60 protein-coding genes (2 of these 60 running past the window's edge) are annotated in these 55,719 nt (G+C 58.3%); 27 read left to right on the forward strand and 33 right to left on the reverse strand.

All coding sequences use genetic code 11. The features are described 5' to 3' along the window. Positions 1 to 290, forward strand: partial view of an NADP-dependent isocitrate dehydrogenase gene (gene icd, locus AC1D2P_RS00240; protein WP_017339594.1) — the 3' portion only. The gene continues 967 nt to the left of window position 1, outside the view; the window shows 290 of its 1,257 coding nt (coding positions 968-1,257); its start codon lies beyond the left edge, outside the window; it ends in the stop codon at positions 288 to 290. 80 nt (positions 291 to 370) lie between these two features. Here icd and cspD read toward each other — a convergent pair whose 3' ends face one another. Further along, a complete protein-coding gene (gene cspD / locus AC1D2P_RS00245) occupies positions 371 to 661 on the reverse strand; it encodes a cold shock domain-containing protein CspD (RefSeq protein ID WP_046032618.1) in 291 nt (96 codons plus the stop codon). 267 nt (positions 662 to 928) lie between these two features. On the opposite strand from cspD, the gene clpS reads away from it, so the two are divergent. Both clpS and clpA read left to right on the forward strand, forming a co-directional pair. Beyond that, a complete protein-coding gene (gene clpS / locus AC1D2P_RS00250) occupies positions 929 to 1,291 on the forward strand; it encodes an ATP-dependent Clp protease adapter ClpS (RefSeq protein ID WP_046032480.1) in 363 nt (120 codons plus the stop codon). 30 nt (positions 1,292 to 1,321) lie between these two features. Beyond that, positions 1,322 to 3,592, forward strand: coding sequence for an ATP-dependent Clp protease ATP-binding subunit ClpA (gene clpA, locus AC1D2P_RS00255; RefSeq protein WP_046032479.1), 2,271 nt, complete (start codon positions 1,322 to 1,324; stop codon positions 3,590 to 3,592). Between the two features lie 831 nt (positions 3,593 to 4,423). Here the strand turns inward: clpA and infA are convergent. From infA to trxB, 4 genes are all read right to left on the reverse strand, one after another. After that, entirely contained in the window at positions 4,424 to 4,642 is a 219-nt protein-coding gene (infA, locus tag AC1D2P_RS00260) for a translation initiation factor IF-1 (RefSeq protein ID WP_002553999.1), read from the reverse strand. 100 nt (positions 4,643 to 4,742) lie between these two features. Continuing rightward, the gene (locus AC1D2P_RS00265) at positions 4,743 to 5,450 is read right to left on the reverse strand and encodes an arginyltransferase (RefSeq protein ID WP_046032478.1); all 708 of its coding nucleotides are present in this window, start codon (positions 5,448 to 5,450) and stop codon (positions 4,743 to 4,745) included. A gap of 57 nt (positions 5,451 to 5,507) precedes the next feature. Then, a complete protein-coding gene (gene aat / locus AC1D2P_RS00270; protein ID WP_223524416.1) occupies positions 5,508 to 6,188 on the reverse strand; it encodes a leucyl/phenylalanyl-tRNA--protein transferase in 681 nt (226 codons plus the stop codon). 64 nt (positions 6,189 to 6,252) lie between these two features. Continuing rightward, positions 6,253 to 7,212, reverse strand: a complete 960-nt coding sequence (gene trxB / locus AC1D2P_RS00275; protein ID WP_477758194.1) for a thioredoxin-disulfide reductase — start codon at positions 7,210 to 7,212, stop codon at positions 6,253 to 6,255. A 307-nt stretch (positions 7,213 to 7,519) separates the two neighbouring features. Between trxB and AC1D2P_RS00280 the strand changes: the two genes are divergently transcribed. The 6 genes from AC1D2P_RS00280 to cysG all read left to right on the forward strand — a co-directional run bounded on the left by AC1D2P_RS00280 (position 7,520) and on the right by cysG (position 15,158). After that, positions 7,520 to 9,928, forward strand: coding sequence for a DNA translocase FtsK (locus tag AC1D2P_RS00280; RefSeq protein WP_046032475.1), 2,409 nt, complete (start codon positions 7,520 to 7,522; stop codon positions 9,926 to 9,928). A gap of 79 nt (positions 9,929 to 10,007) precedes the next feature. After that, entirely contained in the window at positions 10,008 to 10,631 is a 624-nt protein-coding gene (lolA, locus tag AC1D2P_RS00285) for an outer membrane lipoprotein periplasmic chaperone LolA (protein ID WP_477758196.1), read from the forward strand. A gap of 138 nt (positions 10,632 to 10,769) precedes the next feature. Continuing rightward, positions 10,770 to 12,092, forward strand: coding sequence for a replication-associated recombination protein A (locus tag AC1D2P_RS00290; RefSeq protein ID WP_477758197.1), 1,323 nt, complete (start codon positions 10,770 to 10,772; stop codon positions 12,090 to 12,092). Further along, entirely contained in the window at positions 12,092 to 12,466 is a 375-nt protein-coding gene (crcB, locus tag AC1D2P_RS00295; RefSeq protein ID WP_046032473.1) for a fluoride efflux transporter CrcB, read from the forward strand. Before AC1D2P_RS00290 ends, crcB begins: the two co-directional genes overlap by 1 nt. 16 nt (positions 12,467 to 12,482) lie before the next feature. Continuing rightward, entirely contained in the window at positions 12,483 to 13,763 is a 1,281-nt protein-coding gene (gene serS / locus AC1D2P_RS00300) for a serine--tRNA ligase (RefSeq protein WP_477758198.1), read from the forward strand. Then, positions 13,764 to 15,158 (forward strand): siroheme synthase CysG, encoded by a 1,395-nt coding sequence (gene cysG / locus AC1D2P_RS00305; RefSeq protein WP_109786594.1) that lies wholly within the window; start codon positions 13,764 to 13,766, stop codon positions 15,156 to 15,158. A gap of 135 nt (positions 15,159 to 15,293) precedes the next feature. Here the strand turns inward: cysG and AC1D2P_RS00310 are convergent, their stop codons facing one another. The 9 genes from AC1D2P_RS00310 to AC1D2P_RS00350 all read right to left on the reverse strand — a co-directional run bounded on the left by AC1D2P_RS00310 (position 15,294) and on the right by AC1D2P_RS00350 (position 20,306). After that, positions 15,294 to 16,295, reverse strand: coding sequence for a glutathione S-transferase family protein (locus AC1D2P_RS00310; RefSeq protein WP_477758199.1), 1,002 nt, complete (start codon positions 16,293 to 16,295; stop codon positions 15,294 to 15,296). Positions 16,296 to 16,385: 90 nt separating this feature from the next. Next, positions 16,386 to 17,387, reverse strand: a complete 1,002-nt coding sequence (locus AC1D2P_RS00315; protein WP_223524429.1) for a glycosyl transferase family protein — start codon at positions 17,385 to 17,387, stop codon at positions 16,386 to 16,388. Then, positions 17,384 to 17,719 carry a TusE/DsrC/DsvC family sulfur relay protein gene (locus tag AC1D2P_RS00320; RefSeq protein ID WP_046032468.1) on the reverse strand — a complete coding sequence of 112 codons (336 nt, stop codon included), beginning with the start codon at positions 17,717 to 17,719 and terminating at the stop codon, positions 17,384 to 17,386. The genes AC1D2P_RS00315 and AC1D2P_RS00320 overlap by 4 nt, the downstream gene beginning before the upstream one ends. Then, positions 17,716 to 18,009: a sulfurtransferase complex subunit TusB gene (gene tusB / locus AC1D2P_RS00325; protein ID WP_109786591.1), complete on the reverse strand. Its 294-nt coding sequence runs from the start codon at positions 18,007 to 18,009 to the stop codon at positions 17,716 to 17,718. The genes AC1D2P_RS00320 and tusB overlap by 4 nt, the downstream gene beginning before the upstream one ends. Next, complete coding sequence (tusC, locus tag AC1D2P_RS00330; protein WP_477758200.1) at positions 18,009 to 18,371, reverse strand: sulfurtransferase complex subunit TusC; 363 nt, start codon at positions 18,369 to 18,371, stop codon at positions 18,009 to 18,011. Before tusC ends, tusB begins: the two co-directional genes overlap by 1 nt. Before the next feature lies 1 nt (position 18,372). After that, the gene (gene tusD, locus AC1D2P_RS00335; protein WP_223524436.1) at positions 18,373 to 18,765 is read right to left on the reverse strand and encodes a sulfurtransferase complex subunit TusD; all 393 of its coding nucleotides are present in this window, start codon (positions 18,763 to 18,765) and stop codon (positions 18,373 to 18,375) included. 212 nt (positions 18,766 to 18,977) lie between these two features. Continuing rightward, positions 18,978 to 19,682 carry a YoaK family protein gene (locus tag AC1D2P_RS00340; RefSeq protein ID WP_109786588.1) on the reverse strand — a complete coding sequence of 235 codons (705 nt, stop codon included), beginning with the start codon at positions 19,680 to 19,682 and terminating at the stop codon, positions 18,978 to 18,980. Positions 19,683 to 19,707: 25 nt separating this feature from the next. Continuing rightward, positions 19,708 to 20,037: a DUF6388 family protein gene (locus AC1D2P_RS00345; protein WP_109786666.1), complete on the reverse strand. Its 330-nt coding sequence runs from the start codon at positions 20,035 to 20,037 to the stop codon at positions 19,708 to 19,710. A gap of 20 nt (positions 20,038 to 20,057) precedes the next feature. After that, entirely contained in the window at positions 20,058 to 20,306 is a 249-nt protein-coding gene (locus AC1D2P_RS00350; protein ID WP_034146936.1) for a hypothetical protein, read from the reverse strand. 149 nt (positions 20,307 to 20,455) lie between these two features. Here AC1D2P_RS00350 and AC1D2P_RS00355 point away from each other — a divergent pair, with 149 nt between their 5' ends. Then, positions 20,456 to 20,806, forward strand: coding sequence for a hypothetical protein (locus tag AC1D2P_RS00355; RefSeq protein WP_046032462.1), 351 nt, complete (start codon positions 20,456 to 20,458; stop codon positions 20,804 to 20,806). A 5-nt stretch (positions 20,807 to 20,811) separates the two neighbouring features. On the opposite strand, the gene AC1D2P_RS00360 is transcribed toward AC1D2P_RS00355, so the two are convergent. Continuing rightward, positions 20,812 to 21,240: a GNAT family N-acetyltransferase gene (locus AC1D2P_RS00360; RefSeq protein WP_046032461.1), complete on the reverse strand. Its 429-nt coding sequence runs from the start codon at positions 21,238 to 21,240 to the stop codon at positions 20,812 to 20,814. Between the two features lie 146 nt (positions 21,241 to 21,386). On the opposite strand from AC1D2P_RS00360, the gene AC1D2P_RS00365 reads away from it, so the two are divergent. Further along, positions 21,387 to 21,824 (forward strand): hemerythrin domain-containing protein, encoded by a 438-nt coding sequence (locus tag AC1D2P_RS00365; RefSeq protein ID WP_477758201.1) that lies wholly within the window; start codon positions 21,387 to 21,389, stop codon positions 21,822 to 21,824. Between the two features lie 148 nt (positions 21,825 to 21,972). Then, complete coding sequence (locus AC1D2P_RS00370) at positions 21,973 to 22,566, forward strand: NUDIX domain-containing protein (RefSeq protein ID WP_477758202.1); 594 nt, start codon at positions 21,973 to 21,975, stop codon at positions 22,564 to 22,566. Between the two features lie 6 nt (positions 22,567 to 22,572). On the opposite strand, the gene AC1D2P_RS00375 is transcribed toward AC1D2P_RS00370, so the two are convergent. Then, on the reverse strand, positions 22,573 to 23,088 hold the full coding sequence (locus AC1D2P_RS00375) for a methylated-DNA--[protein]-cysteine S-methyltransferase (protein ID WP_223524449.1): 516 nt from the start codon (positions 23,086 to 23,088) through the stop codon (positions 22,573 to 22,575). 150 nt (positions 23,089 to 23,238) lie between these two features. On the opposite strand from AC1D2P_RS00375, the gene ggt reads away from it, so the two are divergent. Both ggt and AC1D2P_RS00385 read left to right on the forward strand, forming a co-directional pair. Further along, complete coding sequence (ggt, locus tag AC1D2P_RS00380) at positions 23,239 to 24,966, forward strand: gamma-glutamyltransferase (protein ID WP_477758203.1); 1,728 nt, start codon at positions 23,239 to 23,241, stop codon at positions 24,964 to 24,966. A gap of 70 nt (positions 24,967 to 25,036) precedes the next feature. Beyond that, positions 25,037 to 25,570 (forward strand): cysteine hydrolase family protein, encoded by a 534-nt coding sequence (locus tag AC1D2P_RS00385; RefSeq protein ID WP_223524455.1) that lies wholly within the window; start codon positions 25,037 to 25,039, stop codon positions 25,568 to 25,570. Positions 25,571 to 25,619: 49 nt separating this feature from the next. On the opposite strand, the gene AC1D2P_RS00390 is transcribed toward AC1D2P_RS00385, so the two are convergent. After that, on the reverse strand, positions 25,620 to 26,522 hold the full coding sequence (locus tag AC1D2P_RS00390) for a LysR family transcriptional regulator (RefSeq protein WP_046032454.1): 903 nt from the start codon (positions 26,520 to 26,522) through the stop codon (positions 25,620 to 25,622). A gap of 145 nt (positions 26,523 to 26,667) precedes the next feature. Between AC1D2P_RS00390 and AC1D2P_RS00395 the strand changes: the two genes are divergently transcribed. The 8 genes from AC1D2P_RS00395 to AC1D2P_RS00430 all read left to right on the forward strand — a co-directional run bounded on the left by AC1D2P_RS00395 (position 26,668) and on the right by AC1D2P_RS00430 (position 35,442). Beyond that, positions 26,668 to 28,167, forward strand: coding sequence for a purine-cytosine permease family protein (locus AC1D2P_RS00395; protein WP_477758204.1), 1,500 nt, complete (start codon positions 26,668 to 26,670; stop codon positions 28,165 to 28,167). Beyond that, positions 28,164 to 29,003 (forward strand): nitrilase family protein, encoded by an 840-nt coding sequence (locus AC1D2P_RS00400; protein ID WP_477758205.1) that lies wholly within the window; start codon positions 28,164 to 28,166, stop codon positions 29,001 to 29,003. Before AC1D2P_RS00395 ends, AC1D2P_RS00400 begins: the two co-directional genes overlap by 4 nt. Before the next feature lie 448 nt (positions 29,004 to 29,451). Further along, positions 29,452 to 30,018 carry a hypothetical protein gene (locus tag AC1D2P_RS00405; RefSeq protein ID WP_477758206.1) on the forward strand — a complete coding sequence of 189 codons (567 nt, stop codon included), beginning with the start codon at positions 29,452 to 29,454 and terminating at the stop codon, positions 30,016 to 30,018. A gap of 645 nt (positions 30,019 to 30,663) precedes the next feature. Further along, on the forward strand, positions 30,664 to 31,257 hold the full coding sequence (locus AC1D2P_RS00410) for a hypothetical protein (protein ID WP_477758207.1): 594 nt from the start codon (positions 30,664 to 30,666) through the stop codon (positions 31,255 to 31,257). A gap of 132 nt (positions 31,258 to 31,389) precedes the next feature. Next, complete coding sequence (locus AC1D2P_RS00415) at positions 31,390 to 32,232, forward strand: DUF6502 family protein (RefSeq protein WP_046032449.1); 843 nt, start codon at positions 31,390 to 31,392, stop codon at positions 32,230 to 32,232. Further along, positions 32,229 to 33,824 (forward strand): DUF5666 domain-containing protein, encoded by a 1,596-nt coding sequence (locus AC1D2P_RS00420; RefSeq protein WP_477758208.1) that lies wholly within the window; start codon positions 32,229 to 32,231, stop codon positions 33,822 to 33,824. Before AC1D2P_RS00415 ends, AC1D2P_RS00420 begins: the two co-directional genes overlap by 4 nt. A 102-nt stretch (positions 33,825 to 33,926) precedes the next feature. After that, complete coding sequence (locus AC1D2P_RS00425) at positions 33,927 to 34,676, forward strand: transporter family protein (protein ID WP_477758209.1); 750 nt, start codon at positions 33,927 to 33,929, stop codon at positions 34,674 to 34,676. Between the two features lie 205 nt (positions 34,677 to 34,881). Next, positions 34,882 to 35,442, forward strand: a complete 561-nt coding sequence (locus AC1D2P_RS00430) for a hypothetical protein (RefSeq protein ID WP_046032446.1) — start codon at positions 34,882 to 34,884, stop codon at positions 35,440 to 35,442. A 45-nt stretch (positions 35,443 to 35,487) separates the two neighbouring features. On the opposite strand, the gene AC1D2P_RS00435 is transcribed toward AC1D2P_RS00430, so the two are convergent. Genes AC1D2P_RS00435 through AC1D2P_RS00455 form a run of 5 tightly spaced genes read right to left on the reverse strand, consistent with a single transcriptional unit; the run spans position 35,488 to position 40,524 of the window. Then, on the reverse strand, positions 35,488 to 35,805 hold the full coding sequence (locus AC1D2P_RS00435) for a cytochrome C oxidase subunit IV family protein (RefSeq protein ID WP_046032445.1): 318 nt from the start codon (positions 35,803 to 35,805) through the stop codon (positions 35,488 to 35,490). Between the two features lie 13 nt (positions 35,806 to 35,818). After that, positions 35,819 to 36,532, reverse strand: coding sequence for a heme-copper oxidase subunit III family protein (locus AC1D2P_RS00440; RefSeq protein WP_046032444.1), 714 nt, complete (start codon positions 36,530 to 36,532; stop codon positions 35,819 to 35,821). Between the two features lie 6 nt (positions 36,533 to 36,538). Next, on the reverse strand, positions 36,539 to 37,231 hold the full coding sequence (locus AC1D2P_RS00445) for a cytochrome c oxidase subunit 3 (protein ID WP_477758210.1): 693 nt from the start codon (positions 37,229 to 37,231) through the stop codon (positions 36,539 to 36,541). Beyond that, a complete protein-coding gene (gene ctaD, locus AC1D2P_RS00450) occupies positions 37,228 to 39,003 on the reverse strand; it encodes a cytochrome c oxidase subunit I (protein WP_109788118.1) in 1,776 nt (591 codons plus the stop codon). Before ctaD ends, AC1D2P_RS00445 begins: the two co-directional genes overlap by 4 nt. A gap of 42 nt (positions 39,004 to 39,045) precedes the next feature. After that, positions 39,046 to 40,524, reverse strand: a complete 1,479-nt coding sequence (locus AC1D2P_RS00455; RefSeq protein ID WP_477758211.1) for a c-type cytochrome — start codon at positions 40,522 to 40,524, stop codon at positions 39,046 to 39,048. Positions 40,525 to 40,841: 317 nt separating this feature from the next. Between AC1D2P_RS00455 and AC1D2P_RS00460 the strand changes: the two genes are divergently transcribed. Both AC1D2P_RS00460 and AC1D2P_RS00465 read left to right on the forward strand, forming a co-directional pair. Then, complete coding sequence (locus AC1D2P_RS00460) at positions 40,842 to 41,180, forward strand: hypothetical protein (RefSeq protein ID WP_223524308.1); 339 nt, start codon at positions 40,842 to 40,844, stop codon at positions 41,178 to 41,180. 333 nt (positions 41,181 to 41,513) lie between these two features. After that, positions 41,514 to 41,945, forward strand: coding sequence for a glycine zipper domain-containing protein (locus tag AC1D2P_RS00465; protein ID WP_223524305.1), 432 nt, complete (start codon positions 41,514 to 41,516; stop codon positions 41,943 to 41,945). Between the two features lie 496 nt (positions 41,946 to 42,441). On the opposite strand, the gene AC1D2P_RS00470 is transcribed toward AC1D2P_RS00465, so the two are convergent. Beyond that, the gene (locus AC1D2P_RS00470; protein ID WP_258666442.1) at positions 42,442 to 42,603 is read right to left on the reverse strand and encodes a hypothetical protein; all 162 of its coding nucleotides are present in this window, start codon (positions 42,601 to 42,603) and stop codon (positions 42,442 to 42,444) included. 79 nt (positions 42,604 to 42,682) lie between these two features. Here AC1D2P_RS00470 and AC1D2P_RS00475 point away from each other — a divergent pair, with 79 nt between their 5' ends. Continuing rightward, entirely contained in the window at positions 42,683 to 44,068 is a 1,386-nt protein-coding gene (locus AC1D2P_RS00475) for a multiheme c-type cytochrome (protein WP_477811285.1), read from the forward strand. 117 nt (positions 44,069 to 44,185) lie between these two features. On the opposite strand, the gene AC1D2P_RS00480 is transcribed toward AC1D2P_RS00475, so the two are convergent. Together AC1D2P_RS00480 and AC1D2P_RS00485 are read right to left on the reverse strand one after the other, a co-directional pair. Then, the gene (locus AC1D2P_RS00480) at positions 44,186 to 45,007 is read right to left on the reverse strand and encodes a DUF1254 domain-containing protein (protein ID WP_223524302.1); all 822 of its coding nucleotides are present in this window, start codon (positions 45,005 to 45,007) and stop codon (positions 44,186 to 44,188) included. 159 nt (positions 45,008 to 45,166) lie between these two features. Beyond that, positions 45,167 to 45,592 carry a hypothetical protein gene (locus tag AC1D2P_RS00485; protein ID WP_223524299.1) on the reverse strand — a complete coding sequence of 142 codons (426 nt, stop codon included), beginning with the start codon at positions 45,590 to 45,592 and terminating at the stop codon, positions 45,167 to 45,169. 168 nt (positions 45,593 to 45,760) lie between these two features. On the opposite strand from AC1D2P_RS00485, the gene AC1D2P_RS00490 reads away from it, so the two are divergent. Further along, on the forward strand, positions 45,761 to 46,435 hold the full coding sequence (locus tag AC1D2P_RS00490; protein ID WP_223524296.1) for a TetR/AcrR family transcriptional regulator: 675 nt from the start codon (positions 45,761 to 45,763) through the stop codon (positions 46,433 to 46,435). Between the two features lie 362 nt (positions 46,436 to 46,797). Further along, positions 46,798 to 47,496 carry a response regulator gene (locus tag AC1D2P_RS00495; protein WP_223524293.1) on the forward strand — a complete coding sequence of 233 codons (699 nt, stop codon included), beginning with the start codon at positions 46,798 to 46,800 and terminating at the stop codon, positions 47,494 to 47,496. Here AC1D2P_RS00495 and AC1D2P_RS00500 read toward each other — a convergent pair whose 3' ends face one another. The 8 genes from AC1D2P_RS00500 to AC1D2P_RS00535 all read right to left on the reverse strand — a co-directional run. Beyond that, positions 47,497 to 48,960, reverse strand: coding sequence for a sensor histidine kinase (locus tag AC1D2P_RS00500; RefSeq protein WP_223524324.1), 1,464 nt, complete (start codon positions 48,958 to 48,960; stop codon positions 47,497 to 47,499). A gap of 50 nt (positions 48,961 to 49,010) precedes the next feature. Next, on the reverse strand, positions 49,011 to 49,496 hold the full coding sequence (locus tag AC1D2P_RS00505; RefSeq protein ID WP_046032433.1) for an adenosine-specific kinase: 486 nt from the start codon (positions 49,494 to 49,496) through the stop codon (positions 49,011 to 49,013). A gap of 178 nt (positions 49,497 to 49,674) precedes the next feature. After that, complete coding sequence (locus tag AC1D2P_RS00510) at positions 49,675 to 50,922, reverse strand: MFS transporter (protein ID WP_046032617.1); 1,248 nt, start codon at positions 50,920 to 50,922, stop codon at positions 49,675 to 49,677. Positions 50,923 to 50,999: 77 nt separating this feature from the next. Further along, a complete protein-coding gene (locus AC1D2P_RS00515; protein WP_223524289.1) occupies positions 51,000 to 51,677 on the reverse strand; it encodes a DUF3313 domain-containing protein in 678 nt (225 codons plus the stop codon). Positions 51,678 to 51,703: 26 nt separating this feature from the next. After that, positions 51,704 to 52,147: a hypothetical protein gene (locus AC1D2P_RS00520; RefSeq protein ID WP_175648994.1), complete on the reverse strand. Its 444-nt coding sequence runs from the start codon at positions 52,145 to 52,147 to the stop codon at positions 51,704 to 51,706. A gap of 322 nt (positions 52,148 to 52,469) precedes the next feature. Continuing rightward, positions 52,470 to 53,480: a YeiH family protein gene (locus AC1D2P_RS00525; protein ID WP_223524286.1), complete on the reverse strand. Its 1,011-nt coding sequence runs from the start codon at positions 53,478 to 53,480 to the stop codon at positions 52,470 to 52,472. Between the two features lie 58 nt (positions 53,481 to 53,538). After that, a complete protein-coding gene (locus AC1D2P_RS00530; protein WP_223524282.1) occupies positions 53,539 to 54,855 on the reverse strand; it encodes an MFS transporter in 1,317 nt (438 codons plus the stop codon). 141 nt (positions 54,856 to 54,996) lie between these two features. Then, positions 54,997 to 55,719: the 3' portion of a 3-(methylthio)propionyl-CoA ligase gene (locus AC1D2P_RS00535; RefSeq protein ID WP_309475391.1), read on the reverse strand. It continues 933 nt past the right edge of the window; 723 of the gene's 1,656 nt are visible here — the last part of the coding sequence; its start codon lies off the right edge, out of view; the stop codon is at positions 54,997 to 54,999.

The raw sequence follows: 55,719 nt of genomic DNA on the forward strand, positions 1-55,719 counted from the left end.
GTATCGCACCGGGTGCCAACCTGTCCGACACCATTGCCATGTTCGAAGCGACCCACGGTACTGCGCCGAAGTACGCTGGCAAGGACCAGGTCAACCCGGGTTCGCTGATCCTGTCGGCTGAAATGATGCTGCGTCACATGGGCTGGACCGAAGCGGCTGATCTGATCATCAAGGGCACCAACGGCGCGATTTCCGCCAAGACCGTGACCTATGACTTCGAACGTCTGATGGAAGGCGCGAAGCTGGTTTCGTCTTCCGGGTTTGGCGATGCGCTGATCTCGCATATGTAAGAAAACGCAGGCACACAAAAACCGCCTGATTCAAGTGATTGAGTCGGGCGGTTTTTTTATGACTGGATGACGCTGCGGTCTTAGGCTGTCACGGTCTGTTGCACTGCAGGCGCGTCGGTATTCAAGACATCCACGGGGTTGCCGATGTTGATCGCGTGCAGGCCTTTGGGGCCCTGGATGATATCGAATACGACAGCTTGCCCGGCTTTCAGGGTTTTATATCCGTCCATCTTGATGGCTGAATAATGGGCGAAGAGGTCTTCGCTATCACCATCCTTATTGATGAAGCCATAACCCTTGGCATTGTTGAACCATTTGACCTTGCCTTTTACAGTGCCTTTGGCTGCTGGCTTGTCACCCTTGTTTTCTATAGTGCCTTTAGCAACCGGCTCATGACCCTTGACACCTGACATACCCAACTCCCTCTGCAACAGACTCCATCACTGGAGTATCATCCAGTACATCCGCAGTCTAATCTTGGAATTAAGATTGACTCCGCGGACCTTTTTTACCCACTGTGGGCTCTATTGGTTGTAACACCGTTTTCCCGATAGTCAAGGTGACCGGGCGGTCGGTGTTGAAATCGTCCATAGCCGCCCCCACCACTGTATTCGCACAACTGACGAACCTTTCTTTCCATGCATGCAATCAGCCAGATTCGACTAACATTCAATCAGGATCGCCCTGATTCACACGACGACGATTCAGCGGGTATTGCTGTTCAGGAGGCAAAGCCTGCGTTACAGGCGCCGCCGATGTACAAGGTGGTTTTGTTCAACGATGACTACACGCCGATGGATTTCGTCGTCGAAGTGCTCGAGGTGTTTTTTAACCTGAATCGCGAGCTGGCGACCAAGGTCATGCTGGCCGTCCATACAGAAGGACGGGCAGTATGTGGAGTGTTTACCCGCGACATCGCCGAGACAAAGGCCATGCAGGTCAACCAGTACGCCAGGGAAAGCCAGCATCCGCTACTCTGTGAAATCGAGAAGGACGGTTAATCGCCGACCACTTGGGTATGAGGTGAAGCTATGTTAAACCGCGAGCTCGAAGTCACCCTCAATCTTGCCTTCAAGGAGGCTCGTTCGAAGCGTCATGAGTTCATGACCGTCGAACATCTCCTGCTGGCCCTATTGGACAATGAGGCTGCCGCCACCGTTTTGCGTGCCTGCGGCGCAAACCTCGACAAACTCAAGCATGACCTGCAGGAGTTCATTGACTCCACCACGCCTTTGATCCCCGTGCATGACGAGGATCGTGAAACCCAGCCAACCCTGGGCTTCCAGCGTGTACTGCAGCGTGCTGTGTTCCACGTACAGAGCTCGGGCAAGCGTGAAGTGACTGGCGCCAACGTGCTGGTCGCGATCTTCAGTGAGCAAGAGAGTCAGGCGGTGTTTCTGCTGAAACAGCAGAGCGTAGCGCGCATTGATGTCGTCAACTACATCGCTCATGGCATTTCCAAAGTGCCGGGGCATGGCGATCACTCTGAAGGTGAGCAAGATATGCAGGACGACGAGGGCGGTGAGTCTTCTTCTTCAGGCAATCCGCTGGATGCTTATGCCAGCAATCTCAATGAACTTGCGCGCCAGGGTCGAATTGATCCATTGGTAGGTCGTGAGCTGGAAGTCGAGCGCGTTGCTCAGATTCTGGCGCGTCGTCGCAAAAACAATCCGCTGTTGGTGGGCGAGGCGGGCGTGGGTAAAACCGCGATTGCCGAAGGCCTGGCCAAGCGCATTGTCGACAACCAGGTGCCGGACCTTCTGGCCAACAGCGTGGTGTATTCCCTCGACTTGGGCGCCTTGCTGGCCGGGACTAAATACCGTGGCGATTTCGAGAAGCGCTTCAAGGCGCTGCTCAATGAACTGAAAAAACGTCCGCAGGCGATCCTGTTCATCGACGAAATCCACACCATCATCGGTGCAGGTGCCGCGTCCGGTGGCGTCATGGATGCCTCGAACCTGCTCAAGCCGCTGCTGTCCTCGGGTGATATCCGTTGCATCGGTTCGACTACGTTCCAGGAATTTCGCGGGATTTTCGAGAAGGACCGTGCCTTGGCCCGGCGCTTCCAGAAAGTCGATGTGTCGGAGCCTTCGGTGGAAGACACCATTGGCATCCTGCGCGGCCTGAAAGGCCGTTTCGAGGCACACCACAACATCGAATACAGTGATGAAGCGCTGCGTGCGGCGGCTGAACTGGCTTCGCGCTATATCAATGACCGTCACATGCCGGACAAGGCCATTGACGTGATCGACGAGGCGGGCGCCTATCAGCGTCTGCAACCGATCGAGAAACGTGTGAAGCGCATCGAGGTGCCTCAGGTCGAGGACATCGTTGCGAAAATCGCGCGGATTCCGCCTAAGCACGTCACCAGCTCCGACAAAGAGCTGCTGCGTAACCTTGAGCGTGACCTGAAGCTGACCGTATTTGGCCAGGATGCCGCCATCGATTCGTTGTCGACGGCGATCAAACTGTCCCGTGCCGGCCTCAAGTCGCCTGACAAGCCTGTCGGTTCGTTCCTGTTCGCAGGGCCGACCGGTGTCGGTAAAACCGAAGCGGCGCGTCAGTTGGCCAAGGCGTTGGGCATCGAGCTGGTTCGTTTCGACATGTCCGAGTACATGGAGCGCCACACCGTATCGCGTCTGATCGGTGCACCTCCGGGTTATGTCGGGTTCGATCAGGGCGGCCTGCTGACCGAAGCCATCACCAAGCAGCCTCACTGCGTGCTGTTGCTCGATGAAATCGAGAAGGCGCACCCGGAAGTCTTCAACCTGCTGCTGCAGGTCATGGACCACGGTACGCTGACCGATAACAACGGGCGCAAGGCGGATTTCCGTAACGTGATCGTCATCATGACGACCAACGCCGGTGCCGAAACAGCTGCGCGTGCTTCGATTGGTTTCACGCACCAGGACCACTCGTCCGATGCGATGGAAGTGATCAAGAAAAGCTTCACGCCGGAGTTCCGCAACCGTCTGGACACCATTATCCAGTTTGGTCGCCTCAGTCACGAGGTCATCAAGAGCGTGGTGGACAAGTTCCTTACCGAGCTTCAGGCGCAGCTGGAAGACAAGCGCGTGCAGCTGGAAGTAACGGACGCCGCGCGCAGTTGGCTGGCAGCAGGTGGTTACGACACGGCAATGGGCGCTCGACCAATGGCGCGTTTGATCCAGGACAAGATCAAGCGTCCGCTGGCCGAAGAGATCCTCTTTGGCGAACTGGCCGACCATGGTGGCGTGGTGCACATCGACCTGAAGGACGGCGAGCTGACCTTCGAGTTCGAGACCACGGCTGAAATGGCCTGACGGCTGTAAAGCGAAAAGGCGCCTTCGGGCGCCTTTTTGTTGTCTATTAGATTTGGTGTATATCCGTTGCTGCGGTAACGGCTGCTTAGGGTTTCGCCCTTACGGCGACTCACTTTTTTTACAAGCGCCTAAAAAAAGTAAGCAAAAAAACGCTCGCCCCGAGCGTCCGGCCCCTCGCTTGGGCTCGGCGTTCCTTCGCTCCGGTATCCATCTTGGGGCATTGCCCTCCGGTCTGCTTCGCTACGACCTACATGCAATGTGTTCGACTGCGTCGAACGGCGCTGCGCGCCAATCCCCAGATGAATACCTCCACTCAGCCTCCCGAAGGGGCGGGCAGATCAAAATCAGCCGAGGCGGCCTGATAGCCGGCCTCTTGCGGGTGTGCGTGAACTCCATGTAGGAGCTGACGAAGGTTGCGATCTTTGATCTTGCTTTGACTTTGGTTTTTGACGTTGATCTTGATTTTGATCTTTTGCCCCTTCGGCAGGCCGAGCGTAGGTGTTCATCAGGGGATTAGGCGCGTAGCGCCGTGCGGCGAAGCCGCACACATCGAGAGGAGGTCGTAGCGAAGCAGACCGTAGGCGATGTCCCCTGATGGATACCGTAGCGAGGGAACACTGAGCTTTAGCGAAGTGCCGTACGCCGGGGCAAAGCCTTTTGGTTCCTTTTTGGCGTTTGAAAAAGGGACTCGCTGTAAGAGCGAAACCATAATCAGCCATCACCGCAGCAACGGATATACACCCAAAACCCAAAACCCAAAACCCAAAACCCCACCAAATCGCAGGCAAACAAAAACGCCCGGCAGAAACCGGGCGTTTTGTATTGACTTGATTAGCGAGCGCGGTAAGTGATGCGCCCTTTGCTCAAGTCATAGGGCGTCAGCTCGACGCGCACTTTGTCGCCGGTAAGAATACGAATGTAGTTCTTGCGCATCTTGCCGGAGATATGCGCGGTTACGACGTGCCCATTTTCCAACTCCACACGAAACATGGTGTTGGGCAGGGTGTCGACGACAGTGCCTTCCATTTCGAAGCTGTCTTCTTTCGACATGCAGTAAAGCCCTCGGTGTCCAATGAATGGCCCGGTGCAACTGCGCCAGGCAAAAGCGGCGTGCATTGTGCCCGAAAAATGGGGTTTAAGCCAAGGGGTTCTAGTTCAGGATGACCCAGCGTTGATTAATCAGCAGCTCGATTGGGCGATATTGTGTCTTGTAGCTCATTTTTTTGCAGTTTTTGATCCAGTAGCCGAGGTAGACGGCTTCCAGTCCGAGGCGTCGGGTCTCGGCAATCTGCCAGAGGATCGCGTATCGCCCCAGGCTACGGCGTTCTGCATCGGGTTCGTAAAAGGTATAAACCGCCGACAGACCGTTGGGCAGTAAATCGGTGACGGCTACCGCGAGCAGTCGGCCTTCAAGGCGAAACTCATAGAAGCGCGAGAACGGCAGGTCGCGAACCAGGAAGGTCGAAAACTGATCGCGACTCGGCGGGTACATATCGCCGTCGGCGTGACGCTGTTCGATGTAGCGCTGATAGAGGTCGAAATACTCTTCGCTGAACTGTGCCCTGGCGGGGCGGACCTGCAGGTCGGCGTTGCGTTTGAAGATACGTTTCTGTTGGCGGTTGGGGGTGAATTGCGCCACGGGGATGCGCGCCGGCACGCACGCATTGCAGTTTTGGCAATGAGGCCGGTAGAGATGATCGCCGCTGCGCCGAAAACCCATTTCAGACAAATCTGCGTAGACATGCACGTCCATGGGCTGGCTAGGGTCGAGAAACAGGGTCGTGGCCTGTTCATCTGGCAGATAGCTGCAAGAGTGGGGCTGAGTGGCATAAAACTTCAAACGCGCCAACTCGGTCATGATCAACCCTCGGAATAAGCTTGTGAATTAAGTGTAAGCCACACGCGCAAAAGCCGCTCAGGAAACCCATGTGGCGCGGTTGGGTTGATCCAGGTGTTGCGCCAGATAGCCGGCAAATTCACGGCGAGGAATCGCCCGGGCGCCAAGGCTGTGCAGATGGTCGGTCGGCATCTGGCAGTCGATCAGCACAAACCCCGAGTCTTTCAGGTGCCGTACGAGCGTCGCAAAACCAAATTTCGAGGCGTTATCGGCTCGGCTGAACATGGACTCGCCGAAGAACAGCTGTCCCATCGCCAGGCCGTAGAGTCCGCCGACCAGCTCGTCCTGATCCCAGACTTCCACCGAATGGGCATGGCCACGCCTGTGCAGTTCAGTGTAAGCGTCTTGCATGGCCTGGGTGATCCAGGTGCCGTCGGCGTAATCACGCGGTGCGGCGCACGCGCGGATGACGGCGGTGAAATCCTGATCGAAGGTCACGGTATAGCGCTGTTGACGCAGAAATTTGGCCAGGCTGCGGGAAACATGCAGTTCGTCGGGAAACAGCACGGTGCGTGGATCTGGCGACCACCAGAGAATGGGCTGGCCCTCGGAAAACCACGGAAAACAACCGTGGCGATAGGCTTGAATCAGACGATCGGCAGACAGATCGCCACCCGCCGCCAGCAGCCCGTTGGGGTCGCGCATGGCTTTTTCCAGTGGGGGGAAGGTCAGGGTATTGCGTTGTAACCAAGTCAGCATGGCATCCGGGCTTGCAGAAGGGGAGGGCGGTGGCGGGCTGCTAGGCCCGCCTTAAAGTGTGCCGTTAAACGGCGGGAATGTCGTCGAGGTATTTCTCGGCATCCAGCGCGGCCATGCAGCCAGCCCCGGCCGACGTGACGGCTTGGCGGTAAACGTGATCGGCGACATCGCCGGCGGCAAACACGCCGGGGATTTCGGTGGCGGTGGCGTCGCCGTCGTTGCCGCTCCTGACCCGCAGATAACCGTCGCGCATGGGCAACTGATCGATAAACAGATCGGTATTGGGTTTGTGGCCGATGGCAATGAATACGCCGGCCAGCGCCAATTCACGGGTTTCGCCAGTGAGGCTGTCGCGCAGTCGGGCGCCAGTCACTCCGCTGGCGTCACCCAACACTTCATCCAGATGCTGGTTCCAATGCAGGCGAATGTTGCCGTTGGCGGCTTTTTCGAACAGTTTGTCCTGCAGGATCTTTTCCGAGCGCAACTTATCGCGACGGTGAATCAAATGGACTTCCTTGGCGATGTTCGACAGATACAAGGCTTCCTCGACAGCGGTATTGCCGCCGCCGACCACTGCGACCACCTGATTGCGATAGAAGAAACCGTCGCACGTGGCGCAGGCTGAAACCCCTTTGCCGGCAAATGTCTCTTCCGAGGGCAGTCCCAGGTATTGCGCCGAAGCGCCAGTGGCGATTATCAGTGCGTCGCAGGTGTAGGTGCCGCCGTCGCCGATCAGTTCGAAGGGGCGTTGTTGCAACTTGGCGGTATGGATGTGGTCGTAAACGATCTCTGTGTCAAAGCGTTCGGCGTGGCGTTGCATGCGCTCCATCAATACCGGGCCGGTGAGTCCTTCGGCATCGCCGGGCCAGTTGTCGACTTCGACGGTGGTGGTGAGCTGGCCACCGGCCTGTATGCCGGTAATGACAACGGGTTTGAGGTTGGCGCGGGCGGCATAAACGGCTGCGCTGTAACCGGCAGGGCCGGAACCCAGAATGATCAGGCGTGAATGCTTCGCTTTGCTCATAAAAACACCTCATAAGCCTTTGTCACAAAAGAGAATGCATGCTCAAATTGAACGCATATCATGGTGCTTTTGACTATGCTACACCTAGCGCCACAAGCATGGCATCGAACGAACAAACCCGTACAATGCCTGCCTGTATAGAGGGTTGTAACAAAATAAGCAGTGCGCGCCGTGTTTATAAAAGACGGGGTGCAGTGTTAAAAGTAGTCCCAGTTGCGCCTGTTAACTTTTTTACCTGCCTGGATTGGGCAGTTTTTTATAGTCTTTCAACAGATGGACGCGCCCCAGGCGCAGGAAAAGTAGCGTTTTGAAGAAATCCACCGCAGCACCCAAAACAGTCGTTCCACTCTGGCGCCAGCATTTGCACTACCGGCTCAAGGAAGGTGCATTGATCGCCATCGGTGCCTTGTGCCTGTTCCTGATGATGGCCTTGCTGACCTACGGCAAGGACGATCCGGGCTGGAGCCATAACAGCAAGATTGATGACGTGCAGAACTTCGGGGGGCCGGCTGGTTCCTACAGCGCCGACATCCTGTTCATGGTGCTGGGTTACTTCGCCTACATTTTCCCGTTGCTGCTGGCGGTCAAGGTGTATCAGATCTTCCGTCAGCGTCACGAGCCGTGGCAATGGAGTGGCTGGCTGTTCTCCTGGCGCCTGATCGGCCTGGTGTTCCTGGTGCTGTCCGGCGCGGCGTTGGCGCACATCCATTTTCACGCTGCCACCGGTCTGCCGGCGGGCGCTGGCGGTGCTTTGGGCGAAAGCCTCGGCGATCTGGCCAGGAATGCGCTGAATATCCAGGGCAGCACACTGCTGTTCATCGCGCTGTTCCTGTTCGGCCTGACGGTGTTCACCGACCTGTCGTGGTTCAAGGTGATGGACGTCACCGGCAAGATTACCCTCGACCTGTTCGAGCTGTTCCAGGGCGCGGCCAATCGCTGGTGGGCGGCTCGTACCGAGCGCAAGCAACTGGTTGCGCAGCTGCGTGAAGTTGATGATCGCGTCCATGACGTGGTCGCGCCGACCGTCACCGACAAGCGCGAGCAGGCCAAGGTCAAGGAGCGCCTGATCGAACGTGAGCAGGCCCTGAGCAAGCACATGTCGGAACGCGAAAAGCAGGTACCACCCGTCATCGCGCCAGCCCCGCCGAAGCCGGTGGCACCGAGCAAGCGTGTGGAAAAAGAGAAACAGGCCCCATTGTTCGTCGACAGTGCGGTGGAAGGCACCTTGCCGCCGATCTCGATTCTCGACCCCGCAGAAAAAAAACAACTCAATTACTCGCCCGAATCCCTGGCCGCGGTTGGCCATTTGCTGGAAATCAAGCTCAAGGAGTTCGGCGTCGAAGTCACGGTGGATTCGATTCACCCGGGCCCGGTGATTACCCGTTACGAAATTCAACCGGCCGCCGGTGTGAAAGTCAGCCGCATTTCCAACCTGGCGAAAGACCTGGCGCGTTCCCTGGCCGTGACCAGCGTGCGTGTGGTTGAGGTGATTCCCGGCAAGACCACCGTCGGTATCGAGATTCCCAATGAAGACCGCCAGATCGTGCGCTTTTCCGAAGTACTGTCGACGCCCGAGTACGACAACTTCAAATCGCCGGTTACCCTGGCCCTGGGTCATGACATCGGTGGCAAGCCGGTCATCACTGACCTGGCAAAAATGCCTCACCTGCTGGTGGCGGGTACCACCGGTTCCGGTAAGTCGGTGGGTGTGAACGCCATGATCCTGTCGATCCTGTTCAAGTCTGGCCCGGAAGACGCCAAGCTGATCATGATTGACCCGAAAATGCTTGAACTGTCGATCTACGAAGGCATTCCGCATTTGCTGTGCCCCGTCGTGACCGACATGAAGGACGCGGCCAACGCCCTGCGCTGGAGCGTGGCGGAGATGGAGCGTCGCTACAAACTGATGGCGAAGATGGGCGTGCGTAACCTGTCCGGCTTCAACGCCAAGGTCAAGGAAGCCCAGGACGCCGGCACGCCGCTGACCGATCCGTTGTACAAGCGCGAAAGCATTCACGACGAAGCCCCGCTGCTGACCAAGCTGCCGACCATCGTCGTGGTCGTCGACGAATTTGCCGACATGATGATGATCGTCGGCAAGAAGGTGGAAGAGCTGATCGCCCGTATCGCCCAGAAGGCTCGTGCCGCCGGTATCCACTTGATCCTCGCGACCCAGCGTCCGTCGGTTGACGTGATCACCGGCCTGATCAAGGCCAACATCCCCACGCGCATGGCGTTCCAGGTGTCGAGCAAGATCGACTCCCGGACCATCATCGACCAGGGTGGCGCCGAGCAACTGCTGGGTCATGGTGACATGTTGTATATGCCGCCTGGCACCAGCCTGCCGATTCGTGTTCACGGCGCATTCGTGTCCGATGATGAAGTTCACCGCGTCGTGGAAGCCTGGAAGCTGCGCGGTGCACCTGAATACAACGACGACATCCTCAACGGTGTCGAAGAGGCCGGCAGTGGCTTCGAAGGCAGCAGCGGTGGCGGCGACGGCGACGATCCGGAAGCCGACGCGTTGTACGACGAAGCAGTGCAGTTCGTCCTGGAAAGCCGTCGTGCGTCCATTTCTGCGGTTCAGCGCAAACTGAAAATTGGCTACAACCGCGCCGCACGCATGATCGAAGCCATGGAAATGGCCGGGGTCGTGACGTCCATGAACACCAACGGTTCGCGTGAAGTCCTGGCGCCTGGCCCGGTACGCGACTGATTTGAATTGCCTCCTTGAATTGAAAAGCGGGTGACGCAGATGCGCCACCCGATCCCCCACGAATGTTATGAGGACTCCCATGCGTCTTATCCGCATGCTGTTGCTGCCGGTACTGGCTTTGACCACGCTCTCGGCCCACGCCGATGACAAAGACGTGGCGCGTTTGACTCAATTGCTGGAAAAATCCCAGACCCTGACCGCACGCTTCTCCCAGTTGACCCTCGATGGCAGTGGCACCCAGCTGCAAGAAACCACTGGTGACATGACCCTGCAGCGTCCGGGCCTGTTCTACTGGCACACCAATGCGCCGGCCGAGCAGACCATGGTCTCCGATGGCAAGAAAGTCACCTTGTGGGACCCGGATCTGGAACAGGCCACCATCAAGAAGCTCGATGAACGCCTGACCCAGACCCCGGCGCTGCTGCTGTCCGGTGATGTGTCGAAGATCAGCCAGAGCTTCGAGATCAGCGCCAAGGAAGCCGGCGGCGTGATTGATTTCACCTTGAAGCCGAAAACCAAGGACACCTTGTTCGACAGCCTGCGCCTGTCGTTCCGCAATGGTTTGCTCAACGACATGCAAATGATCGACAGCGTCGGTCAGCGCACCAATATCCTGTTCACCGGCGTGAAGGCCAACGAAGCGGTTCCTGCGTCCAAGTTCAAGTTCGACATCCCCAAGGGTGCCGATGTAATCCAGGAATAAACGCTTAACCTGTAGGAGCGAGCCTGCTCGCGATTCGATGGGTCAGTCACCGCTTCACTGTCTGACCCAGCGCTATCGCGAGCAGGCTCACTCCTACAGGGTTAATGATCGGCAAAATAGAGGTTTCAACAGTACGTCATGGACCTGTTTCGCAGTGCCCCGATCGCTCAACCCTTGGCCGCTCGCTTGCGAGCAGCCAATCTGGACGAGTACGTCGGTCAGGAACACCTGCTCGCTCGCGGCAAGCCATTGCGCGAAGCCCTGGAGCAGGGAGCCCTGCACTCGATGATTTTCTGGGGCCCGCCGGGTGTGGGCAAAACCACCCTGGCGCGGCTGTTGGCGGAAGTCTCGGATGCGCACTTCGAAACGGTCTCGGCCGTGCTGGCCGGCGTCAAGGAAATCCGTCAGGCGGTGGAAATCGCCAAGCAACAGGCCGGGCAGTACGGCCGGCGCACCATCCTGTTCGTTGATGAGGTGCACCGCTTCAACAAATCGCAGCAGGATGCATTCCTGCCGTACGTTGAAGACGGCACGTTGATTTTCATTGGTGCGACCACCGAAAACCCCTCTTTCGAACTCAATAACGCGTTGCTCTCCCGGGCACGCGTCTATGTGCTCAAAAGCCTCGACGAAGCGGCCCTGCGCAAGTTGGTGCAACGCGCACTGACTGAAGAGCGTGGTCTGGGCAAACGGCAACTGAGCCTCAGCGATGAAGGCTTCCAGATGCTGTTGTCTGCCGCCGATGGCGATGGCCGGCGGCTGCTCAACCTGTTGGAAAATGCCTCTGACCTGGCCGAAGACAACGGCGAGATCGGTACCGACCTGCTGCAAAGTCTGCTCGGCGATACCCGTCGACGTTTCGACAAGGGCGGCGAAGCGTTCTACGACCAGATTTCGGCGCTGCATAAATCCGTACGGGGTTCCAACCCCGATGGCGCGCTGTATTGGTTTGCGCGGATGATCGACGGCGGGTGYGATCCGCTGTACCTGGCGCGGCGTGTGGTGCGCATGGCCAGCGAAGACATTGGCAACGCCGACCCGCGCGCCCTGAGCCTGTGCCTGGCGGCGTGGGAAGTGCAGGAGCGTCTGGGCAGCCCCGAAGGCGAGCTGGCGGTGGCCCAGGCCATCACCTATCTGGCTTGTGCGCCGAAAAGCAATGCGGTGTATATGGGCTTCAAGACCGCACTGCGCGCCGCCGCCGAACACGGCTCGCTGGAGGTGCCGCTGCATCTGCGCAATGCGCCGACCAAACTGATGAAGCAGTTGGGTTATGGCGATGAATACCGCTATGCCCACGATGAACCGGACGCCTATGCCGCCGGCGAAGATTATTTCCCGGAAGAGCTGGACCCGATTCCGTTCTATCAGCCGGTGCCGCGTGGCCTGGAATTGAAGATTGGTGAAAAGCTCAATCACCTGGCCAAACTCGATCGTTTAAGCCCCCGGCAGCGGAGAAAATAGTGCTTCCAGTGATCGTTGCGGTTTCCGTCGGCGGGATGGCCGGTACGTTGTTGCGCTTTGCCACGGGCAACTGGATCAACGCTAATTGGCCGCGGCACTTCTATACCGCGACGCTGGCCGTTAATATCGTGGGCTGTTTGCTGATCGGCGTTCTATACGGTCTGTTTTTGATACGCCCGGAGGTGCCGTTTGAGGTGCGTGCCGGGTTGATCGTCGGCTTCCTCGGAGGGCTGACTACTTTTTCATCCTTTTCACTGGATACGGTGCGCTTGCTGGAAAGCGGGCAAGTGCCGCTGGCCCTGGGCTATGCGACGCTCAGCGTATTCGGCGGGCTGCTTGCCACCTGGGCCGGCCTGTCCTTGACCAAACTTTGATAAACGAGAAACCGACATGCTCGATTCCAAACTGTTACGTAGCAACCTTCAGGACGTAGCGGACCGCCTGGCATCCCGTGGCTTTGTGCTGGATGTTGCGCGCATCGAAGCGCTGGAAGAACAGCGCAAGACCGTCCAGACCCGCACCGAAGCACTGCAGGCTGAACGTAATGCCCGTTCCAAATCCATCGGTCAGGCCAAGCAGCGCGGTGAAGACATCTCGCCGTTGATGGCGGATGTCGAGCGCATGGCGAACGAATTGAGCGCTGGTAAAGTCGAGCTGGACGCGATCCAGACCGATCTGGATTCGATCCTGCTGGGCATCCCGAACCTGCCGCACGAATCGGTGCCGGTTGGCGATGACGAAGACGGCAACGTCGAAGTGCGCCGCTGGGGCACTCCGACCGCCTTCGATTTCCCGGTTCAGGACCACGTCGCCCTGGGCGAAAAGTTCGGCTGGCTGGACTTCGAAACCGCCGCCAAGCTGTCGGGTGCGCGTTTCGCCCTGTTGCGTGGCCCGATTGCCCGTCTGCACCGCGCCCTGGCGCAGTTCATGATCAACCTGCACGTCACCGAGCACGGCTACGAAGAGGCTTACACGCCTTATCTGGTTCAGGCCCCGGCATTGCAAGGCACCGGTCAGTTGCCGAAATTCGAAGAAGACCTGTTCAAGATCACTCGCGAAGGCGAAGCCGATCTGTACCTGATCCCGACTGCTGAAGTGTCGCTGACCAACATCGTGGCCGGCGAAATCGTCGATTCGAAACTGCTGCCGATCAAATTCGTTGCCCACACGCCATGCTTCCGCAGTGAAGCCGGTGCGTCGGGTCGTGATACGCGCGGCATGATCCGTCAGCACCAGTTCGACAAAGTCGAAATGGTCCAGGTCGTTGAGCCATCGACCTCGATGGAAGCACTGGAAGGCCTGACCGCCAACGCCGAGAAAGTCCTGCAACTGCTGGAACTGCCTTACCGGACCCTGGCGCTGTGCACCGGCGACATGGGCTTCAGCGCGGTCAAGACCTACGACCTGGAAGTGTGGATTCCGAGCCAGGACAAATACCGCGAGATTTCGTCGTGCTCCAACTGCGGCGACTTCCAGGCCCGTCGTATGCAAGCGCGTTTCCGCAACCCGGAAACCGGCAAGCCTGAGCTGGTTCACACCCTGAACGGTTCTGGYCTGGCAGTCGGTCGTACCCTGGTCGCGGTGCTGGAAAACTATCAGCAGGCCGACGGTTCGATCCGTGTGCCAGAAGTGCTGAAGCCATACATGGGTGGCATTGAGGTCATCGGCTAAATGAACTATCTGCCGCTGTTTCACAACCTGCGCGGCAGTCGTGTGTTGGTCGTCGGTGGGGGGGAAATTGCCTTGCGCAAATCCCGCCTGCTGGCCGATGCCGGTGCGCTGCTGCGGGTGGTTGCACCTGAAATCGAACTGCAACTGCGCGAACTGGTTGCCGGCAGCGGTGGCGAGTGCCTATTGCGTGGTTACATCGAGGCGGATCTGGACGGTTGCGGGCTGATCATTGCCGCCACCGACGACGAATCGTTGAACGCACAAGTCTCCGCCGATGCTCATCGGCGGTGTGTGCCGGTCAATGTGGTAGATGCACCTGCGCTGTGCAGCGTGATTTTCCCGGCGATTGTCGATCGTTCCCCCTTGATTATTGCCGTGTCCAGCGGCGGCGATGCGCCGGTGTTGGCACGCTTGATCCGCGCCAAGATCGAAACCTGGATTCCTTCCACTTATGGTCATCTGGCCGGACTGGCCGCTGGCTTTCGCCATCAGGTGAAAAAACTGTTCCCGGATGTGCAGCAGCGCCGCGCGTTCTGGGAAGACGTATTCCAGGGGCCGATTGCCGACCGCCAGCTAGCCGGACAGGGCGCCGAAGCCAAGCGTCTGCTGCAAGCGAAAGTCGATGGCGAGGCGCCAGTGACCACCGGTGAGGTATATCTGGTGGGCGCAGGCCCGGGGGATCCCGATCTGCTGACGTTCAAGGCGCTGCGCCTGATGCAGCAAGCCGATGTGGTGCTGTACGACCGTCTGGTGGCGCCGGCGATTCTGGAGTTGTGCCGCCGCGACGCCGAGCGGGTCTACGTCGGCAAGCGCCGCGCCGATCACGCTGTGCCGCAGGATCAGATCAACCAGCAATTGGTGGTCCTGGCCAAGGCCGGCAAGCGTGTAGTGCGGTTGAAGGGCGGTGATCCGTTCATCTTCGGTCGCGGCGGTGAAGAGATCGAAGAGCTGGCGGCCCAGGGCATCCCGTTCCAGGTGGTGCCGGGTATCACGGCGGCCAGCGGTTGCGCGGCCTATGCCGGAATTCCGTTGACTCACCGCGATTACGCGCAGTCCGTGCGATTTGTTACCGGACATTTGAAGGACGGTTCCACCGATCTGCCGTGGGCCGATCTGGTCGCGCCGGCGCAGACGTTGGTGTTCTACATGGGCCTGGTGGGCTTGCCGATCATCTGCGAGCAATTGATCAAGCACGGTCGCGGGGCGGACACCCCGGCAGCGTTGATCCAGCAGGGCACCACCGTTAATCAGCGTGTATTCACCGGTACCTTGGCGGATTTGCCACAGTTGGTGGCGGAGCATGAAGTGCATGCGCCGACGCTGGTGATCGTGGGCGAAGTGGTGCAACTGCGCGAGAAACTGGCGTGGTTCGAAGGGGCTCAGGGGCAGGTCTAGAAACCGGCTAACTGATCATTCCCACGCTCTGCGTGGGAATGAATTCCTTGGCGCTCCGCGTCACAAACGGGACGCGGAGCGTCCTTGGCGGCATTCCCACGCGGAGCGTGGGAACGATCAGCATCTGCAAAAATCTCAGGCCCTGCGCCAAACCCCTTTCCCGTTCAACCGCGCCCGATCATGCGGCGCCGTGAAATCCTGCTCTGGCCCCTTAGGCACAACCCCCGTCGGGTTGATGGTCTTGTGGCTGCCGTAGTAGTGGTTCTTGATGTGGGTGAAGTCCACCGTCTCGGCGATTCCCGGCCACTGATAAATCTCACGCAACCAATTCGACAGGTTCGGATAATCGGCAATCCGCCGCAGATTGCACTTGAAGTGCCCGTAGTACACCGCGTCAAAACGGATCAGCGTGGTAAACAGCCGAATATCCGCTTCAGTCAGGTATTCACCCGTCAGATAGCGGTTGGCGCCCAATAGCTGCTCCAGTCGATCCAGTTCTTCAAACAAACCATCGAACGCTTCTTCATAGGCCTGTTGCGACGTTGCAAATCCAGCCCGGTAAACGCCGTTGTTCACCGCGGGGTAAATTCGCTCGTTCAACGCATCGATCTCGGCGCGCAGTGGCTGCGGATAGAAATCCAGGTCATTGCCCGTCAGGTCATCGAATGCGCTGTTGAACATGCGGATGATCTCCGCCGATTCATTGTTGACGATGCGATTCTGCTGCTTGTCCCACAAAACCGGCACCGTGACGCGGCCGGTGTAGTGGGCAGTGTCGGTGGTGTAGCGCTGGTGCATGAAGTCGAGGTGATCGAGCTTGTCGCCGGTGGAGCCCAGGCTCTGGTCGAAGGTCCAGCCGTTTTCCAGCATCAGCCAACTGACTACAGAGACGTCGATCAGGCTGTCGAGGCCTTTGAGTTTGCGCAGGATCAGCGTGCGGTGGGCCCACGGGCAGGCGAGGGACACGTAGAGGTGATAGCGACCGGCCTCGGCGGCAAAGCCACCGACGCCCGTCAGCCCCGGTTTGCCGTCGGTGGTCACCCAGTTGCGACGTTGCGCCTGTTCACGCTGGAAAGCGCCGTCCTTGCTGCTTTCGTACCACTTGTCTTGCCAACGGCCATCGACTAACAAACCCATGTTCAAGACTCCTGAACCAATAATCGTTGGAGTTGAGTCTATTCCCATGAACCTGAACAAAAAGCGCAAAGATCGGGAGAAAATGATCGGTTAAATAGATTTGTTGCGTGCAACCCAAAACTGCTCGGCGGTTTCGAAGGCTTGCTCGCGGCTCTGACCGAGCCCGCGCAAGGCCAGGGCCATGGTCGAAATCAGGGCCATTTGCGGATAGCTGTCGACCACGTCGCCGCGCCAGACGGCCTTCAAATGCTCGGGGTCGAGGGACGCCGGTTTGACGTGACGCTGGGCCGACAGTTGCGGCCATTCTTCATCCCAGCTTTCGCCGCCCGTGGTGCCGTACAAATGGCTGTCGGCGTCCGGGTTGATCTCGATCTCGCCGCCGTCGCCCTTGACCACAATGGCCGTGTCGCCCAGCAAGCCGCTGGCATCGCGATGCACGGCCTGATAGCCGGGGTGGAAAATACTTTGCAGGCCGCAGCGAGCGCCCAGCGGATTGAGGATGCGCGTCAGGGAATGGATCGGCGAACGCAGGCCCAAGGTGTTGCGCAGGTCGATCATGCGCTGGAGTTGCGGCGCCCAATCCACCAGCGGCATGAACGCCAGGCCACCGTTATCGAGTGCATCACCGACCTGTTGCCAGTCGCGGCACAGGGGGATGTTCAGGTCATTGAGCAATTGTTCGCTGTACAGCCGACCGGCCGTGTGTGCGCCCGCGCCGTGCATGAAGATACGCACGCCGTTCTGCGCCAGGCACTTGGCCGCCAGCAGGTACCACGGCAAATGACGTTTCTTGCCGGCATACGTCGGCCAGTCCAGATCGACATTTAAGACGGGAGCTTGCAATCGTTCACGCAGGGCCTCGGTGAAACCGGCCATTTCCTCGGCGCTTTCTTCCTTGTGTCGCAGCAACATCAAAAACGCCCCGAGCTGGGTGTCTTCGACCTTGTCGTCGAGCACCATGCCCATGGCTTCGCGGGCTTCTTCACGTGTCAGGTCGCGGGCGCCGCGCTTGCCTTTACCGAGGATTCGCACGAACTGGGCGAACGGATGCTCGGCGGGTGTTTCGAGGGTCAGCGCTGGGAAGTCGGTCATAAGCAATTCGTCGGTTTGGGCAGGCCCGCCAGTTTCGCGGCGAGTTTGGCGGGGGTGCCTTTGAACAGTCGGTTGAGGTGCAGGCTGTTGCCTTTTTCCGGGCCGAGCTTCAATGCGGTGTATTTGATCAAGGGGCGGGTGGCCGGCGACAGCTGGAACTCGTCGTAGAAACGGCGCAGCAGTTCGAGGATTTCCCAGTGCTCGGGGCTCAACTCGATGTCTTCGGCAGCGGCCAGGGCGGCAGCGACGTCGGCGGACCAGTCACTGAGTTCGACCAGAAAACCGTCCTTGTCCAACTCGATGGCGCGGGCGCCGACCGTCAGGGAATTCATAGCCAACTGTTGACCTTGTCATGGTGAATCGACAGATCGACGAAGGCCGGGTAATCGATGGCCTTGGCCCAGTCCGGGGTTTCAATGGACCGGGCTTGAACATCCTCGGCCAGCACGAAAAGGTTCAGGGCGCGAGTGTTCAACGTATTGAAAGGCGCAGTGCCCGGCTGCAGGGCATACACCGCGTCGCCGCTCAGCAAGAGCGCATCGTTCGCGCCGATCACGCGCAGGCAACTGCTCAGGCGATCGTCGCCGAACGGGGAGTGAGACAACACATGCAAAGTCGACATCAGAGGGTGATCACCTGGTCGTAGCGGTCAATAAGGGCGGTGATTTCGGGAGCGGTCAGCGTCCGGGCTTCTTCGAGCGGCAGGCTGTTCGGGTCCAGCCCACGTTCTGCGGCACTGTCGGCACAGACGAACAGCTCGTCGACACCGAACATCGGCAGGGCTTGCAGGTTGGCGCTCAGGTCTTTTTGTTGCAGGGCCTTGGCGTTCTGTTTCGCGGCGAGCTGGAACACCCCGTCATCGAGAAACAGCAGGCCGATGGGCAGGTCGAAGGCGCCGCCGGCGAGGACGATGTCCAGTGCTTCGCGTGCATTCGGTCCGGACCAGGGTGCCTGACGGCTGATAATCAGCAAGGATTTAGGCATCTTACGCGCCTCCAAAGCAGATCAAACGGTCGGCGTCCTGCACCGCGTCATGCAATTGACCCAGACCGGACAATTCCCATGGTGCGCCCACGGCAACGGCGTCACGTTGATAACGCCCGGCTTCTTCTTCGTTCAATACCCCGCGACGCAGGGCCGCGGCGATACACACGACGCCATCCAGTTGGTGCTCGCTGACAAAGGTGCGCCATTGCTTGGGCACGTCCAGCTCATCTTGCGGCGTGACCACGCTGGCGGACGCGTTGTAGACGCCATCCTGATAAAAAAACAACCGGACAATCTCATGCCCGCCGGCCAGCGCAGCCTGAGCGAACAGCAAGGCGCGGCGCGAGGAGGGCGCATGGGCGGCGGAAAACAGCGCAATGGCGAATTTCATGACGGACTCGATCAACAAACTGCGGCCATGATAAAGCTTTATCGGCGGGGCGGCTAAATCGATGTTGTCTGGGCGGGCCTCATCGTCGGAACGCCGCCCGGAGCAGGCTTACTCCTGCAGGAGGTTGGGTGATGCCTGAGATTGCAGTTTCACCACAACCACCTGCAGGAGTGAGCCTGCTCGCGATAGCGGTCTAACAGGCAACGCCTGAATCAACGCGGCATATACCCCAACTGCCAGCGCCGCGGAATCTTCAACGACACCACCCCCAGCACACCCGCCAGCAATCCGCTGGCGAACAATGCCTGAAGCCCCAAATGATGTTCCAGCACCGCCCCAAGGACAGCCCCGGCGAACATCCCGGTCCAGGGGATCAGTTGCACGCGCCAGCCATTGCGCCGTTCGCCGAGCATCCAGCGCCCCAGCCCCCGTCCGAAGCGCGACAGGGCGCCGGTGACATAGGTCAGGCCAACCGGCAGGCCGTTCACTTCCTCGACGGCGGCATTGAGCATGCCCATGGCGATGATCGCCGCCAGCAGCGCGGGCAATTGTTCGTCGTAAGGCCAGGTGGCGGCCGCGCACAGCAACGCGGCGATGGTCAGCATCAAGGGCAGTGCCCGTCGCCCGCCGAGGCGGCTGACGACAATGCCCAAGGCGTTGCCGACGATGAAGGTGGCCACGAGCAGCAGCAAACGCCCGGTCAGCCCCAGATCGCCGACGCTGATGGCCACGGCGAGCCGCGTGGTGTTGCCGCTCATGAACGAGACAAAATCGCCGCTGGCCATGAAGCCGATGGCGTCGGTCATTCCGGCGAGGACCGAGAGCATGGCCACCAGTGTCATGCCTATGCGCCCACGCCACTTTTGCGTGCGCAGGTGACCGGGGCTGGCGTGGGAGGTTGAGGCGGAAGGCAGCATGGGCGATGACATCCTTGAACGGTGGTTACGGTTGTATCCCGTACAACTCGCAATAGTCCAGCCATTCCATGCCCGCCATTTCCGCCACTTCCTTATGCACTTCCAGGCGTTGGGCTTGATAGTCCGCAGGCGTGGCGGCAGTCATTTGCAGCGTCAGTTCCCAGGCGAACAACCCTTGGCGCTCGGCCTCATCTTCGAACGCTTCATGCAAGCGCTCGTCGCGATACTGCGCCTGGGTTTCACCCTTGGCTTGTGCCAGCAGCGGGTTGAGGTTGTCGAGTTCGTGACGCAGTTCAGGGCGCTCGTCGAGAAACTTCTTCAGCGCCTGCTCGTGTTGCTGTTCGGTTGCCGCCATGGTCGCTCCTTGAGAATGGATTACGAAGACTGCTTCTTGCTGGCCTTGGCCGCTGCCGCCAGGCATTCGAGGGCGAACTGTTCGGTGTAGGTCATCTGGATTGGCGTGGTTTCGCCTTTGACGGTGCGTTCGCCGTCGAGGATGTAACGAATGCGCTTGTCGGTGACGCCAATGCGCTTGGCGATCCAGGAAGGCGTCTGGCCGATCTGGCTGATCAGTTTGTCGGCGTATTCGGTGGTCGGTTTGTAGAATTCGGCGTTGGGTGTCATTGGGCTTTCCAGAAATAGACGCGATGCGGCATGAATGGCGCGACAGGGTGCGCGAATCATCGCGCGGTGTCGCGGTATAAATGAAGTAAAGCAGAACGAAACGGCGCGCCACGGTGATACAGTCCGCTTTTTCTTGATGAGCGAATGCAATGCGAATTCTGATGGTGGCGCTGGCCGTAACGTTGCTGGCGGGATGCGCGGGCTCGGTGATGGACGATGCTCGTACCAAGACCCCGTACAAAACCCTGAACTCGGACAAGCCGTCATTGGCCGTGGCCCAGTGCGTGCAGTTTTCCTGGCAGGACGAAGCGGTATTCGGCGTCGATGCCGCCGCTTATCTGCAGCCTGGCAAAAAGGGCGGGTCGACCGTCTACACGCGGTCGGCGGAGTCCTTTGTGGACGTGACCACCGATGCGTCCGGCACCGTGCTGAGTTACTACGCGCAACATGACGACTTCGTCGCCAAGCGCCGTTTGGCAGCGTTGGCGACCTGTTTGTAAGCGATTCAGGCATTTATCAGGCGCTTCTGAAAAAAGAAGCGCTTGTGGCCGGGCGGGTAGTCGGCAATCTGGCCCAGCTCGCTGTAGCCGAGCTTTTCGTAAAACTTCGGCGCCTGAAAGTCGAAGGTGTCCAGCCAGATCCCCACGCATTCCTTTTCCCGTGCGAGATCTTCGGCCATCTGCATCAACTTCGAGCCCAGGCCCTGTCCCCGGCCCTGTTCGGGCACCGACAGCAATTCGATGTACAACCACTGGTAAAAGAAGCGGCCATACAACCCGCCGAGAATCTCGCCGTGGTCGTCGCGCACCAGCAAGGCCAGCGGTTGCGCATTGGACGGGCCGGCCTGAGCCGCGTTGTAGGCGCGCAGTGGTGTGAGGATGGCCTCACGTTGTTCATCAGTGGGGTTTTGCGACTGTTCAATTCGCAGGGGCATGAGCGACATCCTTATGGCAATGAATCAGGAGCCTAGCGTGGTGATGGCGTTTGTTCTATCCCTGGCGCACCAAAGGAACCGTCGTGGTGGCACGGATGTCTAGCCTAAACAGCATCACCCCGGAACGCCGCCGATGAGGACAACCCGTGAATATTTTCGAAGCCCTGCGCGAAAGCCACGAACGTCAAAGGACCTATGCCAAGGCACTGATCCAAACCAGTGGTGACACCCCGGAGCGGGTCGAGGCTTATCAGCAACTCAAGTCTGAGCTTCAAGCCCACGCTACTGCCGAAGAACGCCACTTCTACATCCCGCTGATGGAATTCGACAACGGCGTCGACCTGAGCCGCCATGCCATCGCCGAACACCACGAGATGGACGAAATGATGGAGGAACTGGACGGCACCGAGATGTCCAGCCCGTCATGGCTTGTGACCGCGAAAAAGCTGTCCGAGAAAGTTCATCATCACCTCAAGGAGGAAGAGCAGAAGTTCTTCCAGATGGCCGGCAAACTGCTCGATGACAAGCAAAAAGAAGCGCTGGCCGGCCAGTACGAGAAGGAATACAAGGCTCAGTTGTCCTGAGCCTGTGGCTGGGCCCGTTAAGGAGCGACACAATCTGTAGCAGCTGGCGAAGCCTGCGTCGGCTGCTACAAGGTTCGCATTAGGGAGATGCCAGGCTTTTTCGTTTTCGCCTACCATGAGCACTTTTCACGAAAAAGGATGCGGTGTCATGGCGAACACAGCCGAACGGGTCAACATCATCCAATCCCAGGTGTTGTCCCACGACTGGTACTTGCTGAAGAAAATCACCTTCGACTATCTACGCAACAACGGCGAGTGGCAGCGCCAGACCCGCGAGGTCTATGACCGTGGCAACGGCGCGGCGATTCTTCTGTTCAATCGCCAGAAGCGAACCGTGGTGCTGACCCGGCAGTTCCGCTTGCCGGTGTTCGTCAACGGCCATGACGGATTACTGATCGAGGTAGCCGCCGGTTTACTTGAAGGTGCCGCGCCGGAAGAACGCATCCGCGCCGAAGCCGAAGAAGAAACCGGTTACCGCGTGCACCATGTGCAGAAGGTCTTCGAGTCGTATATGAGCCCCGGCTCGGTCACTGAAAAACTGCATTTTTTCATCGCCGAATACGACGCTGCTTCAAAAGTCAGCGAAGGCGGTGGGCTGGAAGAAGAGACCGAAGAACTGGAAGTGCTGGAGTGGGCGTTCGATGAGGCACTTGAGGCGTTTTATCGCGGGGAGATCTGCGACGCCAAGACCATCATGCTGCTGCAATATGCGGCGATGAAGAACATCTTCGCGACACCTTAGCGTCCATCAAAACAAATCATCCATCCTGCTGGCGCCTGCCCATTCGCAACCCTCAAGCGTCAGCAAACGTTCCTTCGCCTCAAGCCCTCCGGCGAACCCGGTGAGTTTTCCCGAGGCCCCGATCACCCGATGGCAGGGCGCCACAATCGATATCGGGTTCTTGCCATTCGCGGCTCCCACTGCCCGAACTGCGCTCGGATTGCCGATTTGCTCGGCTATCTGGCTATAGCTGCGTGTTTCTCCGAACGGGATGGTCAGCAGCGCCGCCCACACCTTCTTCTGAAATTCCGTTCCGGCAAAATCCAGTTCCAGCTCGAAGCGATCGCGCGTGCCGGCAAAGTATTCCTGCAACTGCTGAGCGGCGCGTACCAGAATCGGGTTGTCCGGGGCTTCGTGCATCGGGCCAAGCCGAACCCGGTTCGGTTTGTCGTTTTCCCAGAGGATGGCCGCCAGTCTTGCGTCTTTCGCTACCAGCTTCAGTTCGCCAACCGGAGACGCCAGAGTGGTGAAGGTGTAGGTCATGCTGGCGGACTCCGCAGAAGGGCTGAATAGAGGCCCAGCATACTGTTCCGACGGGGAGGCGCAATACGTAATCCCGACCATACTTGCCTGTGCTTTTGAACTGCTCACTCTGTTTTGTGCAGAGCCCAAAAACAAAAAAGAGACCGACTGATGAAGTACGAACCTTTTGCCAAATCGCTCATAGCGACCTCCTTGGCGCTTAGTTGCCTGACTGCCCATGCCGCTTCCGTAGCCCCGGTTGCGGCCGAAAACGGCATGGTGGTCACCGCCCAGCACCTGGCCTCCCAGGTGGGGGTCAATGTGCTCAAGAACGGCGGCAACGCCGTGGATGCCGGCGTCGCGGTGGCGTATGCGCTGGCGGTGGTGTATCCCGCAGCGGGCAACCTCGGTGGCGGCGGTTTCATGACCATTCAACTGGCGGACGGGCGCAAGACGTTCCTCGATTTCCGCGAAAAAGCCCCGCTGGCTGCCACCGCCAACATGTACCTGGATAAAGAAGGCAATGTCATCCCCGACCTCAGCACCCGTGGCCACCTGGCCGTCGGCGTGCCGGGGACTGTGTCCGGCATGGAACTGGCCCTGACCAAGTACGGCACCAAGCCGCGCAAGGAAGTGATTGCCCCGGCGATCAAACTGGCGGAAGACGGTTTTGTCCTGGAGCAGGGCGATGTCGATTTGCTGGACTACGCCACCGACGTGTTCAAGAAAGACATGAAGGACTCGGGCTCGATTTTCCTGAGCAAAGGCGAGCCGATGCAGGTCGGACAAAAACTGGTGCAGAAAGACCTGGCCAAAACCCTGCGGGAAATTTCCGAGAAGGGTGCCGACGGTTTCTATAAAGGGTGGGTCGCCGACGCCATCGTCACGTCCAGTCAGGCCAACAAAGGCATCATCACCCAGGCCGATCTCGACAAATACAAGACCCGAGAACTGGCGCCGATTGAGTGCGATTACCGGGGCTATCACGTGGTGTCGGCACCGCCACCGAGCTCCGGCGGGGTGGTGATCTGCGAGATCATGAACATCCTCGAAGGCTACCCGATCAAAGACCTCGGCTACCACTCGGCCCAGGGCATGCACTATCAGATCGAAGCCATGCGCCACGCTTATGTGGACCGCAACAGCTACCTCGGCGACCCGGACTTCGTGAAAAATCCGATCGCGCATCTGCTGGATAAAAATTACGCCACCAAAATCCGCGATGCCATCGACCCGAAAAAGGCCGCTATCTCCAGCGAGCTCAAACCCGGCGTAGCGCCGCATGAGGGCAGCAACACCACGCACTTCTCCATTGTCGACAAGTGGGGCAATGCGGTGTCGATGACCTACACCCTCAACGACTGGTTTGGCGCTGGCGTCATGGCCAGCAAAACCGGGGTCATCCTCAACGACGAAATGGACGACTTCACCTCGAAAATCGGTGTGCCGAACATGTACGGCCTGGTGCAAGGGGAGGCCAACGCTATCGCACCCGGCAAAGCACCGCTGTCGTCGATGAGCCCGACCATCGTCACCAAGGACGGTAAAGTCGTGATGGTCGTCGGCACCCCGGGCGGCAGCCGCATCATCACTGCGACCTTGCTGACCATGCTCAACGTGATCGACTACGGCATGAACATCCAGGAAGCGGTGGATGCACCGCGGTTCCACCAGCAATGGTTGCCCGAAGAAACCAACCTGGAGACCTTCACCACCAGCCCGGACACGGTGAAAATCCTCGAAAGCTGGGGTCACAAGTTTGCCGGGCCACAGGATGCCAACCACGTGGCGGCAATCCTGGTTGGTGCGCCTTCGCTGGGCGGCAAACCGGTCGGCAAAAACCGTTTCTACGGCGCCAACGACCCACGCCGTAACACCGGGTTGTCACTCGGTTACTAAGGGTTGTGTTTAACAGGGGACGGATCTGCTTTTTCGTCCCCTGATCTACCGACTGATCAAGGAAGGGGCCATGGCTACCGCACTGCTAATTATCGACGTCCAGAGGGCACTGTGCTCGGGCGAGTACGCGTGCTTTGAGATCAACCGCGTCATCGAGAACATCAACCACCTCAGCACCCGAGCCCGGATAGCCGGGGTGCCGGTTGTTTTCATTCAGCACGAAGAAGAGGGCAGCCCTCTGGCATATGGCGCCGACGGCTGGCAACTGGCCGAAAGCCTGGAAGCCGAGCCCAAGGATTATTACGTACGCAAAACCACACCGGATTCGTTCTATCAGACCAACCTTCAACAGCTGCTGTCGAAAGAGGAATTCGAGCGTCTGATCATCTGTGGTTTGCAAACCGATTATTGCGTCAACGCGACCGTGCGCCAGGCACTGAAAATGGGATATGACGTGGTGCTGGCGGCCGACGCGCACTCCACCGTCGACAACGGTAACCAAAGTGCCGAAGACATCATCGTCGAGCACAATAAGGATTTGGCGCACTTGACCGGTTCGGTGGCGCGGATCGACGTCATGCCGGCGGGTGAGATCAAAATCTGAACCGCGGCGAAACGACCCGCCACGCAGGCACATTCGGTTGTTCGTGAACTTACGTTGCAGCAAAAATCTCGATCAGCTCCGTCAGGAATGCACTCACCACGTCGCGCTGCCGCGCCGAATGCCGAACGGCCGCATGGAAGCCGACTTCATAGCGCAACTGCTCAGGGTTCAGCGGATGCAACTGCCCCAGTTGTTGATGCTTGGCCGCGTAGTGCTGTGGCAGAAAGCCCAGGTGCTGGCCCGACAGAATGAGCAGGGCGGCACCGTCCATGCTGTCGGTGAGTACGGTCAACCGCTCGAGGGTGGTGGGCGCGGGCATTTCCGGCAGTGGGTGGCTGGGCCAGACCCAATCGTAATCGCGGACGTCATCGCGGGTCAGTGCGCCGACGTGATCGAACAATGGGTGCGCCGGGGCGCAGTAGGCGATTTGGGTTTCCTGAAACAAGGGGAAGTAATCGATGTTGGGTAAACGATGCCAGAAGTACCCGATGGCCAGATCGATATGGCCGTTGATGATTTTTTCTTCCAGCAAGGATGACGACAGCTCGGTGAAGTGGAAGTACAGGCCTTCATGTTGCGAGCGCAAACGCGCGATGGCCAGGGCGATGTTCTTGTTGGCGGATGGATCGATTTGACCCAGCAGGCCGATGTTGATGTTGCCCGACACCTTGCGATTGATGTGCTGGACCTCAACCCGAAACCCTTCGGCCGCCGCCAGCAATCGACGGGCCGCTTCGACAAACTGCCCCCCTTTGGGCGTCACCGAAAACCCTCCGCGACCTCGCTCGCACAGACGAAACCCGACCCTCGCTTCGAGCGTCGCCAATTGCGCACTGATGGTGGGTTGAGTGGTGTTGAGCGCCGTTTGCGCGGCCGATATTCCGCCCGCCTCAACGACAGTCAGGAAGACCCGGATCAAGCGCAAATCCAGTTCCGATACAGTGCCCAGCATGTGTGCCCCCCTGTTTGCCACATAGATGCCGATCTATGTAAACAGTGTGCCTGCGATATTTTACCGCCCTGACTAACGCCCTACATTGCAATGAAACCGGCGCTTTGCCCATAAAAACAACAATTACCAGCATAGGAACAATCGTATGTCAGGTTCTCCACAGTCTGTGCACGCCATTGCAGCGAGCAGCGGGTTGGCCATCGAAGGCCACTCGATCGATTACATTCCGGAAAATGAACGTCACGCCAAACTGAGCAGCCAGGGACCTTTCTGGTTTCTGGGCAACTTCCACTTCTTCACCATCTCCATCGGTTTTGTCGGCCCGAGCCTTGGGTTGTCGGCGTTGTGGACCCTGCTGGCCGGTGCGCTGGGCATTATGTTCGGCACCATTTTCATGGCGTTTCACGGCTCGCAAGGTCCGGAGATGGGCCTTCCGCAAATGATCCAGTCCCGCGCCCAGTTTGGTTATCGCGGTGTGATCCTGGCCTTGATGGCGACGATGTTTGTGTTCGTCGGTTTCAACGTGGTGAACATCTCGCTGATCATGAACGGCCTGGAACATGTCTTCGGTTTCGACCCGACGATTGTCGCCGTGGCGGTGGTACTGATTGGCGCGCTGTTGTCGATCTACGGCCATGACCTGATGCATAAAGCGTTCAAATGGGCATTGTTGGCGACGTTGCCCCTGTATGCACTGGTGACCATCGCCTTGATGTTCGGTGCCGGCCAGGAAGGCGTCACCCCGGCGACAGACCTGGGTTTCAACTGGGTTGCGTTTGCCACGCTGTTTGCCATCGGTGCGAGTTACAACTTTTTCTATGCGCCCTATGTGTCCGACTATTCCCGATACCTGCCGAAAAACACCAGCCGCCCGAAATTGATCGCCGCGGTGTTCATCGGCGCTTCGCTGTCCGGTGGCTGGATGATCGGCCTCGGTGCGTGGCTGGCGCAGCAACTGAAAGCGGCGGATGCGCTGGTGGCGTTGAACCAGGTCGGCTCTTCGATGATTCCGGGCTTGGGCAATGTGCTGGTCATTGTCTCGGTGGCGGGCTTTCTGCCGATCATCGCGCTCAACACTTACAGCGCCATGCTGACGTTGCTGACCGGTGTCGACTCGATCAAAAAGATCACGCCGACACCGCGTGCCCGAGTCATGTCCATCAGCGTGATCAGCATCATCCTGTTGACCTGCGTGTTGTCGATCAAAGGTGATGGCATCGCGTTGTTGAACACCTTCCTCGTGTTGTTGCTGTACTTCCTCGTGCCCTGGACCGCCGTCAATCTGGTGGACTACTTTTTCGTGCGCAAGGGCCGCTACGCGATCCCGCATTTCTTCACGCCGAAGGGCATCTATGGCGCCTGGCAATTTCGCGGCATCGTCTCGTACCTGATCGGTTTTGCCGCGATGGTGCCGTTCTTCTACATCTTTGATGCGTCTGCCAACAAAGAGGTATTCGTCGGTCCGCTGGCGCGCATGCTGGAAGGTGTGGACATTGCCTGGCTGGTGGGACTGGTGGTGTCGGGCCTGACGTATTACCTCCTCAGTCGTTCGATAGACCTCGCGGCCGAACGCCGGATCATCGATTCGATTACCGAGGACGACATTATTTCCATGGCTAAACAGCCTGTTGAGGAGGCGCGTTGAACAGCGCAAAGAAAACGGTGGTCGCCTGCTGCCAGGTGGCACCGAGAGTCGGCGATCTGGCTTACAACCGGACGCTGTGCGAACGCGCGATTCGTTCAGCGGCGAATCAAGGCGCACAGATTGTGGTGCTTCCAGAACTGGTGCAGAGCGGTTACGTGTTCAACCACCGTAGCGAGGCCTTGTCCTTGGCAGAACCGACAGAGGGGCCAACCTTGCGCCTGTGGGAGGCACTCGCCCGCGAACTGAACATCGTCGTGGTCGGTGGATTCTGCGAACGCTTGCAGGGCGATGAGTTGGCCAACACTGCCGCCCTGATTGATGCCCAAGGCCTGCGCGCCGTGTACCGCAAAGCGCACCTCTGGGATGCCGAGCGTGAAATATTCAGTGCCGGTAACGCCGCGCCGCCGGTGGTTGAAACGGTTCATGGGCGAATCGGCATGCTGATTTGCTATGACCTGGAGTTCCCTGAGTGGGTGCGGCTCCCGGCACTGGCCGGCGCGGATTTGCTGTGCGCTCCGGTCAATTGGCCGGACGGACCGAGGCCTCCCACCGAGCGGGCGGCGGAAGTGGTGCGGGTTCAGGCCAATGCTTCAGTTAACCGGATGTTCATCGCCGCGTGTGACCGGCATGGGCATGAGCGCGGTGTCGGGTGGGTGCAAGGCTCGGTCATCGTCGATGCGGATGGTTATCCGCTGGCAGGACCGGCCGAGCAGGGTGGTGAGCAGATTCTGCTGGCAACCCTCAACCTTGCCGAGGCGCGAAACAAACGCATCAGTGCACGCAACGATTTGCACCGGGATCGGCGGCAGGGGTTGTATGGGGGCGTCGAGGGATGAAGCGCTAGATCGCCGCTGTTTCTGTCACCGGGTGCGGTGGCAGGGAAGGGGCGACTGTTGGACGATTCTCAAAAGGGATTGATTGAGATTTTTGCTCCTGCGCGTTCCTTGGTCCTGATATTCGGTTGTTGACACCCGGGCTGACAGTACTAACCTATAGCTGTGGGAATATTTCCCACAAGAGATGCTGACTGGCTCTGAAGGACCGTGCGGAAACCGCAGTTGCTCGTTGTTGCTGCATATTCATGGCCGCGCCGGTTGGCTAGCCGCTCCAATGGGCGGCCGGGAACTCATTGGATATTGCGTTCGATACGGAGATGACTTCGCAACTCCAAGTGGAGGTGCATCATGCTGCTCAAGAAATGTTTATTGGCTCTGGCAATCGGCGGAGTCCTGTCGGCATCGACTGTTCTGGTGCCTGATTACATCAATAGTTTCTCCAGCGTGTATGCCAAAGATGGCGGCAGCGGCGGTGGTGGAGGAGGCCACGGCGGTGGCGGTGGTCACGGTGGAGACGGCGGAGGCGGTCACGGTGGCGGAGGCTCTGGTAATGGAGGCTCCGGCGGCGGTGGTGGTCACGGTGGCGGCAGCGGTGGCGGTGGCTCCGGCAATGGAGGCAATGGAGGTTCCGGAGGCGGTGGTCACGGTGGCGACGGCGGTGGCTCCGGAAGTGGTGGTCACGGCGGCGGCGACCATGGCGCTGGCGGCGATCATGGTGCTGGAGGCCATGACGGTAACGGTCATGCAGGCCCGGGGCGCGGCGATGCTGACCATGGTGGTGTTGCTGGGAACAGAGGCCCAGGCAATGCGCGTGACAACGATGACAACGATGACAACGATGCCGCAGATGCAGCCAGGGACGCTGCCAGAAACGATGCAAATGCAGCCAGAGATGCTGCCAGAAATGATGCAGATGCAGCCCGGGACGCTGCAAAAGCTGCTGCAGATGCAGCTAGAGATGCCGCCAGAGCCGAGGCGGATGCAGCCAGGGATGCTGCAAAAGCTGCTGGCGTAGCGGGCGCAGATGCAACCCGAGACGCTGCCAGGGCGGCTGCCGATGCAGCCAGGGACGCCGCACGGCGAGATGCAGATGCAGCAAGAGATGCTGCAAGGGCTGCTGCCGATGCAGCCAGGGACGCAGCTAAAGTTGACGCGAACGCAGCCCGAGAGGCTGCCAAAGCTGAGGCGAGGGCCGCCAGAGAGGATGTGGCGGACGCCCCAGATGCCCCGGACGCGCCGGATTTCGACGCGGTTGAGGTACAGAACTAGGCCAGCACGTTCCGAACGAACACGGCTGGCATACCCGAAGAAAACGTCCCGAGCGTTTGAGGGACGTATCGGCAATGAGTCGCAAGCCCTGAATAGACGCGGGGTTTGCGACTTTTTTTCGTATGGCGATCAAGAAACGCGCCAGACATACAGCGCATACCACGCCGTAAGGGCAACCCCCATCTCCATTCGTGCCCCTAGCCATCGGTCGGCTTTCTCCTGCGCGGGTTGACCCGGAGTCAGAAAGGACTAACTTACGTCTAGTGGGAAAATTTCCCACGAAAATTATTCTTAAGAAATTTTAAAGCTACGGGGTTGATCCCATGCCGCTCCCGGATTGCAACCTGATTGCGTTGGCTCAGCTCGTGGCAAATCACCTGGAGAATGCACGATGAACACTTACCTGCTTTTCAAGAGAGGGTTACTGGCGCTGGCAATCGGTGGCGTCCTTTCGGCTTCCATTGTTTTAGTACCAGATTCCATTTCCCATGACTCGAGTGCCTATGCCAAAGATGGTGGCGGTGGCGGTGGCGGTGGCGGTGGTGGTGGTGGTGGTGGTGGTGGTGGTGGTGGTGGTGGTGGTGGTGGTGGTGGTGGTGGTGGTGGCGGCGGTGGCGGTGGCGGCAACAGCGGTGGCGGTAATGGTGGCGGTGGAAACAGCGGCGGTAATGGCGGCAACAGTGGCCACAGCGGCAGCGACCATGGGAACGGGAATGGGAATTCAGGCCATGCCAGTTCCGGAAGCTCGAACTCCGGTCGCGGTGGTACCCACGCAGAAGCGGGTGACGACCACGGCAACCACGCCCGCGGCGAGCCCGGTGACGATCATGGCGTTCATGTTGGCGGTGAACCCGGTGACGACCACGGCGTCCACGTAGGCGGCGAGCCTGGTGACGATCGTGGCGTCCACGCAGGCGGCGAGCCTGGTGACGACAATGGCAACCATGTTGGTGACGAACCCGGTGACGACAACAGCCGTATCTGACGCGGCTTGACGACCTCATACAAGACCCAGGGGGCCGGTTTTGTATGAGGTATGGCAAAAAATACGCGCTTGTGTTCATGGGATTATTTCCCACGCAGCTATACTGGGGTTAACTGTCTAGGAATGCGCTGAATGCAATCGTCTACCCTGCCCATGTCCCTTCTAAAAGCCCTGCGGCATGTCATGCGGCCGCTGGTTCGTTTGATGCTGCGCAAAGGCGTCACCTACCTGGTGTTCGCCGACCTGCTCAAAGAGGTTTTTGTCGATGTCGCGGACCGTGAGTTCCGTCTGGACGACAAGGCTCCAACCGACAGCCGTATCAGTCTGCTCACCGGTGTGCACCGCAAGGATGTACGGCGCTTGCGCAACACCAGCGACCCCGCTTCCTCCACGCTTCCGGCAAACGTCACCTTCGGTGCGCAACTGGTCAACGCCTGGTCCAGCGCGCCCTTTTGTGACAACGCGGGACAGCCACTGCCTCTGCCTCGATTGGCCAGTGTCGGTGGCGACCGCTCCTTCGATGCCTTGGTGGCGATGGTAAGCACGGACATCAGGGCGCGGGTGGTGTTGGACGAGTGGCTGCGCCTGGGCGTCGTACGTCTTGACGAACAAGAGTGCGTGCACCTCGAAGTCCAGGCCTTTGTGCCGCAAAAAGGCTTCGATGAGAAAACAGCGTACCTGGGGCATAACTTGCACGATCATGCCTGCGCCGCGGTACACAACCTGAGCAGCGAAGGTCCGGCCTTTTTTGAACGCAGCGTTCACTATGACGCACTGGCCCCGACGAGCGTCGAGGCGTTGCGCGAGGCCGTTGCCAGCGAGGGAATGCAGGCCCTGTTGAGCTTCAACCGACTTGCCGCCGAGCTGGAATTCCAGGACCTGCCCAGCCCTGAACCGCGCCAGCGCATCACGGTCGGCTTGTACTTCTACACTGAAGCTTCTGATCCCAATCCGCCAACAGCCCCTAAACCATGACCGTCCATGTGCGCCTGACTCGTGCAATCGCCCTCGTTCTGGGCCTCGGGCTTCCCATTGTGTTGCAAGCCGCCCCAGCCTGTGTCAGTCAGAATGATGCCGGCATAAGTGAAGTGCCGATCATCAATGCCCCGGGTGGCACCGGCGGCACGGGCGCAGCACCTGGCGGCATGGGTGGCACCGGCATCAGCACCGACAACGGTGGGGTCGGTGGTACCGGCGCACCGCTGAAAAAGCACCCTGGCGGCATTGGCGGCACCGGTGCCGTTGCAGGCGGTGTGGGTGGCACGGGCATCAGCAACGACAACGGCGGCATCGGTGGCACCGGCATTGTCGGCACCATCACCGGGTTCGCCTCGATTTGTGTCAATGGCGTGGAAGTGCACTTCACCCAAAAAGTTCCGATCAGCGAGAACGGCGTTGCCGCCTCCAGTACCCACCTGGCGGTAGGCCAAGTGGTTGCCGTGGAAGCATTCAATTCCCGGCGTGGCCTGGAAGCCGGGCGCATTTCCATCTTGCACGTCTACGAAGGCCCCTTGACCGCTCTGCCACGCGATTCCATGCCCATGCGTGTCATGGGGCAACCGGTACGCCTGGCCAACGGTGCTCAAGTCGCTGCTGGTCTGCGTCCGGGTGATCCGGTACGGGTCAGTGGGCTGCGCGATGCTCGCGGCGAAGTAGTGGCCAGCCGCATCGACCGAGCGCCCGGCCTCAAGGAGGCCAGTGCTATCGGCTCGGTGGATCGCAGCGGCTATCTCGAGGGGCTCAAACTCGGCAATCAACCGCGCCCGGCACAGGAAATGCTGGTACGCGGCCAGTGGACCGGCCGCGAGTTGGACGTCACCCAAAGCCGTCCCGACCCGAGCCTGCCCTTCAATGGCAGGGCACGCAATGCGGTGATCGAGGGCCTGGTACAGGGCCGACAGGACCGCCAATTGATGGTCGGTGGCTTTAAGGTGACGCTGGCGAACGACACCGTGTTTGTCGGTGTGCAGCCTTCGGGGCTGGCGCTGGATCGACGCGTGCGGGTCAGCGGCGTGTTCACCGGCGCGCGGGAGGTGCAGGCAACGCGCATCGAATTGCCCCGCGAGCGCGCCGATTCGCCGGCCAGCAACCGGCACGGACCTCCCGGCACCAGCGAGCAGAGCACGGACGATTCAAGTGGTTCGAGCAACTCGAGCGGCTCCGGTAACTCTGGCAACTCTGGCGGTTCGGGGAATTCAGGGAGTTCAGGCAGTGACAGGAGCGGGCGCTCCGAGAGCGAGGGCAGCGTTGTCGACGATACTCGCCACGGGGGCAATGACAGTCATGGCGGTGGCGAGAAGACAGAGCGCGTGGACGTGGACAAGTCCGGTAAGTCAGAGCGTATCGAGAAGGTCGAGCAATCCGGCAAAGTCGAGAAGGTGGAGAGGGTAGAGAAGGTCGATAAAGTCGAAAAGGTCGAGCGTCCGGAGAAAGTCGAGAAAATTGATCGGCCAGAAAAAGTCGAGAAGGTAGAGAAAGTCGAGAAGGTAGAGAGGGTCGAGAAAGTCGAAAAGGTAGAGAAAGTAGAGAAGGTTGAAAAAGTCGATCACTCTGGCAAATCGGGTTAAACCGTGCAGGCATGATGCACTATTGTCATAAGTAACTAGGCTGGGTAAGTCACGCAACTCAGCATGCGTGTGAACTTCGATGACGGAACACACGAGGTGAACATGGGCCCCAAGCGCATCCTGCTCGTCGGCTTGCTTGCCTGCCTGGCCATGCCAGTCCTGGCCGATACCTTCACGACCTCAATCGGAACCGACTACTCTCGAGGCGACTACGGTACCGGTACCACTTCTGAAACCTGGTATGTCCCGCTGGTGGGCAAATACGAAACCGGTCCCATGACCTACAAGCTCACGGTGCCCTGGCTGCGCATCACCAATCCTTCGGTCGGCCCTGATGGCGACCCGCTGCCCGGCGGTTGCGGCAAAGTGGAAAGCGGTCTGGGCGACACCGTTGCCGGTGCAAGCTATGCCGCGATTGATGGCAGCGTTGGCGGGTTGTTCGTGGACTTGATCGGCAAGGTCAAGCTACCCACGGCCGACGAAGACAAGTGCCTGGGCACCGGCAAAACCGACTATTCCGCTCAGGTCGATGTCGCCAAAGCCTTCGGTGCTGTGACCGGGTTTGCCACCCTGGGCTGGAAAAAATACGGCGACCCGTCGGACACCAACTTCGATAACCCGATATTCGCCGGCCTGGGCTTCGCCATGCCCGTGTTCGTGCGCACCACGGCGGGCGTGTCCTACGACTGGCGGCAAAAGGTCGTTTCCACGGGCGACCAGATCAAGGAACTCACTCTTTTTCTCACGCACAAGCTCAATCAGAACTGGAAGATTCAGTTGTATGCCGTCAAGGGTTTTTCCGACGCCAGCCCGGATGGCGAGGCTGGACTGTTGTTCAGCCACACCTACTGATTCCCCACGGGTCCAGGCGCAGCGGTGGGCTTAGGCAGCGCCAGTGAGGCTCATCAGATCGTCTGATCCGCATACTGTGGACTGCTATACTTTTTTCAGATTGCATGAAGTGTGCGACGTTCCTCGCGGTACATCGACTGCAAATCTCAGTTAGCGGCTGCCGGACAGAGGAGGTCTACAGCAAACTCGAGATGGGAGGTGTGACATGAATCGGCACTATTACATCAGTGACAATCTCAACGATCTTGAAACTGTTGAAAATGAACTGGAAGCCAGCGGCATTAATTCCGAACAAATTCATGTGCTCAGTGAAGAAGTTGCTGAAGTTGAAGAGCATCACCTCCACGAAGTTAATTCGTTAATGAAACAAGATACGGTTCACTCTGGAGAGATTGGTGCGGTGGTCGGAGTGCCTCTCGCGCTGCTGATCCTGGGTGGCGCCTATTGGATGGGGTGGACCGAATCCGCCGCCGGCTGGGTGCCGTTTATCTTCCTTGCCATTGTTGTATTTGGCTTTTGCATCTGGGAAGGCGGATTGTTTGGTATCCAGGTGCCGAACGCTCACTTCCGCAGCTTTAAACAGATAGTTGAGGAGGGCAAACATGTCTTCTTCGTTGATGTCGAACCGCATCAGGAATCGGTTCTGGACCGGGTAATCGAGCATCATCCAACGCTGATGGTCGCCGGCATGGGAGCGGCAGCCCCCCACTGGACAGTGGCCTGGCAGCACAAATGGCATCAGTTCAAGCGAGTAATATCGGGTTAGCTCCCGCAGACTCCGGGCCATCCGAAAGCTATTTCCGAAAGCCATTTATTGGCCGAAGGATATGACCCGGCTGAGGAAAACATAGTCTGCCTCGCTGGCCATCAGCCCGACGAGCACCAGTAAACACAACGGTGGCACCAATATCGCGTAGACCATGGCCAGCCGCTCCCAAGCCATATGCATGAAGATGGAGACAATTAAACCCGCCTTCAACAACATGAACGTGATAATCAGGGACCACCGAAGGTAACCATGGAAGTGGAAATAGTCGACAAGGTACGACAGCGTGCTGAGGACGAATAACAGCCCCCAGATCTTAAGGTACAAACTGATTGGATGTTGCTGACCCTGAGCATGTGCCATCACCCGTGCTCCTCTACCATAAATAGAAGAAAGCAAAAATAAATACCCACACCAAATCCACGAAGTGCCAGTAAAGCCCGGCTATCTCGACATTCTGATAGTTTCCGGAGCGCTCATAATCTCCCCGAAATACTTTCAGCGCGACAATGCTGAGGTAGATGGCGCCGATCGATACATGCAGTCCGTGAAAACCGGTAATCATGAAAAAGCTGGCACCAAATTGCGCCGCCCCCATGGGATTCCCCCACGGACGCACGCCTTCTGCGATGAGCTTGCTCCATTCAAATGCCTGCATGCCGACGAACGTCACACCCAAGGCTGCAGTCGTCAGCATCAGGGCCGTGGTTTTCGCGCGATCACGGCGATAGGCGAAATTGACGGCCATAGCCATGGTGCCGCTGCTACTGATCAGTACAAAGGTCATGATGGCGATCAGAATAAGCGGGATTTCTCTACCGCCGATCGTCAATGCGAACACTTCACTGGGGTTCGGCCAGGCGGTGGTGATGGTCATGCGTACCGACATGTAGCCGGTCAGGAAACAGGTGAATATAAACGTATCGCTGAGCAGGAATATCCACATCATCGCCTTGCCCCAGGGCACCTGCTTAAAGGCCTCTCTATCCGAGGACCAGTCGCTGGCGATGCTCTGCCATCCCGGTGCAGGCGGCGAGCCTGGTGGATTGGAAGAACTGGATTCGACTGGGGCTTGTGGGTGCGATGCCATGGCTTTTCACCTCAGGCCGCAGAATCTGGCGATGGCGTCATAGGTTTGAGGCGTGCTGGCCAGCAGTGCGAATAGCACGAACCAAAGACCCAGTAAGTAATGCCAATAGATGGCACAGAGCTCTACGCTGGCGCTCAGTTGCGCCAATGGCACATGACGCAGGAATTTAGCAACGATCCAGCACCAGGCGATCAGCCCGCCCAGCAGGTGGAGCCCATGCAGGCCGGTCAACAGGTAGAAGAAACTGTTGGCCGGGTTGCTGGCGACAAAGTAGCCCCAGGCGACAAACTGTTGCCAGACCCAGAGTTGCCCGGCCAGAAAGGCCATTGCAAAGACGCCCCCCAATGTAAAACCAATGACAGTAGCGTTCAGTCGAGCCTGTCGGACGGTCATGCGTGACCACTGCAGTGCGATGCAACTCAACACCAGAAAAGCCGAATTCAGCCAGAGTGGACGGAGATTGCCTAACGGCGCCAAAGGCTCTGTCAGGGGGAGCCAGTCGGCCATTTGCGAACGGGCAATAAAGGCGATCAGGAAGAGAAAGAATAACGAACTCACCACCACCAGAAACAAGCGCAGGCCGACTCTTGCGGTTTGCCTTCTGTCGGCGCCCTCGGTGGCGTGAATACCTTCAGGGCCGCGACTCCAACTGCCGCCTGGGTCAGAGCGGTCGGCGTTTCTCAATAGCAGCCTGTTCATGTCTTGGCGTCCGCTATTTTAGTTCCGGCACCGAGTTGTCGCATGTGCTCCAGCTCCTCAGCGGAAACCGTTTGCGGAACGAAGTCCTGCTCTATCCCCGGCACACTGTAGTCATAGGCCCAGCGATGCACGACCGGCAACTTCTCTCCCCAGTTACCGTGTTTCGGCGGGGTGTCCGGCGTTTGCCATTCCAGGCTGGCCGCGCCCCAGGGATTACTGCCTGCGGGCTTACCCTTGAACACACTCCAGGCCATGTTGAACAAGAACAGCAGTTGGGAAACCCCGACAGTCAGTGCGACCACCGTAATGAAGGCATTCAATTCTTGCGCGGACTGCGGGATGAACGCGTAGTTTTCATAGGCGTAGTAGCGGCGCGGCATGCCCTGGAAACCCAAGTAGTGCATGGGGAAGAAGATGGCGTAGGTGCCCAGAAAGGTAATCCAGAAATGCAACTTGCCCAGGGTGTCGTTCCACATGCGCCCGGTGACTTTCGGGAACCAGTGATAAATGCCGCCGAACACCACCAGTACCGGCGCAACCCCCATGACCATATGAAAATGGGCTACGACGAAATAGGTGTCCGAGAGCGGTATATCCACGATCACATTGCCCAGAAACAACCCGGTCAGACCGCCGACCAGGAAGGTGACGATAAAGGCCAGGGCAAACAGCATCGGCACGGTCAGGTGAATGTCGCCCTGCCACAGGGTCAGTATCCAGTTATAGACTTTCAGCGCGGTCGGCACCGCGATGATCAAGGTGCTGATGGCGAAAAAAAAGCCAAAGTACGGGTTCATTCCGCTGACATACATATGGTGCGCCCAGACCACAAAACTGAGCACGCCAATTGCAATAATGGCCCACACCATCATTCGGTAGCCGAAGATGTTTTTACGCGCATGCGTGCTGATCAAGTCGGAGACCAGGCCAAATGCCGGGAGAGCAACGATGTAGACCTCCGGGTGGCCGAAGAACCAGAACAGGTGCTGGAATAATATCGGGCTGCCACCTTGGTGATTGAGCTGCTGCCCCAGAGAGATCATCGCCGGCATAAAGAAGCTGGTGCCCAACAGCTTGTCAAACAGCATCATGACCGCACTGACAAACAATGCCGGGAAGGCCAGCAAGGCCATGATCGAGGCCATGAAGATGCCCCATACCGAGAGTGGCATGCGGAACAATGTCATACCGTGCGTGCGCGCCTGCAACACCGTGGTGACGTAGTTCAACCCGCCCATGGTGGCCGCGACAATAAAAATAGCCAGTGAGATGAACATCAGGACAATGCCCCACTCGACCCCCGGTGTCCCCTGGCTAATGGACTGTGGCGGATAGAGCGTCCAGCCCGAACCAGTGGGGCCGCCAGGGACAAAAAAACTGCTGAGCAACACCAATACCGCCACCAGGTAAAACCAGTAGCTGAGCATATTCACGTAGGGGAAGACCATGTCGCGGGCGCCTACCATCAGCGGGATCAGATAGTTGCCGAAGCCACCCAGAAACAAGGCCGTCAGCAAGTAGATAACCATGATCATGCCGTGCATGGTCATCGCCTGATAGTAAGTACTGGCGTCCATGAACGACAAACTACCGGGGAAGCCTATCTGCATGCGCATCAAGTCGGACAACACCAAAGCGATAAGACCCACGAACAGAGCCGTCAAGGAGTATTGAATGGCTATGACCTTGTGGTCCTGACTCCAGATGTATTTGGTCAGGAAACTTTTGGGTTCGTGCAGTACTTCTGTTTCGGCATGCTCCGCATAGGCCATCACGTCATCCTCCTGCTGAAGTTTCAGTGTGTTTCTGGCTCCTTACGGCTGCTTTCCTGGCTCCGCTTTGCTCGTATCAGTTTCGGTGTTCGCTTTGGATTTGATAAAGGCGATCAGTGCGTTCAAGTCCTTATCACTCGGAGCAAAGGCCGGCATGACGGCTGCAAAGCCTTTGACGATTTTTGCGTTGGGATGAAGAACCGACTCTTTTAGATAGCCCTCATCGACCTTTACACTCGTATCGTCGGCGAGGGTTTCTGTCTTGCCATACAGGCCCAGCCAACTGGGGCCCACGCCCTTGTTGCCATCAACGCTGTGGCAGGCCAGGCAGCCAAGCGACCCGGCCAGCCGCTGACCCTGAGCCGCCAGGTCTTCACCTGGGGCCGATGCTTCGCCGGTCGAAGGTTCATCGCCTTGCTGCGCAGCACCCAGTGACTTGATCAGGGCGATGACAGCACCCAGTTCATCGTCATTGAGAGTATAGGCCACCATCACCGGCGGGTAGCCCTGTACCAGTCGGGCCTTCGGATCGAGAATCGACTCTTTCAGGTAGGCCTCGTCGACTTGCACACGGGTGCCATCGGCGAGTTGTTCAGTGCGGCCGTACAGCCCCTTCCATCCCGGGCCGAGACTGGCAGTACCATCCTGGCTATGGCAGGCCTTGCAGCCATGTTGTTCGACCAACTGGCGGCCTTTTTCCAGCACGCTGTCCCGACTCGGCTTAGCAGCGGTCGTTAATGTCTGCGCAAAAGTCGGTTGGCCTTTTAGCCATTGATCGAAGACGTCCTGTTCTACCACGATCATATGACCGCGCATGTTGTAATGCCCTACGCCACAATACTCAGCGCAAAGGACTTCATAGTTCCCGGTTTTAGTTGGCGTAAACCAAAAGTACGACACCATGCCGGGCACCATGTCCATCTTGCTGCGAATTTGCGGTACATAGAAATCGTGCAGCACATCTTTTGAGCGCAGTAAAACTTTCACCGGCTTGTCGAGTGGAAGGTGAACTTCATTGTTTATTACAAGCACATCGTCCTGCCCTGCAGGATCCTTGGGGTCAAGGCCAAAGGGATTGGCGGAATCAATAAACCTGACATCCGATTTGCCCAGCTTTGCGTCTTGGCCGGGGAAACGAAAGGCCCACTGCCACTGCTGGGCGACCACTTCAAGTTCGTAAGCATTTTTCGGCACCCGGATGAAATCGTTGTAAACAACCAGACCTGGCGCCAACATCGCGGCAATACCTACGGAAGTAACGATGATTAACCATAATTCCAGTTTTTTACTTTCTGGCTGGTAGGCCGCCCTGGCACCCTCCTTGTGACGAAAGCGCATCACCGCTACAGCCATGAATACCGTGATGGCAATGAAAAATATCCCGCAAATAATCAGGGTGATGAACAGGGTGGTGTCTATGGAGCCCCAGTTGGAAGCTGCCGGTGTCGCCTGCCAGGGCGCTAGTATGTCGAATAGCACTGACGCAATAACGATTAGTATCAGGACAATTGCTATTGCCATTTCCTCTTCATCCTATTCCTGTTGTTCATTGGTTATGCAAAAGCATCGCCACTGACATCCAAGCAGGGCAGACAACTACCACCCGTCCGGGTGGCAAAGTCAGTAAGAAGTATAGAACCATCGGGTTGTACCGTGAGGCTGGCAAGCGAGGCCCGGCGACCAGCTATACTGAATTTCTGATGACGGACGGCAGGGTTCGGCCAGAAGCGGCGCCAAAAAAGACGAACTCTGCCCTTGTCCAGTTATCCAACGTAAGTGATGGCATTGAGCAGGGACGATAGCTACAGAGTCCAGCAATCCACATGGGAGGTTTCGTCATGAGTGCCCTGACGATCGAAGGCTGGTGCAAAACCAGCGGCGCCCAAAAGTCCACCCCGATGGGGGAAGTCCATTTCTACGTCGACGGACCTCTCCATCTCCGTCTGGAAGAGGCCGAAGAGCGCTTGCAGAAGACCCAAGAGCCTGAAGCCATGGTCGATGTCGATATGAGCTCGATGGAGTTAAGAATGCCCGAGGGATACGCCCCCTTGTCCGACTGCCAGATGCGTGTCTATCTGCAGCACAAACGCGGACAGTTCCATATGGTCGGGCACCGAGCGAGCGATGGCAGCTTGATCTATACCAACGCGGTTTTGATTGATCAGCTGATTGAGTAGTGGCTACGTGATGCTCGGCATCGGTCTTTCTCTTCGGGGGGAGGGCGGTGCCGAGTGTGACCGTATAGACCTTCAGTCGTAAGGAATACAACCGGGCGGCGCATGATCCGAGTCGAGCCGATTGTCGACTCGCGCAAAGACGTGCGCTCATCCCCGGCGCGCTATCGACCCCCCGGTTTAGCGGGGTCGCCCACAGGTCATATTTCATCGATAAACGGTTTTACAACTCACCGATTGATTGATCCAGGTTACTGCACGGCCGAATAAGTATTGACCTGACTGTTTCGTACCAACAGACTTTTCTTCTTTTGTGTATTTCTTAAGGTCTGTCTGATGCGTAAATCATTCTCCATCGTTGCAATTAGCCTTCTTGTATCGCAGTACTCCCTCGCCGGCGAAACTACCAACACGGCTATCGGTGGCGGTGTCGGCGGCGCCCTTGGAAGCGTGGTCGGTCAGGCCATGGGCGGTAGCACGGGCGCCGCGATCGGAGCGGGAGTAGGTGGCGCGGCTGGGGGCGCAATGACGGCGAAGAGCGGCAAGAAGACTGAATCAGCTATTGGTGGGGGGCTCGGGGCAGCGGGTGGCCAGGTGATTGGCAACAGCGTCGGTGGCTCAACCGGTGGCCTGATCGGCGCTGGACTGGGCGGTGCTGCAGGGGGGGCTGTCGGCAACAATATGGCCGATGACAACGACCAACACAGTTCTGACTACAAGCATAAGAATAAAAATAAGGATAAACATAAACACAAGCATGGCGATTGATCGCGGGTGCAGAGTCAGAACTAGTGGAAACTTTGTTTCAACCAGGGGGGCGGGCATAACCTTCCCCCTAGGGGCGTCTTTTAGGCCGTGGAGTGGTGGTCTTCAACGAATCGGGCTGTAATCACGGGGAGTTTGCGTAAAACGCGGCATGTCCACATACGCGACGCCACCCCCGGTTTCGGCGTGAGTCCCCCCCCACTAATGAGCGCCATTCCCCGGCAGCATTCGCGTCTCCATCAACACACTATTTCAGCCAGTGGCCAATGTGTGCGGGGCGTTCAGTTCATCGCACATGTTTGCCGCAGTGCTGGCAAAGTAATTGCTACGTCAGCTTATCCCATCCACCAAAGGCGCAGAGTCGGGAAGCTTTGGAGCTGAAAGTACCCCCGTTGAGTGATTACATATAACCATCGGTTTGCGTCATAAAATTCCCCTGGCTACTCAATAGAAGTGCCGCAGTCATCCTCTGCAACCGTCTAGGGGGAATTCTTATGAATCACTCTAAACGTACGTGTACACCGGCAGCGTTGCGCTGGTTATCGGCCTTGATGGTTCTATGGGTAATGTGCGCCGGCTCTTGCACGGCCTCGTTCAATGTCTCGGCTGGCGTCAAGCTGGCCCTTGTCGGCTTGAGTATTTCGCTCACGATATTGTTCATACTGTTTTTCCTGGTGATCAAACCTTTCGTTCGCCGTTTTTTGTGCTTTCTGGCTTGCCTGCTTACGGTCACTCTGGTCGTGGCCGATGAACCTCAGGGCAATGACACTCAAGCCAATGAGAAGTGGCTGGAGCCGGAACGCTCCAAGCTCATGCATGTGAATGGTGGGATGCCGTTCTTTCCGCACCGGGCCAATACCACTGGCAACCTGGTTTTGAATGTTAAGGACTTCGACAATGCCCAGGTATGTGGCGCTTGCCATACGGAGATTTACAAGCAGTGGCGCTCCTCGATGATGTCCCAAGCCTGGGATGAGCCCATCTATCGCGCCTTGCTCAAGCGTGCGAGTTCGGCCACCGACGGGAAGGTCGATAACTTCTGCACCGGCTGCCATACCCCGATTGGTCTCACGACCGGTCAGATCACTTCGGAAATCAACCGCTCATCGATTGAAGACAGCACCCAACATCATCCAATGCCCGGGGTCGATTGCGAGACCTGTCACAACATCAGTGCCCGCACGGGCCTCGATAACGGCGCTTATGTCTTGAGCCCTCGAGYGCACGGTAAACCCACCAAGTTCGGCCCGCGTAAAGATGCCGTTTCGCCTTATCACGACACCGTGTATTCCGCTCTGCACACGCGCTCGGACTTTTGCGGCACTTGTCACAACGTCACGCACCCGTTCAGCAGTGTGGCGGTCGAGCGAACCTATGACGAATGGCAGGAGAGTGCCTACAGCCTTAACGATGTAACCTGCCAGAGTTGCCATATGCAGGGTTTTGCGGGTAAGGCCGCGATCATGGGGCCGGACCGCGAGCAAGTCGCCTCGCATTGGTTCAGCGGAGCCAACGCCATGATGCTCAAGCACCTCGGTCAGGACGAGGGTGCGCAACGCGCGCGCGACATGCTCGTGCGTGCGGCGCAAATACAATTCCAGCAACTGCCGGCAACTGTCATTCCCGGGCAATACACCTCGGTTGCGGTCAAAGTTGCGAATGTCGGCGCAGGGCACAAGCTACCGACCGGCTTTCCAGAGGGACGGGAGATGTGGATTGATTTCCGGGTACTGGATGCCAGTGGTCGCGAGCTCTATCGGCTGGGTTCGATCAAGGACGGCAAGACCGAGGACAACACCCGAAACTTCAAAGTGCACATTGGCGACAAGGACGGCAATCCGTTGGACGTCGAAGTCTGGAATGCCACGCAAATTCTCTCGGACAACCGCATTCTGCCCAAGGGCTACGATATTGGGGAGTTCTCCTTCCTGGTGCCGGCCGACGCCGTCGGGCCGATCACCGTGACTGCCGAACTGAACTACTGGCCGTTTTCGCAGAAGCTGGCCGACTACCTGCTCGGCAAGGATCAGTTGCAGGTGGAAATTACCCAGATGGCCAAGGTCACGCAGAGCGTTCCTCTCTCGACCAGCCTGCCAGTCGCCAAGGCGGACACTGCGCACTTTTAGCTGCACAGTGTCGAGGTCCAGCGGGGGCTGATCTCTATATACGCCTTGCCGAAGGAGAGGGACGTTAGAGGAGGGTTCGTTGCACAGCAATCGACGCATGGCAAACGGTCGCGGACGTTATGAAGCCTTGACGATCTGCGGCGGGCTCCACGTTCCTTTGCCAGGCGGCAAGATGGAAGGCGCCTGCGTCTTCGGCCAATAGAGACGCATCACCAGGTAGATCCGATCATTCGGTGCGGGCAGCCAGTTGCTTTCCTTGTCCACGCCGGGTGAGTTTTTCTGCAGGTAGAGCGTTAGTGAGCCGTCCGCATTCTTCTTCATACCGGGCAACATTGGTGAGTTGATGAGGTAGCGATTGATCGGGTTTTCGATCAGCAATTGCGTCTTGCCGTCGTACATCGTCACTGACCAGAAGGCATTAACCGGTGGAAGTTGTCCGGCAGCAAAGGTGATCGTGTAGTTGTGCTTGCTGCCGTCGAGCGGTTCGCCATTTGGCAAGGTATTGGCCAGCGAGTACGTGGCCTCATCGGCATCGTTGGCGTATATGCCTGCTTGCGCAACAGCAGCACGGTTGAGCCAGTCGCCATTGTAGAAGGCGTTGTCGCCGCCGGCACCGACAACGTTCCAGCCATTAATCCTGGTGCCCAGATTTTTAATCCCTTCCTCAACCTTTGCATACCCAGCCTGCAGGCCTTGAACCACCGCGGTTTTCTGTTCGGCGGACAGGTTCTGGAAGTTGAAGTCCTTGCCGACGCCGATTCGGGCAAGTTTCTCGCGGATCGCTACTTCGTCCGGTGTGGCCGGGTCGAACTGCAAGGCAAAGCCCAGATACTTGAAGAAGTCAGTCTTCACCAGGTCTTTATCGATCTTCGGGAAATCAATCGCGGGTGCTGCAGGTGGCGCGGGCTGCTGGAGATAAGCGGAAAGCGGCTGCACCATCACTGTCTGTCGGTATCATCGCCTGCGTCCTACGCTTTGACGTGTTCAAAGAACAGTGAGAAATCACTATGATTCCCGGTCGCAAAGGGCAGCATCCGATCCAGGGAGGACACACCCTGCACCGATACGCTGCCTAAATACGACTAGAAGTAACCTGCGTCATGACTGACGCGATTCACCGTTCGCACCGCTAAAATTTTCGAATGTTACGCCGATGCGCGAGAACACCTGCCACACGAAGAGCAGCACACTGAAACCGATGAGAATTGATGCGAACGCAATCAATGGCTCGACTGAGGGGAAGCCCTTGATACGCAGTGTCAGTGCGCCGAGCATCACCGGTACGCCAACGTTGTACGTCCAGAACTGTGCGCTAGCGATGCGTCCTTCAGTGATTGACGGGTGCAACGTGCCGAACAGCCCGAACAGTGCCATCGACATCCACCCCAACAGATTGATATGGGCATGTACCGCGAAGAGTGAATGGTCGCCGGAAGCGCCCATCGTCACGCCCAGCGCCACGCCACTGGCAAAGTAGAGGGCCGCGAGCCGAAACCAGGTCCGTGAACGGGGATTGTGATTCATGGCATTCACCTCATGCGCCCTGAGGCGCGCTCAGTTGCTGAAAAAACGATGTGGAATCGTTATGCCCGGCGCGCCGATTGTGCTTCGCAAAGCGCCATTGGCATATCCTGCGTTGCGTGTCTATTATGAGACTTAAGTCTCATTACAAGACGGAGTATCATTTATTCCATGCCGACCTCGAAGTCAAGCCCGCCTGTCCGTGATACTGATACGCAAGGCCGCGCCAACCAGCGGCAACGCACGCGTCAAGCGCTGATCGATGCCGCCATCGCCTTACGCGACGAGGGCCACAACCCGACTGTCGCGCAAGTCGCCGAGCGCGCGATGGTGTCGCGGGCCACGGCGTATCGTTACTTTCCCTCGCCTGAGGCGTTGATCAGCGAGACGGCGGCCGATCGCGACATGACGCCGCTGGAGAACCTCTGGCGGCCGGGAGACGATCCGGTAAAGGGCATCGGCCTGGCGGCGAACGCGTTGAACACACTGCTGCTCGACGACGAGATTGGCCTGCACGTGATGGAACGCTCGTTCATGACGGTGTGGCTCGAAACGGAACCCCACGAACCCTTGCGGCCGGGACGACGCATGAGCTACATCGAGCCGATTGTCGACTCGCTGAAAGACGTGCTCTCACCCCGCGCACGCAAGCGACTGAAACAGGCACTGTCGATCGTGATCGGCACCGAAGCGTTGATCGCCGTGCGCGATATCGGTGGCGCGAGCATCGAAGAATCGCTCGACACCTGCGTTTGGGCCGCTCGAGCGCTCGTCCGCCAGGCGCTGGCGGAGGATGAGCCGGCGCGGCAAAAGCGCAAGGCTGTGTCCGCAATATTGCGAAAGTGAACCCGCATTTCACTGGGGGCGCACTCGAGTAGCCCGTCGACGCAAGTCCAGGCGGGGCCGGTGCTGCCGCTGTATGTGCCTGATCGAAGAAGAGCGACGGTTGGTCGAATGAATGATGAATCCGGGTGAATGAGACTGTCTGTTTTTTGATGGGCGTAGCGGCCTTTTAAAACAATGGGTTGGGGTACAGAGGTTCAGAATCCCCACGTCGTGATTGCTTACTGACGATCGAAATTTATCCGACCTAAGTCTGATTTCTTGACGCCCGGAGCCTTGGACACTCGACGGATAACCAGCGGGGTCCCTGGTTCCCTGCTATTAATCAATGAGTGTTCGAGTGCTAATCCTTTCGGGAGCGCGTTATGAGTCCATCCATTCGCATCGGCATTGCCGACGATCATCCTTTGTTGCGTGAGGGCGTTGCCAATACGTTGAAAAGGCGGGCGGATCTTCAGGTCGTGGAGCAGGGCGCCAATGCGGAGGAAGCCAGGGATATTGCGGTGAGGGTTCGTCCGGACGTGATGTTGATGGACGTCAATATGCCGGGCGATGTTTTCGCCGCGGTACGATTCATTGCCACTGAGCTGCCGGAAGTGAAGGTGCTGATGCTGACCGTTTCGGAATCCGAAGATGACGCCTTTTCGGCACTGGAGGCCGGCGCGCGCGGGTATGTGTTGAAAGGTGTCAGTGGACCGGAACTGGTCCTGGCGATCAGGTCGGTTGCCAAGGGCGAGTCATACATCACCCCCGAATTCGCCAATAAACTGCTCAATAACATCAAGAAACACAAAGCGGAAAATCAAACGTTTGATCTCACCCCTCGCGAGGAGGAAGTCATTTGTGAAGTTTCAAAGGGGCTGACCAATAGAGAGGTTGCGTCAAAGCTGTCGATCAGCGAAAAAACCGTCAAGCATCACATGGGCTGCGTGATGCAGAAACTGCACGCCCGAAATCGTGTCGAAGCGGTCACGGCCCTACGGCATTACAGGGCGCACGAAGCTGTCGGGCGGCTTCACATCGACGCAGGGAAAACACAAGCGGATGCCGGGAATGGCTCCTGACTAGATCTTGAACTGTGCATTGACCGACGTACCCGAGGCGCAAGAGTCGATGCTGAACAACCCGCCCAGCGATTCAACGCGATAACGCAAACCGGCGAGCCCCAATCGGGTTCTGCCGGATGTCTCGAGCAGCATGGCGTCCTCCGTCATGCCGGGACCCCTGTCCCTGACGCTGATATTCAATACTTCATCAATGTATTGCGCCTGGATGACCTGACCCTCGCCGTTGGCATGACGGTAAGCGTTGTTGAGGGCTTCTTGCACAAAACGGTACAAACAGAGTTTGAGTGGTAGTGACGCGGCCTTCGGTAGTCGCCCCAGGGCTAACGTGACCTTGGTGCCCGTGCGTTGCTCGTGCCGTTGCGCCACCAATTGCAACTCTTCCACCAGGCTCAAATCGTTGATTTCCGGAAGTGCCAGGCCTCGTGATAGTTCGCGGACCTCCCGCAATGCGTCGGTAGCGGCGCCACGAATGGTTTCCATCGACTCCTGATCGACCGCGGAGCAGTTTTCGGCCAAGTCGTCGAGCCGGATCAGAATCAAGGTCAATAACTGCGCCGGCCCATCGTGCAGGTCTGCACCAATGCGCCGCAAGGTGAGTTCGTTGACCCGGGAAAACTCCTGGGTCGCCGTCGCCATCTTGCGCTGGAGTTCGACATTGCTGACGTGTAAACGGGTTTGCTCCTGCAGCCGTAAGTGCAGTGCCACTTGTTGGCGCTGGATAATCTTGTCACCGCGTCGCACGATGAAGAAAAGCAGCGTCAGCATTGCCAGCGTCGCGGCGCCGACAACCTCCCATACCTGCTGTCGGACACGATTGATCTCGCGCTTGAGGCTCTCGGCCTTTTCATAAAACTCGCCCACCGCGATGACTTTCCTGGAGTTTGAATCCCGCAGAGGCGCGTAGATCTCATAGAGCGGCAGGTTGAGCTTGCGTTCGAACTCGTTCTCCTGCTGGCTCAGCTCTTCAAGGTCGGTGACCACTTTGCCTTTGAATGCCTCGGTGATCTCATCCACGGGGAATTGGTGGTTGGTGATGGCTTTATTCGTGCTGTAGACAACTGTGCCATCCGCCCGCCAGATCTTGATCGAAACAATGTGCTGTTTTAGCGCACGACTTTGCGTGAGGCGGTCCAGGGCCTGGACACTTTCAGCCGAGAGGTTGTTGTCCCGGCTCATCTCCTGCACATAGGGCTCCAGAAACGTGTCCATGTACTGAGCAGCGGCTTCTGCCGCGCTATGTACCGCGGCACCTTCTATTCGTAGGCTCACCAAATTGCCGACGAAGAACATGGTCAGTCCCAGGATCACCGCAGCGGCAATGACAAACTGGGTCGAGTGACTCAGATTGCGCGCCTGGACTCTGATTCGTCTGTGCCAGATAGGGGAGGGGGCGCTCAGCGCCTCAGCCTCTTGCGCGATAAACGTCTCGTTTTTGGATTCGACTTTTGCATCGTTTGCCATCGATTGGGTTCCCTGAACATCCTGATAGGTCGATTGGACAACCCTGCAACTCACTGTTTGTAGCCAATTTGTCGCAACAGATTCTTGCGCCACTGAATGTCTTCATCGCCTTCAATGTCATTGGCACAAAAGCCATCCACTACGCCCAGGATTGCTCGCCCTTGTTCCGTCTCAGCGAGAATCACCTCGGTTGGATTGGCTGTTGCACAAAAGATACGGCAGACCTCTGGAACCATTTTGATGGTGTTTAACACGTTCAGCGGATAGAAACCGTCGCCCAGGAAAATGATGAAGCTATGGCCTGCGGCGATGGCTTTCGCATTCTTCTGTGCAAGTTCAATCATTGGGGTATCGGTGCCGGACCATCGCACCAGGCATTTGCCAGAGGCTTCACAAAAGGCCACACCAAACTGGATACCTGGTACAGCATTGACCAGCGCTTCGTGGATGTCCTCGACGGACTTGATGAAGTGCGTCTGACCTAAAATGAAGTTCGTCACTTCCGGTTTATCGATTTTCAACGTGATGAGTTGCATCTCAAACCCCTCCATTCACGAAGTCGTTACCAGCGTCTGGCAACACACCAAGCATAGCTACTCATTTGTTATTGCTCCGGCCACTGACGGTTTCTGGCCGTTTGCTACCTGTTGTGAGGGGTTGCAATCGACCAACGTCAGACGGACTTGTCGTCCTGATGGTCGTGACTGGGCGTTGTTATCGAACCTGGACTTTCGATCGGATCACCCACAACCCCAAAAAAGTCAAAACAGCAAAGCCCCCTCCCATCAAGAAGGTCGCTTGGTAGCCTGCCGTATCCCATAGCGCCCCCGCGATGACACTCGCCATCAGCAAGGCCAGTCCGGTCAACAAATTGAACATGCCAAATGCCGTCCCACGCAGTTCAGCCGGCGCGCAATCGGCGATGAGGGCGGCGAATATCCCCTGGGTAAACCCCATGTGCAGCCCCCATAGAACGACGCCGACGACCAGCCCCGCAATACCCGGCACAAACGCCAGCGTCAAATCGGCAGCCATCAGAAATATCAGACCTATGCCGAGCACCGGCACGCGGCTGACACGATCAGACAATGCCCCGGCGGGATAGGCTGACAGCGAGTACGCCACTGCCATCAGGACCAGTACCGCTGGCGCCCACATCGGCGCCAGCCCAACAGCCTGGCCGCGCAGGATCAGAAAGGCCTCGCTGAATCGCGCCAGGGTGAACACCGAAGCGACACCCACCACCCACCAGTAACCGGCGCCCAGTCGGGCCAGTTCCCGCCGACTCAAGGGCGTACGCACCCGTTGCGGCCCTTGCACTTGTCTGGGCTCATGAACGAACAAAAGCAGCACAGCGACGGCGAGGAAGGCCGGGATGACAGCCACCCAGAACACGGTCTGGAAGTGGTTCGCGGTCAGCCACATCAAACCAATCGCCAGCAACGGCCCCAGGAATGCACCAACGGTATCCAGCGTCTGACGCAGGCCGAAAGCCGCCCCGCGTACCGCGGGTGGTGTGATGTCGGCCACTAATGCATCGCGCGGGGCACCGCGAATCCCTTTGCCGATACGGTCGATAAAGCGAGCCCCGGTCAGCCAGTCCAGCGAGCCCGCCAAAGGAAAGATTGGTTTGGACAGCGCCCCCAGTCCATAACCCAGCGCCGCCAGCAGCTTGCGTTTGCCCAATCGATCACTGAGCGCCCCGGAGAATACCTTGGTGATCGAGGCTGTAGCCTCGGCTATTCCCTCGATGAGACCCACCGCCAGGACGGAGGTACCCAGTACTGTCACCATGTAGAGCGGCAACAATGCATGGATCATCTCTGAGGAGATGTCCATCAGCATCGAGACGAAGCCGAGCGCCCAGATGCCACCAGGCAGGGTGCGCCAGACATTGCCGGTTGACGCCTTCTGGATTGGCGCAGTAGTGGAAGTACCGCCCGACTTGTCAGTGGTTTTCATCATGAGCCTCACACTCCTTTAGCCGCGTCGGCAGGATGCCAGAGGAGGGAGAAAAAAAGCTGAAAGGTTTGTAACGGTCAACTGTGGATGAACGTCCAGAGATCAGTACTCAGTTTGTCGATAGCGGCTTTAAAGTCCTTAGTGGTGATGCGCTGGCTCTCGTTCTCTAGCTGGCTGCCGAATACCTTGCGTACCACTTTGGCCATGGTCTGATTGGTTCTCGCGTCAATGAACTCGGCTTCGAAGTAGATATTCGTGTCTTGATCCCGGTGCCCGGTGGCAGCCTGTGTCGCTCCGACAACGGCTGCGATCGGCATCACTTCATACCACTTCATGCCTTCGTTCGAGGCACTGACGCCCGTGATCGCCGCACGCAGGATCAGGGGGCGTGAGCCGGCCGGTGCAGCGGCCGCGTTAGATACCCTCCGGTATTTCTGGCCCAGCACGATTTTGGCCTTCCTGGACATGTAGTCCTGCAATTCGACCAGCGTCTGCTGATTGACTTGTTCATTGGGCTTCGGCGCGGGGTAAAACTCCAGCGTTCTGAACGCGATGGTGTCATACGCATTCGGGTTCCAGGACGGGCTCACCCAGCGCATTGCCTTCTCACCGGTGGCGGTGGTCACTTCTTCCAGGTTGTTGTAGTTGGACAGGAAGCCGGAGTACTGCTCGCGCTCAGTGACCTGGGAGGTGCAACCGCCAAGTAGCAGGCTGGCCATTGCAACGCCAACAAACAGTTTATGGGCCGGGGTCATAGTGAATTCACTCCTTGGAGCCAGGACTAATTACAGGACTCAGTTACAGCCTTCTCGGTGCGTTTGATTTCCTGCTTGATGTCCGTGGTTATTCGCTGTTCTTTGAGTTGTTGTTCGAGAAAATGCTGACTCCCCAGGTTTTTCAGTTCTGCATCGGTCGCTGCGTCCTTTGCCTCCAATTTTGCGGCGTGTGCGTCTATGACCGCTTCAACCTCCGCGTCATTGTTTGCGGTATCCAACGCGCTGACTAATTCGTCCACCTCAGAACTCTCCGCCTCGGCGTAAGCTTCCATAGACAGCCCCGCAGTCATCGCTCGTGCTCGAGTTTCCAGGGTTTTCATATGCTGCTGTACTGACCTGCACAGGGCCTCCTTTCGCTCGTTCTCGAACGATTTCCACTCCATGAACCTCTGCGTTGTTACACCCATCACCGTGATGATGACGGCGGCCCCAATCAATCCGGCTCTCACGTTTCGCAACCTCAACAAGATTTTGTGAGTGGTTACCTTAAATCTACTCGAGAAATTAAAAAGCGTAGCAGGACGGTGCTAAAAATCGCTTCGAGCCGTTTCTTGGCATGCTGACTGATTCGGGCCGTTTTCTGTCTGTCGCGGAGGGTAGTAAACGACCCATACGGACATTCGTAAGAAGGCGAGACGGCTCATAGCAGGAAAGCCGAAACAAGCAAATCTCGATATAAAAAAGCCGCGTAACGGAGCAACTGGTACACAGCTCCGACGCGGCAAAAAGCTCTGTTTGACCAGAGCGGCGATGACCCCGCAGGGGTTCGGTTTACATGGCCCAGTGCAGCATTGCCAACACCAGTGCGCCAAGGAATACGGTTTCTCCCACCATCAATAGAATGGGTTTGATCCCCACCGAGGCCAGCTCCTTGAGCTGCGTCTTCATGCCCAGTGCGCTGATGGCGATCACCAGGCACCAGCGTGACAGGCTGTTGCCGGCGTCCTGAACCATCTGTGGAATGACCCCGGTGCTGTTGACTGCGGCAAAGATTACAAATCCCACCGCGAACCACGGCAGCAGCGGTGGTCGCTTGCTGCCAGGTTCGACGCCGCGGGCGCGGGTGATCATGGCCGCACACAGAATTACCGGTAGCAGCATCGCCACGCGCATCAGTTTCACGACCGTGGCGCTGTCGCCGGTCTCGTGTGACATGCCGTAGCCGGCGCCAACCACCTGGGCTACATCGTGAATGGTGCCGCCGAGGAAAAAGCCTGCGTGGAGCGGGCTCAGGTTGAAAAACTGGGCAATCATCGGGTAAAGGATCATTGCCATGGTGGACAGCGCCGAAACGCCTATGACTGTGAAGAGCGTCGCCCGCTCTTTCTTCTCATGGCTGGGCAGCGCTGCCGCCAGGGCAAGGGCCGCCGACGCGCCACAAATTGCGGTGGCGCCGCCGGTAAGCAGGCCGAACAAGGTGCTGAAGCCCATGGCGCGAGCCGCGACGATGGACACCAGGATCGTCACCACCACTAGCGTCACCACCATCACAACCGGCTGCCAGCCAAGGGCAACGATCTGCTCCAGGGTGATGCGAATGCCCAGCAACGCAACACCGACCCGGAGGATCTCGCGGGCTGTGAACTCGATGCCCGGCTTGCACACCCCGTCACCGGAAAGGAAATTCATCGCCATGCCCAGTAGAAGTGCGAAGAGCATCACCGGCGCGCCGTAGTGCTCGGAGAGGAATGTGGCCGCAGCGGCGACCATGGCGCTGACGATAAAGCCGGGCATCAGCAATTGGCTGCGTACCCCCAGCGAGGCAATGGTTGCGGAGCTCATGCAAGACTCTCCTGGGGGCAGGGCAGTGGTTGTGTCACGGGCAGTTTGATGGGGGCGTTCATGACATTCTTCCGGCCGGCGTCGCACCTGCGACTGTCGGCATCAGTTTCTGGATATCGCGTTGGTAGTGGCGCTTGCCGTAGCAGAACACGAGGGCTGCTGCGATGCTGATCAGTGGGATCATCTGGAAAGCACGATCAAGGCCAAAGGCGTCAGCCAGCAGGCCCGTGACATAGGGGCCGGGCCCTTGGCCAAGCAGGTTATTGGACAAGGCCAGAATGGCAAAGGCCGTGCCGTGCACTGAAGGGTGGGTCAAGTTGGCGATGGCGGCGCCGGCGGGGCCAAACGTGCCAGTGACCACCAACATGGCCAGAGCGATGACTACCAGTTGTGCCACTCCGGGGGGCAACAGCATGGCCGCTGACAGCAATAGGCTAGTGATCAGGCAGTAGGCGACGGCCAGGGAAATCTTGCGCTCGGGAGCTTTGCGGCACAGGCGGTCGCTGAGGATGCCGCAGAGGATCATGCCGGCGCCACCCGCCAGGATCAGGGCGGCGGAGATCAAGCCAGCCCGATCGGTGCCCATGTGGTAGTAACGGTTCAGGTAGCTGGGCAACCAGGCTATCAACGAGGCGCCGATGAACATCTGCAGGCCGCTGCCGATATAGGCACTGATGACCGAACGACTGGCAAACAGCGAACGTAGTGGACTCTTGCCGTTTGCTTCGGCGTGTTGGTTTGCGGTCTGAGTGCAGTTGCCAAGGCGCCGCTCTTTTACGACAAGTGGATAGATGATGGCGAGCGTCAGGCCGAATATCGCCATAACGATGAAAGCAGAGCGCCAGCCCAGGTGCGCGGCGATGATGCCACCAAGCGCCATGCCCAGTACGGAGCCAAACATGGCGCCAGCCATGAAGGTGCTGATGAGGGTCGCACGCATCTGCTTGGGAAAGACGGAAAGCACCACAGCTACGCCGACGCTGGCATAGGCTGCCTCGCCGATGCCGACCAACGACCTGGCGAGAAGCATGTGTTGGTAATTTTGTGCAAAGCCGGAGCCCAGTGTAGCCAAGCTCCAAATCGCGGCCATCAGTACCAGGCTGCGGACCCTGCCCCAGCGGTCGGCCATTAATGACATGGGTACGGTCAACAGACCCACCATCAGACCGACGATGCCGCTCAGCAGGCCGAGCTGGGAGTCGCTCAGTGCCCACTCGGATTTGAGCAGCGGAAAGATTGCGTTGAGCACTTGTCGTGACATGTAGTCTGAAATCAGCAGACCGAAACTGAGTGCAAATACGCACCAGGCATACAGTCGGGGCGTGCTGGCGGTTGAAGTTTCGATAGTGTCAGCAAGGGCGTGGTGAACATTCATGGCGATTCCTTGTATCTGCGCTTCTTGTTGTTATTGGATTGTCTTGATCGGACTCGTGAACCGGGCCTTGAGTAGCGCCCGGCTCGGGCAAGCATGGGAACGTGTTACTACCCGCCCGAGCGTGTTGAGGGAGGCAGGCCCTCAGGCGGTGGGCAGTCGGTAGTCCTGGAACATCTCGCGAAGCTTGTTCTTCAACATCTTGCCGGTCGCGCCGAGCGGGATGCTGTCGACGAATACCACATCATCCGGGGTCCACCATCTGGCGATCTTGCCTTCATAGAATCCAAGCAATTCGTCGCGCGAAAGTTCGCTGCCGGGTTTGCGGGTCACGACCAGGAGCGGGCGTTCATCCCATTTCGGGTGGTAGGCCGCAATACACGCAGCCATCGCAACCGCCGGGTGAGCCATGGCGATGTTTTCCAGATCAATGGAACCGATCCACTCACCTCCAGACTTGATGACATCCTTGCTGCGGTCGGTGATCTGCATGAAGCCCTCGGCATCAATAGTCGAGACATCGCCTGTCGGGAACCAGCCATCCACCAGCGAATCGCCGGCGTCGCTCTTGTAGTAGGAGGAGATGATCCAGGGACCGCGCACCATCAGTTCGCCCGAGGTTTTGCCGTCGCGGGGKAGTTCCTTGCCATCATCGCCGACGATCTTCATGTCGACGCCGTACACGACCCGGCCTTGTTTGGCCTGCAGGACGCGGCGGTCGGCGCTGTCCATGGCGAGGTGCCTGGCCTTGGGGGTGCAAACGGTCCCGAGCGGACTTAGCTCGGTCATGCCCCAGACGTGCAGCACCTGTACGTCATAGCGATCCTCGAAGGCCGCCATCATGGCCGAAGGGCAGGCCGAGCCACC

It is taken from the genome of Pseudomonas sp. P1_F1_2 (genome assembly GCF_056405815.1).

Bases quoted from the DNA above. Each gene is read 5' to 3' on its own strand.
- AC1D2P_RS00455 (WP_477758211.1), bottom strand. From the start codon at position 40,524: ATGGCAATAGCAATTGTCCTGATACTAATCGTTATTGCGTCAGTGCTA.
- tusD (WP_223524436.1), bottom strand. From the start codon at position 18,765: ATGAAATTCGCCATTGCGCTGTTTTCCGCCGCCCATGCGCCCTCCTCG.
- AC1D2P_RS00525 (WP_223524286.1), bottom strand. From the start codon at position 53,480: ATGAGCTCCGCAACCATTGCCTCGCTGGGGGTACGCAGCCAATTGCTG.
- AC1D2P_RS00320 (WP_046032468.1), bottom strand. From the start codon at position 17,719: ATGAATTCCCTGACGGTCGGCGCCCGCGCCATCGAGTTGGACAAGGAC.
- AC1D2P_RS00485 (WP_223524299.1), bottom strand. From the start codon at position 45,592: ATGAATCACAATCCCCGTTCACGGACCTGGTTTCGGCTCGCGGCCCTC.
- AC1D2P_RS00385 (WP_223524455.1), top strand. From the start codon at position 25,037: ATGGCTACCGCACTGCTAATTATCGACGTCCAGAGGGCACTGTGCTCG.
- AC1D2P_RS00345 (WP_109786666.1), bottom strand. From the start codon at position 20,037: ATGGCGGCAACCGAACAGCAACACGAGCAGGCGCTGAAGAAGTTTCTC.
- AC1D2P_RS00370 (WP_477758202.1), top strand. From the start codon at position 21,973: ATGGCGAACACAGCCGAACGGGTCAACATCATCCAATCCCAGGTGTTG.
- AC1D2P_RS00395 (WP_477758204.1), top strand. From the start codon at position 26,668: ATGTCAGGTTCTCCACAGTCTGTGCACGCCATTGCAGCGAGCAGCGGG.
- AC1D2P_RS00310 (WP_477758199.1), bottom strand. From the start codon at position 16,295: ATGGGTTTGTTAGTCGATGGCCGTTGGCAAGACAAGTGGTACGAAAGC.
- AC1D2P_RS00355 (WP_046032462.1), top strand. From the start codon at position 20,456: ATGCGAATTCTGATGGTGGCGCTGGCCGTAACGTTGCTGGCGGGATGC.
- AC1D2P_RS00460 (WP_223524308.1), top strand. From the start codon at position 40,842: ATGAGTGCCCTGACGATCGAAGGCTGGTGCAAAACCAGCGGCGCCCAA.
- AC1D2P_RS00465 (WP_223524305.1), top strand. From the start codon at position 41,514: ATGCGTAAATCATTCTCCATCGTTGCAATTAGCCTTCTTGTATCGCAG.
- clpA (WP_046032479.1), top strand. From the start codon at position 1,322: ATGTTAAACCGCGAGCTCGAAGTCACCCTCAATCTTGCCTTCAAGGAG.
- AC1D2P_RS00440 (WP_046032444.1), bottom strand. From the start codon at position 36,532: ATGGCATCGCACCCACAAGCCCCAGTCGAATCCAGTTCTTCCAATCCA.
- AC1D2P_RS00425 (WP_477758209.1), top strand. From the start codon at position 33,927: ATGGGCCCCAAGCGCATCCTGCTCGTCGGCTTGCTTGCCTGCCTGGCC.
- AC1D2P_RS00375 (WP_223524449.1), bottom strand. From the start codon at position 23,088: ATGACCTACACCTTCACCACTCTGGCGTCTCCGGTTGGCGAACTGAAG.
- AC1D2P_RS00410 (WP_477758207.1), top strand. From the start codon at position 30,664: ATGAACACTTACCTGCTTTTCAAGAGAGGGTTACTGGCGCTGGCAATC.
- tusC (WP_477758200.1), bottom strand. From the start codon at position 18,371: ATGCCTAAATCCTTGCTGATTATCAGCCGTCAGGCACCCTGGTCCGGA.
- clpS (WP_046032480.1), top strand. From the start codon at position 929: ATGCATGCAATCAGCCAGATTCGACTAACATTCAATCAGGATCGCCCT.
- AC1D2P_RS00530 (WP_223524282.1), bottom strand. From the start codon at position 54,855: ATGAATGTTCACCACGCCCTTGCTGACACTATCGAAACTTCAACCGCC.
- AC1D2P_RS00480 (WP_223524302.1), bottom strand. From the start codon at position 45,007: ATGGTGCAGCCGCTTTCCGCTTATCTCCAGCAGCCCGCGCCACCTGCA.
- AC1D2P_RS00500 (WP_223524324.1), bottom strand. From the start codon at position 48,960: ATGGCAAACGATGCAAAAGTCGAATCCAAAAACGAGACGTTTATCGCG.
- AC1D2P_RS00430 (WP_046032446.1), top strand. From the start codon at position 34,882: ATGAATCGGCACTATTACATCAGTGACAATCTCAACGATCTTGAAACT.
- ggt (WP_477758203.1), top strand. From the start codon at position 23,239: ATGAAGTACGAACCTTTTGCCAAATCGCTCATAGCGACCTCCTTGGCG.
- aat (WP_223524416.1), bottom strand. From the start codon at position 6,188: ATGCTGACTTGGTTACAACGCAATACCCTGACCTTCCCCCCACTGGAA.
- AC1D2P_RS00445 (WP_477758210.1), bottom strand. From the start codon at position 37,231: ATGAACAGGCTGCTATTGAGAAACGCCGACCGCTCTGACCCAGGCGGC.
- ctaD (WP_109788118.1), bottom strand. From the start codon at position 39,003: ATGGCCTATGCGGAGCATGCCGAAACAGAAGTACTGCACGAACCCAAA.
- tusB (WP_109786591.1), bottom strand. From the start codon at position 18,009: ATGTCGACTTTGCATGTGTTGTCTCACTCCCCGTTCGGCGACGATCGC.
- AC1D2P_RS00350 (WP_034146936.1), bottom strand. From the start codon at position 20,306: ATGACACCCAACGCCGAATTCTACAAACCGACCACCGAATACGCCGAC.
- lolA (WP_477758196.1), top strand. From the start codon at position 10,008: ATGCGTCTTATCCGCATGCTGTTGCTGCCGGTACTGGCTTTGACCACG.
- AC1D2P_RS00490 (WP_223524296.1), top strand. From the start codon at position 45,761: ATGCCGACCTCGAAGTCAAGCCCGCCTGTCCGTGATACTGATACGCAA.
- AC1D2P_RS00435 (WP_046032445.1), bottom strand. From the start codon at position 35,805: ATGGCACATGCTCAGGGTCAGCAACATCCAATCAGTTTGTACCTTAAG.
- AC1D2P_RS00420 (WP_477758208.1), top strand. From the start codon at position 32,229: ATGACCGTCCATGTGCGCCTGACTCGTGCAATCGCCCTCGTTCTGGGC.
- AC1D2P_RS00390 (WP_046032454.1), bottom strand. From the start codon at position 26,522: ATGCTGGGCACTGTATCGGAACTGGATTTGCGCTTGATCCGGGTCTTC.
- AC1D2P_RS00515 (WP_223524289.1), bottom strand. From the start codon at position 51,677: ATGACCCCGGCCCATAAACTGTTTGTTGGCGTTGCAATGGCCAGCCTG.
- AC1D2P_RS00405 (WP_477758206.1), top strand. From the start codon at position 29,452: ATGCCAAAGATGGCGGCAGCGGCGGTGGTGGAGGAGGCCACGGCGGTG.
- infA (WP_002553999.1), bottom strand. From the start codon at position 4,642: ATGTCGAAAGAAGACAGCTTCGAAATGGAAGGCACTGTCGTCGACACC.
- AC1D2P_RS00495 (WP_223524293.1), top strand. From the start codon at position 46,798: ATGAGTCCATCCATTCGCATCGGCATTGCCGACGATCATCCTTTGTTG.
- AC1D2P_RS00265 (WP_046032478.1), bottom strand. From the start codon at position 5,450: ATGACCGAGTTGGCGCGTTTGAAGTTTTATGCCACTCAGCCCCACTCT.
- AC1D2P_RS00360 (WP_046032461.1), bottom strand. From the start codon at position 21,240: ATGCCCCTGCGAATTGAACAGTCGCAAAACCCCACTGATGAACAACGT.
- AC1D2P_RS00415 (WP_046032449.1), top strand. From the start codon at position 31,390: ATGCAATCGTCTACCCTGCCCATGTCCCTTCTAAAAGCCCTGCGGCAT.
- AC1D2P_RS00315 (WP_223524429.1), bottom strand. From the start codon at position 17,387: ATGACCGACTTCCCAGCGCTGACCCTCGAAACACCCGCCGAGCATCCG.
- AC1D2P_RS00505 (WP_046032433.1), bottom strand. From the start codon at position 49,496: ATGCAACTCATCACGTTGAAAATCGATAAACCGGAAGTGACGAACTTC.
- AC1D2P_RS00510 (WP_046032617.1), bottom strand. From the start codon at position 50,922: ATGAAAACCACTGACAAGTCGGGCGGTACTTCCACTACTGCGCCAATC.
- cysG (WP_109786594.1), top strand. From the start codon at position 13,764: ATGAACTATCTGCCGCTGTTTCACAACCTGCGCGGCAGTCGTGTGTTG.
- trxB (WP_477758194.1), bottom strand. From the start codon at position 7,212: ATGAGCAAAGCGAAGCATTCACGCCTGATCATTCTGGGTTCCGGCCCT.
- AC1D2P_RS00470 (WP_258666442.1), bottom strand. From the start codon at position 42,603: ATGAACAATATCGTGAGCGAAATACTCAAGCCGACAAGGGCCAGCTTG.
- AC1D2P_RS00340 (WP_109786588.1), bottom strand. From the start codon at position 19,682: ATGCTGCCTTCCGCCTCAACCTCCCACGCCAGCCCCGGTCACCTGCGC.